54 protein-coding genes and 1 riboswitch are annotated in these 56,124 nt (G+C 74.9%); of the genes, 20 read left to right on the plus strand and 34 right to left on the minus strand.

What is annotated here, in order from left to right:
- From MNZ27_RS04830 to hpnJ, 11 genes are all read right to left on the minus strand, one after another.
- A partial coding sequence (locus tag MNZ27_RS04830) for a phosphorylase family protein (RefSeq protein ID WP_456298394.1) occupies positions 1-650 on the minus strand: 650 nt, incomplete at its 3' end.
- Positions 647-2,125 (minus strand): carotenoid biosynthesis protein, encoded by a 1,479-nt coding sequence (locus MNZ27_RS24335; RefSeq protein ID WP_242392904.1) that lies wholly within the window; start codon positions 2,123-2,125, stop codon positions 647-649. The genes MNZ27_RS24335 and MNZ27_RS04830, both read right to left, overlap by 4 nt.
- The gene (locus tag MNZ27_RS04840; RefSeq protein ID WP_242392905.1) at positions 2,122-2,925 is read right to left on the minus strand and encodes a carotenoid biosynthesis protein; all 804 of its coding nucleotides are present in this window, start codon (positions 2,923-2,925) and stop codon (positions 2,122-2,124) included. Before MNZ27_RS04840 ends, MNZ27_RS24335 begins: the two co-directional genes overlap by 4 nt.
- A complete protein-coding gene (gene shc / locus MNZ27_RS04845) occupies positions 2,922-4,931 on the minus strand; it encodes a squalene--hopene cyclase (RefSeq protein WP_242392906.1) in 2,010 nt (669 codons plus the stop codon). Before shc ends, MNZ27_RS04840 begins: the two co-directional genes overlap by 4 nt.
- Positions 4,928-5,890 (minus strand): phytoene/squalene synthase family protein, encoded by a 963-nt coding sequence (locus MNZ27_RS04850; protein ID WP_242392907.1) that lies wholly within the window; start codon positions 5,888-5,890, stop codon positions 4,928-4,930. Before MNZ27_RS04850 ends, shc begins: the two co-directional genes overlap by 4 nt.
- A complete protein-coding gene (locus MNZ27_RS04855) occupies positions 5,887-7,587 on the minus strand; it encodes a phytoene desaturase family protein (protein ID WP_242392908.1) in 1,701 nt (566 codons plus the stop codon). The genes MNZ27_RS04850 and MNZ27_RS04855 overlap by 4 nt, the downstream gene beginning before the upstream one ends.
- Positions 7,584-8,648 (minus strand): type 2 isopentenyl-diphosphate Delta-isomerase, encoded by a 1,065-nt coding sequence (gene fni, locus MNZ27_RS04860; RefSeq protein ID WP_242392909.1) that lies wholly within the window; start codon positions 8,646-8,648, stop codon positions 7,584-7,586. Before fni ends, MNZ27_RS04855 begins: the two co-directional genes overlap by 4 nt.
- Before the next feature lie 14 nt (positions 8,649-8,662).
- Entirely contained in the window at positions 8,663-9,670 is a 1,008-nt protein-coding gene (hpnH, locus tag MNZ27_RS04865; RefSeq protein WP_242392910.1) for an adenosyl-hopene transferase HpnH, read from the minus strand.
- Positions 9,655-10,683 carry a hopanoid-associated sugar epimerase gene (gene hpnA, locus MNZ27_RS04870; RefSeq protein ID WP_242392911.1) on the minus strand — a complete coding sequence of 343 codons (1,029 nt, stop codon included), beginning with the start codon at positions 10,681-10,683 and terminating at the stop codon, positions 9,655-9,657. The genes hpnH and hpnA overlap by 16 nt, the downstream gene beginning before the upstream one ends.
- A 90-nt stretch (positions 10,684-10,773) precedes the next feature.
- A complete protein-coding gene (locus MNZ27_RS04875) occupies positions 10,774-11,772 on the minus strand; it encodes a lysylphosphatidylglycerol synthase domain-containing protein (protein WP_242392912.1) in 999 nt (332 codons plus the stop codon).
- Positions 11,769-13,223 carry a hopanoid biosynthesis associated radical SAM protein HpnJ gene (gene hpnJ / locus MNZ27_RS04880; protein WP_242392913.1) on the minus strand — a complete coding sequence of 485 codons (1,455 nt, stop codon included), beginning with the start codon at positions 13,221-13,223 and terminating at the stop codon, positions 11,769-11,771. Before hpnJ ends, MNZ27_RS04875 begins: the two co-directional genes overlap by 4 nt.
- Before the next feature lie 144 nt (positions 13,224-13,367).
- On the opposite strand from hpnJ, the gene MNZ27_RS04885 reads away from it, so the two are divergent.
- Positions 13,368-14,144 carry a hypothetical protein gene (locus MNZ27_RS04885; RefSeq protein WP_242392914.1) on the plus strand — a complete coding sequence of 259 codons (777 nt, stop codon included), beginning with the start codon at positions 13,368-13,370 and terminating at the stop codon, positions 14,142-14,144.
- Positions 14,145-14,384: 240 nt separating this feature from the next.
- Here the strand turns inward: MNZ27_RS04885 and MNZ27_RS04890 are convergent, their stop codons facing one another.
- Positions 14,385-14,708 carry a hypothetical protein gene (locus MNZ27_RS04890; RefSeq protein ID WP_242392915.1) on the minus strand — a complete coding sequence of 108 codons (324 nt, stop codon included), beginning with the start codon at positions 14,706-14,708 and terminating at the stop codon, positions 14,385-14,387.
- A 207-nt stretch (positions 14,709-14,915) separates the two neighbouring features.
- Here MNZ27_RS04890 and MNZ27_RS04895 point away from each other — a divergent pair, with 207 nt between their 5' ends.
- The gene (locus tag MNZ27_RS04895; protein ID WP_242392916.1) at positions 14,916-15,512 is read left to right on the plus strand and encodes a CBS domain-containing protein; all 597 of its coding nucleotides are present in this window, start codon (positions 14,916-14,918) and stop codon (positions 15,510-15,512) included.
- Positions 15,513-15,632: 120 nt separating this feature from the next.
- Positions 15,633-16,583, plus strand: a complete 951-nt coding sequence (locus MNZ27_RS04900; protein WP_242392917.1) for an alpha/beta hydrolase — start codon at positions 15,633-15,635, stop codon at positions 16,581-16,583.
- Positions 16,584-16,758: 175 nt separating this feature from the next.
- On the opposite strand, the gene MNZ27_RS04905 is transcribed toward MNZ27_RS04900, so the two are convergent.
- Positions 16,759-18,009: an acyltransferase family protein gene (locus MNZ27_RS04905; protein ID WP_242392918.1), complete on the minus strand. Its 1,251-nt coding sequence runs from the start codon at positions 18,007-18,009 to the stop codon at positions 16,759-16,761.
- 79 nt (positions 18,010-18,088) lie between these two features.
- On the minus strand, positions 18,089-18,538 hold the full coding sequence (locus MNZ27_RS04910; RefSeq protein WP_242392919.1) for a universal stress protein: 450 nt from the start codon (positions 18,536-18,538) through the stop codon (positions 18,089-18,091).
- A 286-nt stretch (positions 18,539-18,824) separates the two neighbouring features.
- Here MNZ27_RS04910 and MNZ27_RS23910 point away from each other — a divergent pair, with 286 nt between their 5' ends.
- Positions 18,825-19,205: a DUF1841 family protein gene (locus MNZ27_RS23910; RefSeq protein WP_242392920.1), complete on the plus strand. Its 381-nt coding sequence runs from the start codon at positions 18,825-18,827 to the stop codon at positions 19,203-19,205.
- 51 nt (positions 19,206-19,256) lie between these two features.
- On the opposite strand, the gene MNZ27_RS04920 is transcribed toward MNZ27_RS23910, so the two are convergent.
- A complete protein-coding gene (locus tag MNZ27_RS04920) occupies positions 19,257-20,258 on the minus strand; it encodes a CBS domain-containing protein (RefSeq protein ID WP_242392921.1) in 1,002 nt (333 codons plus the stop codon).
- 43 nt (positions 20,259-20,301) lie between these two features.
- Between MNZ27_RS04920 and crcB the strand changes: the two genes are divergently transcribed.
- The 3 genes from crcB to MNZ27_RS04935 all read left to right on the plus strand — a co-directional run bounded on the left by crcB (position 20,302) and on the right by MNZ27_RS04935 (position 22,764).
- Positions 20,302-20,682 carry a fluoride efflux transporter CrcB gene (gene crcB, locus MNZ27_RS04925; protein ID WP_242392922.1) on the plus strand — a complete coding sequence of 127 codons (381 nt, stop codon included), beginning with the start codon at positions 20,302-20,304 and terminating at the stop codon, positions 20,680-20,682.
- 92 nt (positions 20,683-20,774) lie between these two features.
- A complete protein-coding gene (locus MNZ27_RS23915) occupies positions 20,775-21,698 on the plus strand; it encodes an ABC transporter ATP-binding protein (protein WP_242392923.1) in 924 nt (307 codons plus the stop codon).
- Entirely contained in the window at positions 21,691-22,764 is a 1,074-nt protein-coding gene (locus MNZ27_RS04935) for an ABC transporter permease (RefSeq protein ID WP_242392924.1), read from the plus strand. The genes MNZ27_RS23915 and MNZ27_RS04935 overlap by 8 nt, the downstream gene beginning before the upstream one ends.
- 30 nt (positions 22,765-22,794) lie before the next feature.
- Here the strand turns inward: MNZ27_RS04935 and mobA are convergent, their stop codons facing one another.
- Complete coding sequence (gene mobA / locus MNZ27_RS04940) at positions 22,795-23,412, minus strand: molybdenum cofactor guanylyltransferase (RefSeq protein WP_242392925.1); 618 nt, start codon at positions 23,410-23,412, stop codon at positions 22,795-22,797.
- A gap of 72 nt (positions 23,413-23,484) precedes the next feature.
- Here mobA and MNZ27_RS04945 point away from each other — a divergent pair, with 72 nt between their 5' ends.
- Together MNZ27_RS04945 and MNZ27_RS04950 are read left to right on the plus strand one after the other, a co-directional pair.
- Positions 23,485-23,823, plus strand: a complete 339-nt coding sequence (locus MNZ27_RS04945; RefSeq protein ID WP_242392926.1) for a tetratricopeptide repeat protein — start codon at positions 23,485-23,487, stop codon at positions 23,821-23,823.
- Positions 23,820-24,635, plus strand: a complete 816-nt coding sequence (locus MNZ27_RS04950) for an enoyl-ACP reductase FabI (RefSeq protein ID WP_242392927.1) — start codon at positions 23,820-23,822, stop codon at positions 24,633-24,635. Before MNZ27_RS04945 ends, MNZ27_RS04950 begins: the two co-directional genes overlap by 4 nt.
- Positions 24,636-24,711: 76 nt before the next feature.
- Here MNZ27_RS04950 and MNZ27_RS04955 read toward each other — a convergent pair whose 3' ends face one another.
- From MNZ27_RS04955 to MNZ27_RS04970, 4 genes are all read right to left on the minus strand, one after another.
- Positions 24,712-25,368, minus strand: a complete 657-nt coding sequence (locus MNZ27_RS04955; RefSeq protein WP_242392928.1) for an MBL fold metallo-hydrolase — start codon at positions 25,366-25,368, stop codon at positions 24,712-24,714.
- 391 nt (positions 25,369-25,759) lie between these two features.
- Positions 25,760-26,146, minus strand: coding sequence for an iron-sulfur cluster insertion protein ErpA (gene erpA / locus MNZ27_RS04960; RefSeq protein WP_308197910.1), 387 nt, complete (start codon positions 26,144-26,146; stop codon positions 25,760-25,762).
- 109 nt (positions 26,147-26,255) lie between these two features.
- Positions 26,256-26,966 carry an SDR family oxidoreductase gene (locus tag MNZ27_RS04965; protein WP_242392930.1) on the minus strand — a complete coding sequence of 237 codons (711 nt, stop codon included), beginning with the start codon at positions 26,964-26,966 and terminating at the stop codon, positions 26,256-26,258.
- A gap of 1 nt (position 26,967) precedes the next feature.
- Positions 26,968-27,525, minus strand: a complete 558-nt coding sequence (locus MNZ27_RS04970) for a cob(I)yrinic acid a,c-diamide adenosyltransferase (RefSeq protein ID WP_242392931.1) — start codon at positions 27,523-27,525, stop codon at positions 26,968-26,970.
- Between the two features lie 27 nt (positions 27,526-27,552).
- Here MNZ27_RS04970 and MNZ27_RS04975 point away from each other — a divergent pair, with 27 nt between their 5' ends.
- The 4 genes from MNZ27_RS04975 to MNZ27_RS04990 all read left to right on the plus strand — a co-directional run bounded on the left by MNZ27_RS04975 (position 27,553) and on the right by MNZ27_RS04990 (position 33,259).
- Positions 27,553-28,947 (plus strand): hypothetical protein, encoded by a 1,395-nt coding sequence (locus MNZ27_RS04975; RefSeq protein WP_242392932.1) that lies wholly within the window; start codon positions 27,553-27,555, stop codon positions 28,945-28,947.
- Between the two features lie 89 nt (positions 28,948-29,036).
- Entirely contained in the window at positions 29,037-30,017 is a 981-nt protein-coding gene (locus tag MNZ27_RS04980) for a diguanylate cyclase (RefSeq protein WP_242392933.1), read from the plus strand.
- Positions 30,018-30,209: 192 nt separating this feature from the next.
- Positions 30,210-31,781 carry an ATP-binding protein gene (locus MNZ27_RS04985; protein WP_242392934.1) on the plus strand — a complete coding sequence of 524 codons (1,572 nt, stop codon included), beginning with the start codon at positions 30,210-30,212 and terminating at the stop codon, positions 31,779-31,781.
- Entirely contained in the window at positions 31,778-33,259 is a 1,482-nt protein-coding gene (locus tag MNZ27_RS04990) for a sigma-54-dependent transcriptional regulator (protein ID WP_242392935.1), read from the plus strand. Before MNZ27_RS04985 ends, MNZ27_RS04990 begins: the two co-directional genes overlap by 4 nt.
- A 3-nt stretch (positions 33,260-33,262) precedes the next feature.
- Here the strand turns inward: MNZ27_RS04990 and galU are convergent, their stop codons facing one another.
- A complete protein-coding gene (gene galU, locus MNZ27_RS04995) occupies positions 33,263-34,129 on the minus strand; it encodes a UTP--glucose-1-phosphate uridylyltransferase GalU (RefSeq protein ID WP_242392936.1) in 867 nt (288 codons plus the stop codon).
- 81 nt (positions 34,130-34,210) lie between these two features.
- Positions 34,211-34,564, minus strand: coding sequence for an RNA polymerase-binding protein DksA (dksA, locus tag MNZ27_RS05000; RefSeq protein ID WP_242392937.1), 354 nt, complete (start codon positions 34,562-34,564; stop codon positions 34,211-34,213).
- 107 nt (positions 34,565-34,671) lie between these two features.
- Between dksA and MNZ27_RS05005 the strand changes: the two genes are divergently transcribed.
- Positions 34,672-35,562: a hypothetical protein gene (locus tag MNZ27_RS05005; RefSeq protein ID WP_242392938.1), complete on the plus strand. Its 891-nt coding sequence runs from the start codon at positions 34,672-34,674 to the stop codon at positions 35,560-35,562.
- A 1,315-nt stretch (positions 35,563-36,877) separates the two neighbouring features.
- Here MNZ27_RS05005 and MNZ27_RS05010 read toward each other — a convergent pair.
- The 8 genes from MNZ27_RS05010 to MNZ27_RS05045 all read right to left on the minus strand — a co-directional run bounded on the left by MNZ27_RS05010 (position 36,878) and on the right by MNZ27_RS05045 (position 45,268).
- Positions 36,878-37,696, minus strand: a complete 819-nt coding sequence (locus tag MNZ27_RS05010) for an ABC transporter ATP-binding protein (protein ID WP_308197911.1) — start codon at positions 37,694-37,696, stop codon at positions 36,878-36,880.
- A complete protein-coding gene (locus MNZ27_RS05015; RefSeq protein WP_242392939.1) occupies positions 37,693-38,733 on the minus strand; it encodes a FecCD family ABC transporter permease in 1,041 nt (346 codons plus the stop codon). Before MNZ27_RS05015 ends, MNZ27_RS05010 begins: the two co-directional genes overlap by 4 nt.
- Positions 38,730-39,626: an ABC transporter substrate-binding protein gene (locus MNZ27_RS05020; RefSeq protein WP_242392940.1), complete on the minus strand. Its 897-nt coding sequence runs from the start codon at positions 39,624-39,626 to the stop codon at positions 38,730-38,732. The genes MNZ27_RS05015 and MNZ27_RS05020 overlap by 4 nt, the downstream gene beginning before the upstream one ends.
- Entirely contained in the window at positions 39,614-41,182 is a 1,569-nt protein-coding gene (locus MNZ27_RS05025) for an MXAN_6577-like cysteine-rich protein (RefSeq protein WP_242392941.1), read from the minus strand. The genes MNZ27_RS05020 and MNZ27_RS05025 overlap by 13 nt, the downstream gene beginning before the upstream one ends.
- Before the next feature lie 2 nt (positions 41,183-41,184).
- Positions 41,185-43,140 carry a TonB-dependent receptor gene (locus MNZ27_RS05030; protein ID WP_242392942.1) on the minus strand — a complete coding sequence of 652 codons (1,956 nt, stop codon included), beginning with the start codon at positions 43,138-43,140 and terminating at the stop codon, positions 41,185-41,187.
- A gap of 69 nt (positions 43,141-43,209) precedes the next feature.
- A riboswitch (cobalamin riboswitch) is annotated at positions 43,210-43,354 on the minus strand.
- 360 nt (positions 43,355-43,714) lie between these two features.
- Entirely contained in the window at positions 43,715-44,047 is a 333-nt protein-coding gene (locus tag MNZ27_RS05035; RefSeq protein WP_242392943.1) for a ComEA family DNA-binding protein, read from the minus strand.
- Complete coding sequence (locus MNZ27_RS05040) at positions 44,044-44,292, minus strand: hypothetical protein (RefSeq protein ID WP_242392944.1); 249 nt, start codon at positions 44,290-44,292, stop codon at positions 44,044-44,046. Before MNZ27_RS05040 ends, MNZ27_RS05035 begins: the two co-directional genes overlap by 4 nt.
- A gap of 664 nt (positions 44,293-44,956) precedes the next feature.
- Positions 44,957-45,268, minus strand: a complete 312-nt coding sequence (locus MNZ27_RS05045) for a DUF3467 domain-containing protein (RefSeq protein WP_242392945.1) — start codon at positions 45,266-45,268, stop codon at positions 44,957-44,959.
- A gap of 612 nt (positions 45,269-45,880) precedes the next feature.
- Here MNZ27_RS05045 and MNZ27_RS05050 point away from each other — a divergent pair.
- Together MNZ27_RS05050 and glpK are read left to right on the plus strand one after the other, a co-directional pair.
- Positions 45,881-46,777 (plus strand): alpha/beta hydrolase, encoded by an 897-nt coding sequence (locus MNZ27_RS05050; protein WP_242392946.1) that lies wholly within the window; start codon positions 45,881-45,883, stop codon positions 46,775-46,777.
- 25 nt (positions 46,778-46,802) lie between these two features.
- Complete coding sequence (glpK, locus tag MNZ27_RS05055; protein WP_242392947.1) at positions 46,803-48,275, plus strand: glycerol kinase GlpK; 1,473 nt, start codon at positions 46,803-46,805, stop codon at positions 48,273-48,275.
- A 210-nt stretch (positions 48,276-48,485) separates the two neighbouring features.
- Here glpK and radA read toward each other — a convergent pair whose 3' ends face one another.
- Positions 48,486-49,874, minus strand: coding sequence for a DNA repair protein RadA (gene radA, locus MNZ27_RS05060; protein WP_242392948.1), 1,389 nt, complete (start codon positions 49,872-49,874; stop codon positions 48,486-48,488).
- Between the two features lie 145 nt (positions 49,875-50,019).
- Here radA and MNZ27_RS05065 point away from each other — a divergent pair, with 145 nt between their 5' ends.
- A complete protein-coding gene (locus tag MNZ27_RS05065; protein ID WP_242392949.1) occupies positions 50,020-50,946 on the plus strand; it encodes a Vps62-related protein in 927 nt (308 codons plus the stop codon).
- Positions 50,947-51,004: 58 nt separating this feature from the next.
- Here the strand turns inward: MNZ27_RS05065 and MNZ27_RS05070 are convergent, their stop codons facing one another.
- Entirely contained in the window at positions 51,005-51,157 is a 153-nt protein-coding gene (locus tag MNZ27_RS05070; protein WP_242392950.1) for a lmo0937 family membrane protein, read from the minus strand.
- Between the two features lie 196 nt (positions 51,158-51,353).
- On the opposite strand from MNZ27_RS05070, the gene bioB reads away from it, so the two are divergent.
- The 3 genes from bioB (at position 51,354) to MNZ27_RS05085 (ending at position 53,942) form a co-directional block, all read left to right on the plus strand.
- Positions 51,354-52,445 carry a biotin synthase BioB gene (gene bioB / locus MNZ27_RS05075; protein ID WP_242392951.1) on the plus strand — a complete coding sequence of 364 codons (1,092 nt, stop codon included), beginning with the start codon at positions 51,354-51,356 and terminating at the stop codon, positions 52,443-52,445.
- Positions 52,446-52,448: 3 nt separating this feature from the next.
- Positions 52,449-53,630 (plus strand): 8-amino-7-oxononanoate synthase, encoded by a 1,182-nt coding sequence (gene bioF, locus MNZ27_RS05080; protein ID WP_242392952.1) that lies wholly within the window; start codon positions 52,449-52,451, stop codon positions 53,628-53,630.
- 75 nt (positions 53,631-53,705) lie between these two features.
- On the plus strand, positions 53,706-53,942 hold the full coding sequence (locus MNZ27_RS05085; protein WP_242392953.1) for a DUF2905 domain-containing protein: 237 nt from the start codon (positions 53,706-53,708) through the stop codon (positions 53,940-53,942).
- A 67-nt stretch (positions 53,943-54,009) separates the two neighbouring features.
- Here MNZ27_RS05085 and MNZ27_RS05090 read toward each other — a convergent pair whose 3' ends face one another.
- Positions 54,010-55,221 carry a threonine ammonia-lyase gene (locus MNZ27_RS05090; RefSeq protein ID WP_242392954.1) on the minus strand — a complete coding sequence of 404 codons (1,212 nt, stop codon included), beginning with the start codon at positions 55,219-55,221 and terminating at the stop codon, positions 54,010-54,012.
- A 214-nt stretch (positions 55,222-55,435) separates the two neighbouring features.
- On the minus strand, positions 55,436-55,897 hold the full coding sequence (locus MNZ27_RS05095) for a helix-turn-helix transcriptional regulator (RefSeq protein WP_242392955.1): 462 nt from the start codon (positions 55,895-55,897) through the stop codon (positions 55,436-55,438).
- Positions 55,898-56,124: the final 227 nt, after the last annotated feature.

Raw genomic sequence — 56,124 nt, forward strand, 5'->3', positions numbered from 1 at the left:
GCCCAGGCGTCGCGGAGCGCGCGCGCCGCGGCGAGGCTCGAGCGGGCGAACGCGACGGCGCGGCGGGGCTCGCGGAGGGCGCCGCCGGCGGCGCGGACCGCGGCGGCGAGCTGCGCGGCGAGGGAGGGCGCGGCGAGCGCCTCACCCAGCGCGCGCACGAACCCGGGGAAGGGGGCCTCCGGCGTGTCGGTCACGACGCGCAGGATCGCCACCGGCACGCCGGCGGCGGCCGCGACCTCGGCGAGGGCGACCGACTCCATGTCCGCCGCGGCCGGGGCGGCGAGCGCGGCCGCGCCGCCGATGACGACCCCGTCCACCGCGGCGAGGGCGCAGGGCACGGCGCCCGTCGCGGGGCGGAGCGCGCCTCCCGGCAGCGGGACCGGGATCGCCCCGCCGGGCCGGAGCCGGTGCAGGCTGGTCGCGGTGACGACCGCGTGGAGCGGGATCCCCCCGGTCAGCGCGCCGGCGAAGCCGGACGACACCACGAGGGCGGGGCGGGGGGCGCGGCGGAGGCGCGCCGCGAGGGCGCCGGCGGCGCGCGCCGGTCCGACCCCGGTGCGGAGCACCTCGACCTCGCGCGCGGCGGCGCCGGTGAGCCCGCGCCGGCACGCCCTCGCCTCGGTGCGGGTGGGGGCGCAGACGAGGATCACGCGCCGGGCTCCGCGGCCGCCGCCCGGACCGGCCGGAGGGCGCGCGCGACGGGGAGGAGCGTCGCCGCGCTCACCGCGGCGCTCGCGAGCGCGAGCTGGCCCTCGCCGACGGCGAACGTCGTCACCGCCAGCATGAACGCGAAAACGCCGGCGTACACCCCGAACAGCCCCCAGGCGAGGAGGGGCGAGGGGCGGCGCCACGGCCCGCGGCAGCCGGGGAGGTGCGTCATCACCTGCTGGAACACCCACTGCGTCGCGGCGCCGACCACGAACCAGCCCACGAAGTTGGCCGCCGTGACCCCGAACCAGAACCCGTCCCCGGGGTACTCGTAGATCCGCCCGAGGAACCACCGCTCGCCCCGGAGCGTGGCCGGGTCGATCACCACGTCGAGCAGCATCATCAGCAGCCCGCCGAGGAGCGGCGTCGAGCGGGCGAACAGCCCGGACCACGGCGCGCTCCCGCGCTCCTCGCGCGGCGTGCGGATCGCCGCCGCGAGCGCGAAGCTGAAGTAGGAGAGGAAGACGAAGGACAGCGAGTCCCAGAACGGGACGTTCGAGATCCACAGCTCGCGGGTGCGGGTCGCGTCGAAGTACGTGTAGAAGCCGAACGGGAACCCGTTGCGCGTCGAGCTGTACTCCGCGGCGAACGCGATCGCCCAGGTGGGCAGGGCGAACGCGAGCGTCCGCCGGGCGCCGAGGTGGTGGACCGCGAACGCGACGAAGCAGGCGAGGAAGACGTAGACGTAGGGGCGGTAGACGACCGTGCCCCACAGCAGCCGCAGGAGCTCGCCCGCGGTCACGCCGCCTCCGCGGTCCGCGGCCGCTCCGACCCGCCCGCGGCCGCGCAGAACCGCCCGAGCGCCATCAGCGGGAAGTAGTGCCGGTAGAGGTGATACCGGATGTAGAAGTGGCGCGGGAACCCGCGCGGCGGCGAGCTGCGCGGCGAGGGAGGGCGCGGCGAGCGCCTCACCCAGCGCGCGCACGAACCCGGGGAAGGGGGCCTCCGGCGTGTCGGTCACGACGCGCAGGATCGCCACCGGCACGCCGGCGGCGGCCGCGACCTCGGCGAGGGCGACCGACTCCATGTCCGCCGCGGCCGGGGCGGCGAGCGCGGCCGCGCCGCCGATGACGACCCCGTCCACCGCGGCGAGGGCGCAGGGCACGGCGCCCGTCGCGGGGCGGAGCGCGCCTCCCGGCAGCGGGACCGGGATCGCCCCGCCGGGCCGGAGCCGGTGCAGGCTGGTCGCGGTGACGACCGCGTGGAGCGGGATCCCCCCGGTCAGCGCGCCGGCGAAGCCGGACGACACCACGAGGGCGGGGCGGGGGGCGCGGCGGAGGCGCGCCGCGAGGGCGCCGGCGGCGCGCGCCGGTCCGACCCCGGTGCGGAGCACCTCGACCTCGCGCGCGGCGGCGCCGGTGAGCCCGCGCCGGCACGCCCTCGCCTCGGTGCGGGTGGGGGCGCAGACGAGGATCACGCGCCGGGCTCCGCGGCCGCCGCCCGGACCGGCCGGAGGGCGCGCGCGACGGGGAGGAGCGTCGCCGCGCTCACCGCGGCGCTCGCGAGCGCGAGCTGGCCCTCGCCGACGGCGAACGTCGTCACCGCCAGCATGAACGCGAAAACGCCGGCGTACACCCCGAACAGCCCCCAGGCGAGGAGGGGCGAGGGGCGGCGCCACGGCCCGCGGCAGCCGGGGAGGTGCGTCATCACCTGCTGGAACACCCACTGCGTCGCGGCGCCGACCACGAACCAGCCCACGAAGTTGGCCGCCGTGACCCCGAACCAGAACCCGTCCCCGGGGTACTCGTAGATCCGCCCGAGGAACCACCGCTCGCCCCGGAGCGTGGCCGGGTCGATCACCACGTCGAGCAGCATCATCAGCAGCCCGCCGAGGAGCGGCGTCGAGCGGGCGAACAGCCCGGACCACGGCGCGCTCCCGCGCTCCTCGCGCGGCGTGCGGATCGCCGCCGCGAGCGCGAAGCTGAAGTAGGAGAGGAAGACGAAGGACAGCGAGTCCCAGAACGGGACGTTCGAGATCCACAGCTCGCGGGTGCGGGTCGCGTCGAAGTACGTGTAGAAGCCGAACGGGAACCCGTTGCGCGTCGAGCTGTACTCCGCGGCGAACGCGATCGCCCAGGTGGGCAGGGCGAACGCGAGCGTCCGCCGGGCGCCGAGGTGGTGGACCGCGAACGCGACGAAGCAGGCGAGGAAGACGTAGACGTAGGGGCGGTAGACGACCGTGCCCCACAGCAGCCGCAGGAGCTCGCCCGCGGTCACGCCGCCTCCGCGGTCCGCGGCCGCTCCGACCCGCCCGCGGCCGCGCAGAACCGCCCGAGCGCCATCAGCGGGAAGTAGTGCCGGTAGAGGTGATACCGGATGTAGAAGTGGCGCGGGAACCCGGTGCCGGTGAACTCCTCCTCGCGCCACGATCCCGCCGCCGGGCCCGCGTCGAGCTGGTGCGCCACGAGCCAGTCGACGCCGCGGGCGACGGCCGGATCCGAGGCGGGCCGGTAGGCGAGGAGCCCCATCACGCCCCAGGCCGTCTGCGAGGCGGTGGACGGGCCCTTCCCCATGCGCGTCCGGTCGGCGTACGAGTCGAGCCCCTCCCCGAAGCCGCCGTCCGGGTTCTGCACCGCCTCGAGCCAGCGGAGGGCGCGCGCGACCATGGGATCCGTCGCGGGGACGCCGACGCGGGCGAGGCCGTTCAGCGCGTTGGAGGTGCCGTAGACGTAGTTGACGCCCCAGCGCCCGAAGAAGCTCCCCTCCGGCTCCTGGCTGTGGCGCAGGTAGGCGACGCCGCGCGCGACCGCGTCGTCGTGCACGCCGGCGAGCCCGAACGCCTCGAGGACGCGTCCGGTCACGTCGGGGCTCGACGGATCGCACAGCGAGTCCATGTCGGAGAACGGGATGTCGTTCAGGTAGGTCCGGTCGTTCTCGACGTCGAAGGCCGCGAAGCCGCCGTCGCGGTTCTGCATCGACCGGATCCACGCGATCGCCCGGGACACCGCCGCGCCGCTCCGCGACGCGGGGTCCTGCTTCACGAGGCCGATCACCACCGCCGCGGTGTCGTCCACGTCGGGGTACCAGGTGTTGGCGTACTCGAACGCCCACCCGCCGGGCTGGCCGCGCCGGTTGTAGACCTTCCAGTCGCCCCAGTCGTTCGAGAGCTGCTGCGACTCGATCCAGCGCCGCGCCGCGACGAGCCGCGGATCGGCGGGATCGACCCCGGAGTCGAGGAGGCCGACGAGGCCGAGGATGGAGTCCCACACCGGCGACTGGCACGCCTCGACCCGGAAGCCCTCGGTGTCGTCGATGGAGAACGCCTCGATGGCGGCGAGGGCGCGCCGGACCGGCTCGGAGTCGAGCGCGTACCCCTGGAGCGTGAGCGCCAGCACGCCGTTCACCATCGGCGGGAAGATCCCGCCGAAGTCCCCGGTCGTCTCCTCGTGGGCGAGGACCCACTCCTCGCAGGCGCGGAGCGCCCTCGCCCGGAGCGCGCGGAGCGGCGCGATCCCGCGGACCGCGTCGTGGGCCCGGAGCACCACGTCGCTCCCGTCGAAGAACGCGCGCCAGCCGAGGCCGCTGCGCCGGAGCTCGGCGAGGACGGAGGGACGGTACGGGACCCGCTTGTGCGCGGGATCGAGCCAGAGGTGATCGAGCAGCGGGCTCTCGGTGGAGCGGCCGCCGGGGAGCGCGTAGACGGGCCGGTGGTGGAACACGATGAAGAGCGGCACCATCGTGGACCGCGCCCAGCTCGCGAGCCGGTAGATGTTGATGGGGGCCCAGCTCGGCAGGAGGATCACCTCGGGTGGGACGGCCGGCACCGCCTCCCAGGGGAAGAGGCCGAACAGGGCGAGGTTGATCCGGGTGAACACCCGGACCTTCTCGATCCCGCCGGCGTCGCGGATGAACCGCTCCGCGCGGCACAGCCGCGGATCCTCGACCCCGACGCCGAGGAGCCGGAGGGCGAAGTAGCTCTCCACCGTCGTGGAGACGTCGCCGGGGTGGTTCCAGGCGATCCCCCAGCTCCCGTCCTCCTTCTGGCGCCCGAAGAGGTAGCGGACGGTCTGCTCGCGCCGGACCGACAGGTCGAGCCCGAGCGCCTGCCGGAGCATCACGTACTCGGCGGTGATCGTCGTGTTCGACTCGAGCTCGGCGCACCAGTGATCGCCGCGCCGGATCCGGAACAGGTAGTCCTGGGCGGCAGCGGCGGCGCGCCCCGCGGCCTCCGCGCGCGGGCCGATCGGCGGCGCCGCGCGCGCGACGTTCTCGGGCTTGCTCATGGCGTGTGAGGACTCCCCGGCCGCGCGGCGGCCGCGTGGCGGCCCGCGGCGCCGGCGCGCCAGGCGCGCCAGGCACAGGCCGGGATCATCGAGAGCTTCTCCGACATCGACAGCGCGGCCCGGCGGCCGAACACGTCGAAGCCGTTCGTGCGGATCTTCTCCAAGATCGCGCCGTACGCGTCGGCGCCGAACTGGAACGAGGCGCGGCCGCGGGCCGTCGCCAGGAGCGGGATGAGGCCGAGCCCCTCCTGGTAGAGGCTGCGGGCGCGGGCGATCTCGAACTCCATGAGCGCGCGGAACGCGGCGTCCTTCGCGCGGCGGGGCAGGTCCGCGGGCGCGAGGCCGAACCGCGCGAGGTCCTCCTCCGGCAGGTAGACGCGGCCGTTGGCGTGGTCCTCGCCCACGTCGCGCAGGATGTTCGTGAGCTGCATCGCCGTCCCGAGCGCCTTCGCGTGCTCGAGGGCGCGGGCCTCCTCGCGGTAGCCGGCGATCGGCGTGATCATGAGGCCGATGGTCCCCGCGACCCGGTAGCAGTACAGGTCGAGCTCGGCGAACGTCCGGTAGCGGGCCCCCTCGAGATCCATCTCGAGCCCCTTCACGAGGTCGTCGAACGGGTCGAGCGGGATGTCGTACTTGCGCACCGTCTCGCCGAGCACCAGCCAGCGCGGCTCGACCGTCTCGCCGGCGACGGCGCGGCGCAGCTCGACGAGCATCCGGGCGAGCTCCGCCCGGACCGCCGCCGCGGGCTGGTCCGGCGCGCGCTCGTCCACGAGATCGTCGGCGACGCGGGCGAACCCGTACACCGCCGCGATCGCGTCCCCGCGCTCGCGGCCGAGGAGCTTCGCCATCACGTGGAAGGTCTTGCCGTGCTCGCGCAGGATCGCCCAGCACTCGGCGTAGCCCTGCGCGCGCGCGCTCGCGACGTCGGGCCGCGCGCCGGTCAGCGGTGTCGAGATCATGCGGCCCCCTGTCCTCCCCGATCGCCCGGTGATCCGGCGGGCACGCGCGGCGCGCCCGCCTCGGCCCGGGGAGGCGGCGCGGCGCGGTGGCCGCGGCGGCGCGTCCGGAGCCGGTCGTCCGCGCGCCGGGCGGCGATCTTGCCGGACAGCGCGGCGGTCGGGACGGTGCCCGGCCAGACGGTGAAGTGACCCGCGGCGTGGAGGTTCGCGAGCGGCGTGCCCGGGTTCGGGAGCGGCAGCGCGTACGGGTAGTTCCGCCAGTTGAGCTCGAACCCGCAGCTCGCCCCGAAGGCGTTCCGCGTGAAACGCACCGTGGAGGGCGGGGTGCCCACGTCGAGGTAGGTGACGCGGGCGGCGGCGCCGGGGACGAGCCGCTCGAAGGTGCCGAGCAGATCCTCCGCGACGCGGCGCTTCAGCCGGCGGTACTCCGGCGGGCGCGGCAGGCCGCGCTCCTCGCGCGCCGTGTCGCCGGTGAGGCCGGTGCCCCAGCCGTCCTGCCAGTCGTGGCGGGTGAACGCCTGCAGGACGACGGAGGACCGCCCCGGCGGGGCCAGCGCGGGATCGAACATCCCGTGGGCGGTCACCTCGAGGAACGCCTTGCGGTGCGCGTCCGGATCGGACGGGTCGAGCTCGGTCCGGCAGCCCACGTCGGGGAAGTAGAAGACGTGCGCGGTGCCCAGCCGCTCGCGGAGCGCCTCGGGCGGGAGATCGAGGCCGACGTACGCCGAGACGAGCGCGTCGGAGTGACGGGCCCGGTCGAGCCGCTCCACCTTGGCGGCCGGGTAACGCTCGCGCCCCACGAGCCGGAGCGCCTGACGCGGGTCGCCGGTGTAGACGACCTCGTCGGCCTCGAACCGCTCGCCGTGCTGCGTGATCACGGCCTCCACGGTGCGGTCCCGCTGCGCGAGCGCGGTGACCGTCCGCTTGAAGAGGAACCGGACGCCCCGCGCCTGGAGGCGCGCCACCCAGCCCGCGAAGAACGCCTGGAGCCCGCCCTCAGGGTACCAGTAGTCATGGGCCCAGAGGTGCCAGAACGCCGAGGCCACGAAGACGTTCATCCGCGTGTAGCCGCAGGTCGAGAGCAGCTCCCGGGCGGCGCCGGGCGGCAGCTCCCGCCGGTACCAGTCGCCGAAGTCGTCGAGCAGCAGCGTCCGGAGATCGCGGAGGCGCCCGACGACCTCGAGGGCCGACCCGCCGTTCGGAGCGAGGGCGCCGAGCGCCCACTTGGGCAGCGAGGGGGCGCCGTCGCGGACGAACGGGATCCGGTCCGGCACGAACAGCCGCTGCACCAGCTCCGAGGTGCGCTGGTGGAAGTCGAACACGCGGCCGAGCGGGCCGGCCGCGTCCGGGTACGCCGCCTGGAACGCCGCCTTCACCTGGGGGAGGGACTCGACCACGGTGTCGAGGCCGGGCAGCACCAGGCGGTAGCGGGCCCGCCGGAAGGTGGCGAGATCGGAGAGGCCGTACTGCTCGAGGAGCGGGAAGACGATCCCCATGTCCTCGAACGACTGGCACCCGACGTCGAAGTGGAACCCGTGCCGGCGCATCCCGGCCATGAGGCCGCCGGCCTGGTGGTCGTGCTCGAGCACGAGGACCCGGCGGCCGCGGGCGGCGAGCTCGGAGGCCGCCACGAGGCCGGCGATCCCGGCCCCGATCACGATGGCGTCGGCGCGCTCGCCCGGGTCGGCGACGGTCATCGATCGCTCCCTTGCGAGAGGGCGGTGAGGTCGCGCGCCCGCCGCAGCGGCCGCGCGCGCAGCTCCGCCACCGTCCGCGCGCCGGTGAGGAACATCGCGGTGCGCAGCTCCTCGACCAGGCGCGCGATCTCCTGGATCGCGGCGTCCACGGAGCGCTCGGCGGCGCGCAGGATCGGCAGCGCCACCGCGGCCGCGTCGGCGCCCAGCGCGATCGCCTTCGCGATCTCGATCCCGCTCCGGATCCCGCCCGAGGCGATCACCACGCGATCGGGGAGCGCGCGCCGGCAGATGGCCACGCTCTCCGCGGTCGGGATCCCCCAGCGCGCGAACCGCTCGCCGACGCCCTGCTTCACCGGGTCGTCGGTGCGCAGGCTCTCGATCCGGGACCACGACGTGCCGCCCAGGCCGGCGGTCTCCACGCCCGCCACCGGGAGCTCGGCGATCTTCCGGGCGGTGGGCTCCGAGATCCCGCAGCCGACCTCCTTCAGCAGGACCGGGACGCCCACCTCCGGCGCGACCGCCCGGAGCCTCGCGAGGAGCCCGGAGAAGCAGGTGTCGCCCCCGGGCTGGATCGCCTCCTGGAGCGGGTTCAGGTGGATCATGAGCGCGTCGGCGCCGACCGCGGCGACGAGGGCGCGGAGCTCGGGGACGCCGACGCCGCGGTTGAGCTGAACCGCGCCGAGGTTCCCGAGCACGAGCGGCAGGCCCGGGGCGACGTCGCGCGCCGCGTAGGTCGAGCGCGCGGCGGGATCCGTCAGCATCTTGCGCTGCGAGCCGAGGGCGAACCCGACGCCGCAGCGGGCCGCCGCCGTCGCGAGGCGGCGGTTCATCTCGCCGGCCCGCGGCGTGCCGCCGGTCATCGCGCCGACGAGGAGCGGCGCGGCGAGCCGCTTCCCGAGGAGGGTGGTCGAGGCGTCCACCTCGTCGAGGTCCAGCTCGGGGAGGGCGTCGTGGTCGAAGCGGAGCGCGCCGAACCCCGTGGCGTCGCGGTCGGGGAACTCGACCTCGCGCTCCAGCGCGAGCGCGAGGTGGCTGTCCTTTCGATCGGGCGTCGACGCCACGCAGGCTCCCCCTTCTAGAACACGGAGCGGATCGACCGGACCACGTTCCCGACCGACGCCATGCTGTCGTCCACCGCGCTCGGCTCGTACCCGCAGTGCATCATGCAGCTCTCGCACCTCGGGTGGTTCCCGTACCCGTACTTGTCCCAGTCGGTCGTCTCCATCAGCTCGCGGAACGTCTTCGCGTACCCGCCCTCGGAGAACAGGTAGCAGGGGCGCTGCCAGCCGAAGATGCCGTAGTTCGGGCTCCCCCACGGAGTGCACCGATAATCGACCTTCCCCTGCAGGAAGTCGAGGTAGAGCGGGGAGTGGTTGAACTTCCAGCCCCGCGCGGCGGCCGGGGCGAGCAGCGCGCGGAACAGCGCGCGGGTCTGGTCGCGGACGAGGAAGTGCGCCTGGTCCGGCGCGCGCTCGTAGGCGTAGCCGGGCGACGTCATGATCCCGTCCACCCCGAGCGCGGTCATCTCGTCGAAGAAGCGGTGGAGGTCCTCCGGCGGGTGCCCGTTGAACACGGTGCAGTTGACGGTGACGCGGAAGCCGCGCGCCTTCGCGGCCCGGATCGCCTCGATCGCGGTCCGGTAGACGCCGGGGCGCTGGACCGACGCGTCGTGGTGGCGCTCGTCGCCGTCGAGGTGGACGTTCAGGCTGAAGCCGTCGTCGGGGCGGAAGAGATCGAGCTTCTTCTGGAGCAGGATCCCGTTCGTGCAGAGGTAGACGATCTTGCCGCGGCCGAGGAGCCCCTCGACGATCTCGCCCATCTTCGGGTGGATGAGCGGCTCGCCGCCCGCGATGCTGACCACCGGCGCGCCGCACTCCTCCGCCGCCGCGAAGCACTGCTCGGGCGTGAGCGTGCGCTGGAGCGTCTCCTCCGGGTGCTGGATCTTTCCGCAGCCGGCGCACGCGAGGTTGCAGCGGTAGAGCGGCTCGAGCATGAGCACGAGCGGGTAGCGCTTCCGGCGCCGGAGGCGCTGGGCCATCATGTACTTGCCGACGGTGACGGCCTGCTTCAGCGGGATTCCCATTCGATCTTCCTCTGAGCCTGTGGCGACACGTAGCCGCGCTCCGCGAACCAGCGGAGCGCGTCCTCGAACGCGCCGCGGACGGGGGTCTGCGGCAGCCCGAGCTCGCGGACCGCCTTCCCCGGATCGACGAACATGCGGCGGCGCGACATCCGCACCGCCTCGAGCGGGATCGCCGGCGGCCGGTGCGTCACGGCGTTCGCGACGGCGGTGCTGACGGCGCCCGCGACCCACGCCACCGCGTACGGCAGCCGCACGCGCGGGGCGGGGCGGCCGAGCAGCTCGGCGGCGAGCGCGAGAATCTCCCGCAGCGTCAGGTTCTGGTTGCCGAGGATGTACCGCTCGCCCGGGCGCCCGCGCTCCGCGGCGAGCCAGTGCCCCTCCGCGACGTCGCGGACGTGCACCACGTTGAGGCCGGTGTCCACGTACGCGGGGAGCCGGCCGTGCGAGAGATCCACCAGGATCTTCCCGGTGGGGGTGGGCTTCGCGTCCCACGGCCCGATGGGCGCCGTCGGGTTCACGACCACGACCGGCAGCCCGCGCTCGACGTACGAGAGGGCGGCGCGCTCCGCCTCGAGCTTCGAGCGCTTGTAGTGGCTGGTGAGCTGGCCGGGATGGAGCGGCGTCGTCTCGTCGCACGGGCGAGGGAGGGCGGAGAGGCCGATGGTGCCGACGGTGGAGGTGTGGACCACCCGCTCGACGCCGGCGGCGAGGCACGCGTCGAGGAGGTTCACCGTCCCCTGGACGTTCGAGGCGTACAGCTCCCGCGGATCGCGCGCCCAGAACCGGTAGTCGGCGGCCACGTGGTAGACGCGCGCGCAGCCCTTCACGGCGCGGCGCAGCGCGTCCGCGTCCCGGAGATCGCCCTCGGCGAGCTCGACGGGCAGGCCGGCCACGTTCCGCCGGTCGGAGCCGGACCGGACCAGCGCGCGCACGTCCTCGCCGTGCTCGAGCAGCACCCGGACGACGTTCGCGCCGACGAACCCGGTCGCGCCTGTGACGAGGACCTTGCGCATCGGGCTACTCCATCGCCCCTTCGAGTGAACATCGATCCCGCCTGGGCGTGGGGCGAGCTCCCGCCCGGGACCGGCGCCGAGCCGCGCGGCTCACGGGAGCGCGTCTCCCTCGCCGATGGCCCGACGCGCGAGGACCGCGCGCGCCTCCTGCCATTGCCAGACGACGAGCGCCGGGACGAAGACGATGAGGTCGCGGGCGCGGCGCGCAAGGGCGGCCGCGAGGGCGGTCTCGGCCCCGAGGCCGAGCGCGCCGCCCACGGCGACGAACGCGCCCTCCTGCACGCCGAGGGCGCCGGGGACCACGAAGGCCGCGCTCGAGAGCGCCTGCACGATCGACTCGAGGGCGAGCGCGTCGGTGAACCGGACGGGCGACCCCGCGAACGCGAGGAAGGTCCAGATCTCCGCGGCGCCCGCCGCCCATCCGGCGAGCTGCCAGGCGGCGCAGCGGAGGATGCGCCCGCGGCTCCGGTAGACGGCGGCCGTGGCTCGATCGAGCCGGCGGGCGCCGCCCACGAGGGCCTCGGGCATCCAGCGGCCGGCCAGCGCCCGGGCGACGCGGGCCAGGATCTCCGCCGCGCCGGCCCGCTGGACGATCACGAGCACCACGACGATCGGCACCGCGGCCGCGGCCGAGATCCAGGCGGTCCGGACGAGCGGCCCGCCGGGCGCGCGCGCCGCGAGCACGGCGATGCCGCCCAGCGTGAAGACGAGCTGCGTGACGAGGCTGACCGTCATGTCCGCGACGATGCTCGCGCCCGCCTGGGGGCCGGGGACGCCGCGGCGGACGAGGAGGCGCGCGGAGGCGACCTCGCCGCCCACGCGCGCCACCGGCAGGAGGCCGTTCACCGCCTCGCGCACCCAGACCACGAACGTGAAGAAGGCGAGCGTGCGCCCCCGCCGCCGCCCGGCGAGCAGCTGCCACGCCCGGGCGTTGAGCGCCATCGGCACCACGTGGACGAGGCTCGCCCAGACCAGCCCGAGGCCGGCCGTCGCGAGCGCGGCGACCACCGTCCCGAGCCCCGCGCGCACGACGAGCGTCGTGGCGACCGCGAGGCCGGCGAGGCCGAGGACGAGGGCGGTGCGCTTCACGGGATCGTGACGCTCCCGGGGGACGCGGCGGGCGCGCGCCGCTCGCGGAGGAACTGGAAGAACTCCACGCCCTCGCGGAGCCGCCGGCGCATCATCTGCGGGCTGCGGAGCATCTCGCCCAGGATCTCGGCGATCTTGCTGCCGCGGAAGTAGAACCGCTTGTAGAAGGTCTCGAGCGCCGCGTGGATCTCCTCGTGCCCGAGGTGCGGGTAGTGGAGCGGCGCGAGCTGGGTCCCGTGCTCGTCGAGGAGCTCCGCGTGGGCGGCGTCGAGCCAGCCGTTCTCCACCGCCTGCCGGTAGAGCTCCGTGCCCGGGTACGGGGCGGCGAGGGACACCTGGAGCGTGTGCGGATCGAGCTCGCAGGCGAACCGGATCGTCTCGTCGATCGTCTCGCGCGTCTCGCCGGGCAGGCCGAGGATGAACGTCCCGTGGATCGCCACGCCCAGATCGTGGCAGTCCTGGGTGAACCGCTTCGCGACGTCGAGGCGCAGCCCCTTCTTCACGTTGTTCAGGATGCCCTGGTTCCCCGACTCGTAGCCCACGAGGAGGAGCCGCAGCCCGTTGTCCTTCAGGACCTCGAGCGTGCGGCGCGGCACGTTCGCCTTGGCGTTGCACGACCAGACCACGCCGAGCTTCGAGAGCTCGCGGGCGATCGCCTCGGCGCGCGGGAGGTCGTCGGTGAAGGTGTCGTCGTCGAAGAAGAACTCCTTCACCTGCGGGAGCGCCTTCTTCGCCCAGGCGATCTCCTCCGCGACGTGGCGCACGCTCCGGGTCCGGTAGCGGTGCCCGCCCACCGTCTGCGGCCACAGGCAGAAGGTGCACTGGCTGCGGCAGCCGCGGCCCGTGTAGATGGAGAGGTAGGGGTGCTTCAGGTAGCCGATGAAGTAGTCCTCGATCCGCAGGTCGCGCGCGTAGACGGGCGACACCATCGGCAGCGAGTCCATGTCCTCCAGCGGGGGGCGCGGCGGGTTGCGGGTCACCGCGCCGGACGCGTCGCGCCAGCTCAGGCCGGCGACCTCGGAGAGCGACCGCCCCTCGGCGACCTCACGGATGGCGAAGTCGTAGTCGACGCCGGCGACGAAGTCCACCGCCGGCGCGCGGGCGAGGCTCCCGGCGGGATCGACGGCCACCCGCGGCCCGACGAGGCCGATCCGGAGCTTCGGGTTCACCTCCTTGAGGGCGGCGGCGACCCGGGCGTCGGAGGCGAAGGACGGGGTGGAGGTGTGCATCACCACCAGCTCGTAGTCGCGGGCGAGGGGGAGCACGTCCTCGAGCCCGAGCCGGGCCGGCGGCGCGTCGACCAGTCGGCTCCCTGGGACCAGGGCGGCCAGCTGCGCGAGCCAGGTGGGATACCAGAACGAGCGGATCTCGCGCCGGGCCTGGTAACGCGATCCGGCCCCACCGTCGAATCCATCGAACGAGGGAGGCTGGAGGAAGAGAGTTGCGAGCATTCGTGCTCCTGCTGCCGCCCATGGCGGCGTCCGAGCGAGCTTTTATCCCGTGCGTCGGTAGAACGCACCATGATCCTCATTTGGGGGGTCCAGCGATTGGTGGCGTCGTCGCACCCTGCCGGGACGCGTGCTAAGTACCGGCGCGTGGACCCCCAACGTCGCGTGCACGGAGGCCTGCCGCGCCGGCGGGCGGTCGCCGTCCTGGCTACGATCCTGGCGATGGCGCCGGGGCTGGCCAAGGCCGGCTGTCCGGTGGACGCGCCTGCGAGCCCGCGCCTGGCCGCGACGCCGGTCGAGGCCCGGATCACCTATCTGCGCGAGCGGCTCGAGGCGGCCCGGGCGCCCGCGGAGTGGTGGACGGGGGTCTGGGGGATCATCGACGGTGGGTCGATCGTCGGACAGCTCGCGGCGCTCCCCCTCGCGGGCAGCCGCTCCGACCGCGTCGTGCTCGCGGCGGGCGCCTTCTCCGGCGGCCTCGCCATCGGGCAGATGGTCTTCCTTCCCGTCGTGCCGGACACCACGCCATTGCCCGCCGGCGTCGATCCGTGCGCGACCCTGGCGATCCTCGAGGCGAGGATCGAGCGCGGCGCGCGCAACCAGGCGCTCGGGACGGGGTGGGGCGCGCAGGCCGGGAACGTCCTCGTGAACGGCGCCCTCGGCGTGCTCGCGGCGCTCACCGCGAAGGACGCGTGGAGCGGCGCGCTCACCGCGGGGATCGGCTGGGCCGTGGGGGAGGCGCAGCTCCTCACGCAGCCCACCGGGCTGGTGCGCGACCTCGCGCGCTACCGCGCCGGGGAGCTCCCTCTCTCCGCCCCCGCCCCCGCCCCCGCCCCCGCCCCAGCCCTCGCGCCCGCGCCGCGGGCGCGCCTGCAGGTCCTGCCGGAGGGCGGCGCGCTGTTCGCGATCGACGTCCCGTTCTAGTCGGCCTCGCGGACGAGCCGAGCGCCGGCACGCGGGGTCCGTGAACCGTGCCCGTCACCGTCACCGGCTTCTCCCGTGATCCGTGAACCGGGTCCCGTGGCCCCGTGGCCCGGATCGCGTGGTCCGACGCCGTCGGATCACGGGCCAGGGAACACGGGAGGCGGGCACGGGGAACGGTGACGGTCACGGTAACGGTGACGGGTGCCGGGTGCGGGTGCGGGTGCGGGCCGCCATCTACCGCTACCGCGCGACCGCCCGCAGGGTGAGGAGCTCGCGCGGACCGGGCCACACCTCGCGCCGCAGGAGCTCGAACGCGCCGCGGCCCGCGACGAAGAGCAGCATCGGCACGTGCGTGGTGATCCGGCCGCGCGCGATCTGGAGCGTGAGGACGTCGCCACGGCAGGAGACGAGGTATGCGCGGACGTCCGGCTCCGTGAGCCGCTCCTGCGCGATCGTCGCGATGGCCGTCAGCTCGAACCCGACCGGGAACTCCCATGCCTCGACGAGCGCGTCGTCGCCGACCTCGCGCGCCGGCGTCGGAGGAGCATGAGGGGTGGTGCGCATGGACGGAATGGTTGCCGTCACCGTCCCCGGCGCAACGCGCGTTTGGGGATCGGGCTCGTCGATGGGCTCTCTCGCGGTCGCCGCCCCCGCCCCCGGAGGGCAGGAGGTCGGCTCCCCGGGCGCGGCGCGCCGGGGCCCCGAAGTCCCGCGCGGCGGCGCCGGCACACGTGCGCATCATCGTCGCCGAGACAGAAGATGGAGAGCGCCATGCCGAGACCGGCTCCGATCCCGTTCCTGGACGTCCCCGTCACCCAGGTGATGACCTCGCGGCCGGCGATCATCGGCCCGGAGGACGCGCTCGGCGAGGCGGCGGGCGTGATGGTGCAGGGCGGGTTCCGCCACCTGCCGGTGGTGGACGTGGACGACCACCTGGTCGGGATGCTCTCGGAGCGTGACCTGCGGGCGCGGCTCGGGACCGAGCTCGAGCGCTTCGCGGAGGTCGCGCGCGATCTCCTCGACGAGCTCGTCCAGGACACGATGCGGCCGGACCCGATCACGATCCCGAGCGATGCCACCGTGCGCGACGCGCTCGAGATCCTGAGCGACGAGGGGGTGGGCGCGCTGCCGGTGCTCGACGGCGAGCGGCTCGTCGGCATCGTCTCCTACCTGGATCTCCTCGGCTACCTGCGGCGCGAGGCGCCGCCCGCCCCCGCTCCCGGCGCGCGCCGCATCGAGCGGCGCGAGCGGGCGCCCGCTCGCCAGGTGCGTCGCGGGAAGGGCGACCGGAAGGGCGCCGGGAAGGGTGCGCGCACCAAACGTGCCGGCCGAGCGCGCGCGAAGACGAGGCGGCGCCCGGGGCGGTGAGCGTGTCCGTGCGGGACGGGCTGCGCGCCTCGCTCCCGTGCCCGTCACCGTTATGCGAGCCCCGCGTTCGCGGGCCCACGAACCGGGCGGGCTCCGTTCGGATTGAGCGCGACCGGCGGCGTGACTACATACCCGCTCGTCCTGATGAACGCTCCTCCCCTCGCGCCTCGCCGCTCGCCCGTCCGGCGCCGGGCGCTCGCGGCGCTCCTCGTCGCCGGGCTCGCCACGCTCGTCGTGCAGTGCACCGCCAGCCACCCCGTCCCGGCCCTCGGCCCGCCACCCGCCGAGCTCCACGCCGAGCGCGTCGCCTTCCCGAGCAGCTCGGGCGCCACGATCCGGGGCTGGTTCACGCGCGGGCGGCCCGGCGCCGGCGCGGTCCTGCTCCTGCACGGGATCGGCGCGAGCCGGCTCGACATGGCGGATCGCGCGCGCTTCCTCGCCGCCGCCGGGTACTCGGTCCTCCTCATCGACTTCCGCGGGCACGGGGAGAGCAGCGACGCCCGGCCGACGTACGGCGCGCTGGAGAGCCAGGACGCGCGCGCGGCGCTCGGCTTCCTCCGCGCCGCGACGCCGGGCGAGCGCGTGGGCGTCATCGGGATCTCGATGGGCGGCGCCGCGGCGCTCCTCGGCCCGGCGCCGCTCGCCGTGGACGCGCTCGTGCTCGAGTCCGTCTACCCCTCCATCGACGCCGCGGTCCGGGATCGGCTCCACGCCTGGCTCGGCCCGCTCGGGGACGCGATCTTCCCCGGCGCGATGTCGTGGCTCTTCCCGCGGGACGGGGTGACCCCGCGCCAGCTCCGCCCGATCGACCGGATCGGGCGGCTGACGGCGCCGGTCTTCGTGCTCACCGGGACCGCCGATCCGTACACGCCGCTGTCGGAGGCCAGGGCGCTGTTCGAGCGCGCGCCGGAGCCGAAGGAGTTCTGGGCCGTCGCCCGCGCCGCGCACGAGGATCTCCACGCCTTCACGCCCGTCGAGTACGAGGAGCGGGTCGGCGCCTTCCTCGCCCGGCACCTGCGCGCCGGCCTCCGCGCGGTCGCGCGCGACCTCGCTCGCGGGGCGCCGCGCTGAGAGCTTGTCGAAGAATTCGACGAGCTCTCAGGCCGACCCGCGTGAGCGGGGCGGCGGGTGGGGTGAAGCGCCCGAATTCACTTCGGGCGCGAGGGGCGGGCGACGGCCCGCCCCTCCTGGATGGTCAAGGCCCGTCGATTGTTCGACGGGCCTTGAATCCCGAGCGCGCGGCTCGTCACTCCCGAGCGGCGCGATCCCCGGCACCGGGGGTGAGCGGGGGATCGCGGACCGCGGCCCGGCCGCGGCGCCGGAGGCCGAAGAGCACCCGCAGCGGGTCGTTCGACTCGACGATCCGGCAGAGCGCCACGGTCGTCGCGAGCGACGCCCCCCACAGCACGAGGAAGGCCTCCGGCAGCCCGAGGCGCCACCGGACCACCGCCACCGCCACGGCGACGACGACGGGGTGGTGGATCACGTAGAACGGGTAGGCGAGCACGCTCGCGCGGACGAGCCCCTCGGAGCGGCGCTCGAGGTGACGGCGCGCGCCGCCGAGCAGCGCGACGAGCCAGCACCACGCGCCGCCGGCGTAGGCGGCCCAGAGGAGCGCGCCCGCGGCGGAGCGGGGCGCCGGGAGCCGCCCGAGGACGTTCCCGGGCCACGCCCACGTGAGGAGGCCGACGGACACCCCGAGCGCGATGCCGAGGGCGGATCTCCAGTGCCGGTCCACGGCGCGCCGGAGCCCGGGCTCCGCGGCGAGGGCGAACCCGGCGACGTACGCGAGGAGGAGCAGCCCGCGGTTCGACCAGTCGTACGAGAGCGGCGTCACGCGCGGCAGCAGCAGCTCGATCGCGAGGCGGAGCCCCATCGCGGGGAGGGCGAGCCAGAGGAGGCCGGCGGGGCCCTCGCAGGGCGGCGCGAGCCGCGCCAGGAAGCGGCGCCCGCGGGGCGACCGGAGCCACTGGAAGAGCGGCAGCGTCACCAGCGCGAACGCGAGGAGGAAGACCAGGAACCAGAGGTGATGCCAGGAGAAGTTCCCGCGCGGGTAGATCCCCTCGAAGAAGTGCGGGTAGAAGGCGACGAGGGAGCCCTCGAACTCCCCGCGGAGGCGCCGCTCCAGCCAGACCTGAGGCGGGACGAGGAGGAGGAGCCCGGCCACGAGCGGCAGTCCGATGCGGAGGAGCCGCTCGCGGACGTACGTGGCGCTCGAGCGTCGGGAGAGGGCGAACCAGGCGCTCTCGCCGGCGAGCGCCATGAACAGCGGCATGATCCAGGGGGCGACGAACAGCGCGAGCTCGCCGAAGACCTTGCTCTGGTACGGGCTCTGGACGTGCCACGCGTCCCAGGGGTTGAACGGCTCGGCGGCGTGCAGCGTGAAGACGAGGAGCATCCCGCCGACCCGCAGCCACTCGACGTCGGCGCGGCGGCCGGCCGTCTCGGCCAGGGCCGCGGGGGCCGTGCCCCCGATGGTGGCGGGTGCGATCCTCACCGCGCCTCCCTCGGCGCGCTCCCGGCGCGGCGCGGCCCTCGGGGCGCGGCCGCTCGCGAGCTCCTCCCCGGCGGCACGATCACGCCTCGTGCGAGGGCGGCCGGGCGACGAGCACCGCGCAGGGGGCTTCCCGCACCACCCGCTCCGCCACCGAGCCGAGCAGGAACCGGCTGACGCCGCGCCGGCCGTGCGTCCCGGTGACGACCAGGTCGAAGCGGCCGGCCCGCGCCGCGCGCGAGATCTGCTCCGCGGGCGAGCCGCTCTCCAGCACGGCCCGCACCGGCGCGCCGACGAGCCGCTCCGCGGTCGCTCGCCACGCTTCCAGCTTGCGCCGGAGGTCGTCCGCCTCCGCCTGGACCTGCTCCGGGAGCACGTCGAACCGGGCGCCAGGCACCGGCGGGAGGTCGTGCACGTGCACGAGCGCGAGCCGCCCGCCCGAGCAGCGGGCGAGCTCGGCCGCGGCCTCGAGGGCGCACCGCGCACTGTCGGAGAAGTCCACCGCGCACAGGATCTCGAGCTGGCTCTGCATGCCCGCCTCCTCGCCGGCGACGCCGGGCGCCGATCCGCGGCCCGCTGGCGGCCGGTGCCCCCATGGTGGTTCTACTGCCGCCGGGGGGCGGACCCTCGCGCCGCGCGGGGGGTTCCGGACGGGGGTCCCCGGGCGGTCGCGCCGTCGCGCGGCGGGCGGCCGGGCGGAGGGCCGGCGCCTGGGCGGCCGGCCGTCGGCTGGCGTGGCCCCGATCGCGCGCGCTCGCGGCGAACCGGCTCGCGATCCGGAGGGGCCGCGACTAGCATGCCGCGGTCCGGAGGATCCCGTGACCTACGACGCAGACCAAGCCCCGGAGCCGGAGAGCTGGCTCGCAGCGACCGAGGATGACCGCCTCGAGGCGGTCGAGGCGCACCATCGGGGGCTCACCTCGCACGCGCCGATGCCGCGGCCGCGCGTCCACGCCGCGCTCCACCTCGTGGTCGAGACGCAGCTCGCGTCGGGCAAGCCGCCCGAGGTCCGCCGCGCGCTCACCCGGCTCACCGCGGGCGGGCTCTCCCGGCACGAGGCGGTCCACGCCATCGGGTTCGTGATCGCCGACGCGACCCGCGCCGCGCTCGAGGGGCGGAGGTTCGACGCCCAGGTCTTCGCGCGCGAGGTGGACGCGCTCACGGCGGAGCGCTGGCGCGAGCTCTCGACCGGCGAGTGACGGCGTCCCCCCGGGCGGGGTCGAGCTCGGCGCGAGCGGGCGCCGGAGGCGTCACTGAGAGTCCACCGGCAGCGGCGGCAGGAGCCCGCGCAGCAGCGCCGCCCGGTCGAGCGCGCCGACGAGCCGGCCCGCGTCGTCCACGATCGCGAGCACCTTGTGCGCGCCGCGCACCACGAGGCCGATGGCGTCGCGCAGCGCCACGTCCGGCGTCGCGGTCGGGACCGGGCCGAGGATGTCGCCGGCGGTCCGGGCACGGGCGCGCCGCTCCGCGAGCTCACGCTCGGCGTGGCCGAAGGGGAGGCCGTGGATCGACCCGGAGAACACCCCGCGCCGCACCGGCGGCGCGAGCCGCTCGAGGAGCGCGGCGTCCGAGACCACGCCGAGGACCCGGCGCCCGGCGTCCACCACGAGCGCGTGGTCGAGCCCGGACGCGGCGGCCACCGCGATCACTTGATCGAGCGGCGCGTCCGCCGCCACCGCCGGCGGGTCCGGCCGCATCAGCGCGCCGACGGGCGCGCCGCCCTCGAGCGGCGCCGGCGCCTCCGCCTCGGTCGCGTCCCAGCCGCCGCCCGCCACGGCCCGGAGCACGTCGACCCGCGAGAGGATCCCCGCGAGCCGCCCCGCGCGGTCCAGCACCGGGAGCCGCTTCAAATGACGTCGCGCCATGAGCTCCGCCGCCTCCCGGAGCGCCACCGCCTCGCCGACCGTGACCAGCTCCGGCGTCATGACGTCCCGCGCCACCCGCCCGGACCGCGCGATGCGCGCGACGCACCGCTCCGCGTCGCCGGCGGCGAGGGGCGCGAGGGGGCCGGCGCCCGGCTCGCCCGCGGCGACCGCGCCGCGCGCGACCACGTCGCCACCGGTGACGATGCCGACGGCGAAGCCGCGGGTGACGACGGGCAGCGCCCTCCGCCGCGAAGCGGCCATCCGGAGGACGACCTCGGCGAGCGGCGTCGAGGGCTCGATCGCCACGGCCGGCCTGCTCATCACGTCGCCGGCCGCGAGGTCGGCGAGGATCGCCCGCCGCAGCGCGAGAGGGTCCTTGCCGGGCATCGGCTCATGTTGCCCGGCCAGGGCCGGCGAGGTAAAGGGGACCGTGGACAAGTTCCTGCTGGTCTGCCTCGGCGGCGCGCTCGGCAGCGGCGCGCGCTACCTCGTCGCCACCTGGTCGCTGGCGACGTTCGGCGCCGGCTTCCCCCGCGGCACCCTCGCCGTGAACGTCGTCGGATCGTTCCTGCTCGCGGCCATCCTGACCGCCGCGACCGCGACGGAGGCCGTCTCCCCCCAGCTCCGGATCTTCCTCACGACCGGCGTGATGGGCGGCTTCACCACCTACTCCTCCTTCAACTGGGAGACGATCGTGCTCGCGCAGGAGGGCCGGCTCGGCGCCGCCGCGCTCTACCTGGCGGTCACGCTCGCGGGGTGCCTCGCCGCGGGCGTCGCCGGCATCGCGCTCGTGCACCGCGTGGTCGGCTGACGGCCGCCGAGCGCCGCCGCACGGTCGCGGCGCGGCGCGCGGCTTCGCGGGCGCGATGACACGCGCGTCGCGACGCGCTATCTGTCCGCCCCGTGTCCGACCTCGCCATCCGCTGCCGCGGGCTCGTGAAGCGCTACCCGCCGGACGTCACGGCGGTGGACGGCCTCGATCTCGAGGTGCGCCGGGGCGAGTGCTTCGGGCTGCTCGGGCCGAACGGCGCCGGCAAGACCACCACCGTCGAGATCCTCGAGGGGCTGCTCGCGCCCACCGGCGGCGAGGTCGAGATCCTCGGCGCGCGCTGGGACCGGGACGCGGCGGACCTCCGGGCCCGGATCGGCATCACGCTGCAGGAGACCCACCTCCCGGAGCGGCTCACGGTGGAGGAGATCGTGCGGCTCTTCCGCTCCTTCTACCCGCGCGGCCGCGGCGAGGACGAGGTGATCGGCCTCGTCTCGCTCGGCGAGAAGCGGCGGGCGCGCTACGACCGGCTCTCCGGCGGGCAGAAGCAGCGGCTCGCCGTGGCGTGCGCCCTCGTGGGGGAGCCGGAGCTGCTCTTCCTCGACGAGCCCACCACCGGCCTCGATCCGCAGTCGCGCCGGCAGCTCTGGGACGTGGTGGACGACCTGCGGCGGCAGGGGCGGACCGTGCTCCTCACCACCCACTACATGGACGAGGCGGAGCGGCTCTGCGATCGCGTCGCGATCGTGGACCGGGGGCGGGTGATCGCCCTCGGCACGCCGCGCGAGCTGATCCACCGGGTCGTCGGCCAGGAGGTGGTGGAGTTCGAGGCGCCGGACGGCGTGCTGGAGGCGGAGCTGCGGGCGCTCCCGGGGGTGGAGGCGGTCCGGCGCGCCGGCGCCGGGTGGGCCCTCACCGTGGACCGGCTGCACCTGGCGATCCCGGCGCTCCTCGCCCGGCTCGAAGCGCGCGGCGTCGCGCTGTCCGCGCTCTCTACCCACCGCGCCACCCTCGAGGACGTGTTCGTCTCCCTCACCGGCCGGAGGCTCCGTGACTGACCGCGCCCCCGCCCGCCGCCGCGCGCCGCGCCTCCTTCGCCGCTCGGCGCTCGCGCAGCTCGTCCTGGCCCGGCTCCGCGCCTTCTTCCGCGAGCCCTCCACCGTCTTCTGGAGCTTCGGCTTCCCCATCCTGCTCACGATCGCGCTCGGGATCGCCTTCCGCGCGCGCCCGCCGGAGCCGGTCCGCGCGGCGGTGCTCGCCGGCCCCGGCGCCGAGCGCGTCCGCGCGGCGCTCGCCGCGGATCGGGGCGTCGTCGCCGAGATCCTGCCGGAGGCGGCGGCCCGGGCCGCGCTCCGCACCGGGCGCGCGGCCATCGTGGTCGTCCCCGGCGACCCGCCCACCTACCGCTCCGATCCGACGCGCCCGGAGAGCCGCCTCGCCCGCGCGGCGGTGGACGACCTCCTGCAGCGCGCCGCCGGCCGGCCCGACGCGTTCAGCGCCGCCGACGCGCGGGTGACCGAGCCCGGCGCGCGGTACGTGGACTTCCTCGTCCCCGGCCTCCTCGGGATGAACGTCATGTCCGCGGGGATGTGGGGGATCGGCTGGGTCATCGTCGAGGACCGGCAGAAGAAGCTCCTGAAGCGCATGGTCGCGACGCCGATGCGCCGGAGCGAGTGGCTCCTCGCGTTCGTGCTCGTCCGGCTCGTGTTCCTCCTCATCGAGGTGCCGGTGCTGGTCGGGTTCGCGATGCTCGCCTTCGAGGTGCCGATGCGCGGGTCGTGGCTCGCGCTGGCGGCGATGGCGGTGCTCGGGGCCCTCGCGTTCTCCGGCCTCGGCCTGCTCGTGGCGAGCCGGGCGCGGAACACGCAGACGGTCGGCGGCCTCATCAACCTGGTGATGATGCCGATGTTCATCGTCTCCGGGGTGTTCTTCTCCTCGGCGAACTTCCCGCCGGCGCTCCAGCCGATCATCCGCGCGCTCCCGCTCACCGCGCTGAACGACGCGCTGCGCGCCGTGATGAACGAGGGCGCCGGCCTCGCCGCCCTCTGGCCCGAGGCCGCCCTCCTCGCCGGCGTCGCGGCCGCGTCCTTCGCCCTCGCCCTGCGCTTCTTCCGCTGGGTGTGATCCACGTCACGGCCCGGCCGGCCACCGCGCTCACGGCGGGAGTTGGCCCGGGACGAGCCCGAGCCGGGCGGCGTCCGCGGGGGTGTTCGCGTTCTCGAAGGCGCGTCCGGCGGGGTCCACCGTCCGCCACTCCGCCTCCTCGACGACGCGGGCGCCGACCTCGCGCGCGAGCTCCCGGAGCGACGGATCGCCCTCCCGGAGCAGCCGGTCGAGCACCGGCAGGCAGGCGCGCGACCAGCAGGCGTGGAGCGGCTGGAGCCGCCCGCCGAACCGCACCAGCACCGCGGGGGCGTCGCCGCGCCGGTCCGCGAGCCAGCGGATCGGCCCCGCCGACAGGAAGGGCATGTCGCACGCGGCCGTGAAGACCCACTCGGTGCGCGCGGCGGAGAGGGCGGCGTGCACGCCGCCCGGCGCCCCCTTCCCCGGGAGCACGTCGCCGACGATGCGCACGCCGAGCGCGGCGTACGGCGCCGGATCGTTCGCGACCACGAGCGCGTCCTCGAAGAGCTCCTCGAAGAGGCGCACCGCCCGCGCGGCGATGGGCTCGCCGTCCAGCGCGAGCAATCCCTTTGGCAAACCGCCCATGCGCGTGGCGTGCCCGCCGGCCACGAGGGCCCCGGTGCACCCCGCGATGAGAAGGGGTTTCATGCGGAAAGAGTGTAGCGCGCGCCGGTCGGTACTGGAGTGTAACGGTCGTTCCGCGGTACAACGTGCGACCCTATGACTCCGGAGCAGCGCCTCGAGGCCTTCCGCCAGTTCGTGCAGAAGAGCCCCGACGATCCCTTCGCGCGGTACTCCCTCGCCATGGCCCTTCGCGGGGCGGGGCGCGGGGACGAGGCCGTCGCGGAGTTCCGCGAGCTCGCCCGCCGGGCGCCGGAGTACGTGCCGACCTACCTCATGCTCGGGCAGGCCCTCGAGGCGCTCGGGAGGGACGGGGAGGCGGCGCAGGTCTACGAGGACGGGATCGCCCAGGCGGCCCGCAAGCACGAAGGACACGCACAGGGCGAGCTGGCGAGCGCGCTCGAGGCGGTCCGCGCCAGAGGAGCAGGATCACGATGACCGACACCCAGACTCCCCCGCCGTCCTACGGCGGGCTCATGAAGGGCAAGCGCGCGGTGATCACCGGCGTCGCCAACGAGCGCTCGATCGCGTGGGCGATCGCCCAGGCGTTCCACCGCGAGGGCGCCGAGCTGATCTTCACCTACCCGGGCGAGGCGATGGGCGCTCGCGTGCGACCGCTCGCCGAGAGCCTGGGGGCCAAGGCCATCCTCGACTGCGACGTCTCGAAGGACGCCGACGTCGAGCGGACCGTCGCGGACGTGAAGAAGGTGTGGGACCGCGTGGACGTGCTGGTGCACGCCATCGGCTTCGCCCCGCGCAGCGCCCTCGACGGCCGGTTCACGGACGTGACCACGCGCGAGGTGTGGCAGATCACGATGGACGTCTCGGCGTACTCCCTCATCGGCCTCACGCGCGCGTTCCGGCCGCTGATGCCGGCGGGCTCGTCGGTCGTCGCGCTCACGTACTACGGGGCCGAGAAGGTGGTCCGGCACTACAACGTGATGGGCGTCGCGAAGGCCGCGCTCGAGGCGTCGATGCGGTACCTCGCCGAGGACCTCGGCCAGGACGGGATCCGGGTGAACGCGATCAGCGCCGGCCCGATCAAGACGCTCGCCGCCGCCGGCATCAAGGGCATGCGGTCGATGCTCTCCGAGAACGCCGAGCGGACGCCGCTCCGGCGGAACGTGGAGCAGGAGGACGTCGCCCGCGCGGCGCTCTACCTCTGCTCCTCGCTCGCGCCGAACGTGACGGGCGAGGTGCTCCACGTGGACGCCGGGCAGAACATCCTCGGCGTCGTCAGCATGGGGTGACGGAGCACTTCCCAGGCGCGCGGGGCCTAGGGGCTCGAAAGGGCCTCGGGCCTCGGACGCAGGCCTGGGACCCCTGTCAGACGAACCGCCCCCGCCGCGGGCGCTCGCCGACGAACGGGTTCGACCGCCGCTCGTCGCCGATGGTGCCGCCCGGGCCGTGGCCGGGCAGGAAGCGCACCTCGTCGGCGAGGGCGAACAGCTTCGACTGGATCGACCGGCGGAGCGCCTCGAAGTCGCCGCCCGGCAGATCGGTCCGCCCGACCGAGCCGGAGAAGAGCGTGTCGCCCGTGAAGACGAGCTGCTCGTCCGGGAAGGCGAGGCAGGCCGAGCCCGCGGTGTGTCCCGGCGTGTGCAGGACGATCCCCTCGCTCGCGCCGACGCGGAGCCGGTCGCCGTCGGCGGGGCGCTCGTCGACCGATGGGATCTCCACCGGCTCGAACCCGAACATCTCCGCCTGGCGCGGCAGGGCGTCGAGCCACGGCACATCGTCGGCGTGGAGCGCCAGCGGGGCGCCGGTGCGAGCCTTCGCCTCCGCCGCTCCCGCGACGTGGTCGATGTGGCCGTGCGTGCAGAAGATCCGCGTGATCCGGTAGCCGCCGGGCTCGGTGAGCGCGAGGATCCGCTCCACGTCGCCGCCCGGGTCGATCAGCACCGCCTCGCCGGTGCGGTCGCACGCGGCGACGTACGCGTTCGCCGCGAACGGTCCGACCACCGCATGCCGGACGATCAGCATCGCGCCTCCAGTCTTCACATATCCCGAAGCGGAGCTTATCGCTCCCGGGCCGGTCCGTGACCGTCACCGTGCCCGTGACCGTTCCCCGTATCCGTGCCCGCATCCCGCGTCCCCTGGTCCGTGCCTCCGTCGGATTACGGGATTGGGGCCACGGGCCCCGCGCAGCAGGGGTGGGGCCCCGGCCTCCGCTGGACGCAGCGAGACCGCAGCCCAAAGTCGTCACGCAGGGTGGAGGGACCCCGCCGCAGGCGGGGGGAGGGGCGCAGCCCCTCCGCGCGGGGACCGCGAGCGTTCCCCCCGCGAAGCGGGGGGGCGCGAGCGGTCACGGGCCCCGCGCAGCAGGGGTGGGGCCCCGACGGCTCCGCCGGCGGGGCGGGGCGGCACGCCCCGTTTAATAAGAAAAAGACGACCCGCAGCCGCAGGTGGTCCGGGCGTTCGGGTTGTTGAACTTGAACCCCGCGCCCTGGAGGCCGACCACGTAGTCCACCGTGACGCCCTGCAGGTACATCGAGCTCATCGGATCGACGAAGAGCTTGATCCCGTCCTGCTCGACGGAGAGATCGCCGTCGCGCGGGTCCTTCTCGAAGTCCATCGAGTACTGGAACCCCGCGCACCCGCCGCCCATCACGCCGATGCGGATGCCGTAGCCCTGGAGCCCCTCGCGCTCGATGGCTTCGCGCACCATCTCGACCGCCTTCGCTGTGAGTGTGACGGGGCTGGCCATTCCCAGGTCGGCGGGAGAGGCGGTGGTCGGGGCTACCGTGGTGTTCGCGTCCATTTGCGCTGGATCTCCGTGCGGGGGAGCGCGCTCCCCCGGTTGACGAGGCGCAAGAAGTCTAACAGCGGGGGTGCGACCGTTCAATCGAACCGCCTGCTCCCCTCGACGCTCAGCCAGCGCGCCCGGAGAGGTGCCGCCCGCCGTCCACGGGGAGCAGCGCGCCCGTCACGAAGGGAGCCTCGGCCAGGTAGCGGACCGCCCCGGCCACGTCGGCGGGGGTCCCGGAGCGCCCGAGCGGGATCCGCCGGGTGAGCTCGCGCCGCTGCGCCGCCGGGTAGGACGCCGGGAACAGCACCGCGCCGGGCAGCACCGCGTTCACGCGGACACGCGGCGCCAGCTCGAGGGCGAGGCACTCGGTCAGCCGGGCGAGCGCCGCCTTGGAGGCCGCGTACGCGGCGTACCCGCTCCAGGGCACCAGCCCGCCGCCCACGTCCACCACGTTCACGACCGAGCCACCCGAGCGGGCGAGCAGGCGGGCGAGGGCGCGGACGAGGAGGAGCGGACCGCGCGCGTTCAGGTCCATCTGCTCGTCGAACACGGACGCGTCGGTCTCGGCGAGCGGCACCGCCGCGAACGCCCCGGCGCTGTTCACCAGCAGATCGAGCCGATCGAAGCGACCGCGGAGGTCGGCGGCGAGCCGCGCGGGGCCGTCCGGCGTGGCGAGGTCGCCGGCGAAGGCGGCGGCGAAGCCCCGCGGCCGGTGCGAGCGGTAGTGCGCCGCGACGGTCCAGCCGTGGCGGGCGAGGTCGCGGGCGATCGCCTCGCCGACGCGGATCCCCGCGCCGGTCACCAGGGCGACGCGGGCCGGCGCGCGCGGCACCTCAGCGGTCTCCCCGCGGAGCCCAGGGAGCCTCAGCCCGGCCCGCCCGGTGGTTCGCGAGCCGGGCCGCCACGAAGAGCAGATCCGAGAGCCGGTTCAGGTAGGCGAGCGTCGCGGGCGCGACCTCGGCCTCCGCGGCGAGGGCGACCACGCGCCGCTCGGCGCGGCGGCACACGCACCGCGCGAGGTGGAGCGCCGCGGCGGTGCGGGTGCCCCCGGGGAGCACGAACTGGCGGAGGGGCGGCAGCTCCGCGTCCCACGCGTCGATGGCCGCCTCGAGCCGCTCGACCCAGGCCGCGTCCACGGGCGGGATCGCCGAGCGGGCCTTCGCGCCGTGGGGCGTCGCGAGCTCGGCGCCGACGCAGAAGAGCTCGTCCTGGATCCGGGCGAGGTGGCGGTCCAGCTCCGGATCCTCGACCTGCGCCCGGACCACGCCGAGCGCGGCGTTCAGCTCGTCCACCTCGCCGTACGCCTCGACGCGGCGATCGCCCTTCGAGACGCGCGCCCCCCCGAACAGGCCCGTTTCGCCGGCGTCGCCCGTCTTCGTGTAGATCTTCACCTCGCGGTGCCTATCAGAGGGAGCGGGGTGCGGCAACGCCCGCGCGAGGAGCGCGGCGGCCCTGCCCCCGGCAAGGAGCACATGACGGCGGCGTTCGAGGGCGAGGCGCTCGAGGCGATCGGGCGGGAGGCGGCGGCGCGGGCGTGGGCGGAGGGGCTGACGGTCCTCCGACCGGACGGGGCGGTGGTGCCGATCCCCCTCGTCGCCGAGCCGGAGGCGCTCTCCCGCGCCGCGCTCGCCGCGGCCGCCGCGGAGGCGGAGCGGATCCTCTCGGGCGCCGTCAAGCTCGCCCGGGCGTTGCTCGTCTCGGGCGACGCCCGCGATCGGGCCGCCCTCGAGGAGCCGTTCTCGGGGCTCGAGGCCGAGGCGATGGCGAAGCTCTTCACCGAGGCGCCGCTGGCCGCGATGATGGCCCGCGTCGACTGGCTCCTCCCGGCGGACGGCGGGGCGCCCCGCGCGCTCGAGCTGAACGCCACCATCCCGGCCATGTCGGGCTACGCCGATCTCGCCGCGCACGCCTGGATCCGCGCCGCCGCGCGGGCGCGCGGGAAGACGCCGCGCGAGGAGCGGGCGCTCGTCGCGGCGTGCGGCAGCCACATGGAGCGGCTGCGCGACGCGCTGGTCGGCGTGTACCGGCAGCGCGGCGGCACCCGGGAGCGCCCGTCGATCGCGCTCGTCGCCCGGCCGGGCGACGCGCAGATCGGCGAGCTGCGCCGGATCGCGGCCCACTTCCGCCAGATGGGCCACCGCGCCGAGAACCTCACCCCCGCGACCTGCGTCCCGGAGGAGTGGGACGTCCTCTACCGCCACGTCTGGGCGAACCGGGTCGAGCCCGACGCGCCGTTCGCCCGGGCGCTCCGCGCCCCCGGCCGCTACGTCCTGGCGAACCCGGTGAACGGGCTCCTCGAGGCGAAGGCCCTCTTCGCGCGCCTGTCGGAGTGCGCCGAGGACGCCGACCTCGCCACGCGCGCCGGCCTGGACGAGGGCGAGCGCGCCGCGGCCGCGCGACTCCCGGTGACGCGGCGGGTCACCCCCGAGCTCGCGCGGCGGCTCCTCGAGGAGCGGGAGCGCTGGGTCCTGAAGCGGAGCTGGGACTACGGCGGGAAGAGCGTCCGGCTCGGCGCCGAGCTCGCGCCGGACGCGTGGGCGCTGGTGGTCGCGGAGGCGGTCGAGGACCGGCGCGGCGGTGGGTTCGTGGCGCAGGAGCGGATCTTCGCGGCGCGCCGACCCGCGACCCGCGTCGCGCCCGAGGGCCTCTCTCGCGCCCCGCTCTACCGCGATCTCTCGACGTACTGCGGCCTCGGCCCCTCGCGCCCCTCCGGCTCGGTGGTGCGGGCCGCCGCTTCGCCCATCGTGAATATCCTCGGCGGCGGGGGACTCGCGCCGGTGATCCCCGAGGACGTCCTCGACGCGCTCCGGTGACGGCGCGCCCCGGGTCCGGCGCGCCGGCGACGCCCGCCGCGGCCCCGCGCCCCTTGGGCCGGGGGCCCTCGTCGGGTATCGTCTCCACCGTGCCCGCGCACCGCCCACGCATCCTGGTCGTCGACGACTCGCGCATCCAGCTCGAGTGGCTCGTGAAGGTCCTCGAGAAGGAGGCGTACCTCGTGGACCGGGCGGCCGACGGCCGGGAGGCGATCCGGAAGGTGCGCTCCGACCCGCCGGACCTGGTCCTGCTCGACATGGTCCTGCCGGACATGGACGGCCTCGAGGTGTTGCGCTTCGTGAAGGCGCGCCCCGAGGACCAGTTCATCCCGGTGATCATCCTGTCGGTCCGGTCGGATCTCGACTCGAAGGTGACGGGGCTGCGCATCGGGGCCGACGACTTCCTCGCGAAGCCGTTCGCCGAGGCGGAGATCCTCGCGCGCTGCGCGGCGATGCTGCGCATCAAGTCGCTCCAGGACCAGCTCCGGGAGACGCAGCGCAAGCTCGCGGAGCAGGCGATCACCGACGACCTCACCGGCCTCAAGAACCGGCGGGCCTTCGACGAGCGGCTCGAGGAGGAGTTCCGCCGCGCCCAGCGGTACGCCGACCCGGTCTCGCTCATCATGATCGACCTCGATCACTTCAAGCAGGTGAACGACCGGTTCGGCCACCCGTTCGGCGACGTGGTGCTCCGCGGCTCCGCCGAGCAGCTCCGCGCCTCCACGCGCGAGCCGGACATCTGCGCGCGCTACGGCGGAGAGGAGTTCGCGGTCATCCTGCCGAAGACGCACCTGCAGGGGGCGCTCTCGGTCGGCGAGCGCATCTGGAGGGAGCTCGGCGCGCGGCGGTACCCGCTGCCCGCGGGGGCCGGCGACGCCAGCGACGATCCCGCCGGCCTGCAGGTCACCGCGTCGATCGGGATCGCCTTCTACCCGTCGAAGGACATCGGCTCGCCGGAGCTCCTCGTGAAGTACGCGGACGAGGCGCTCTACCAGGCGAAGCGCGCCGGCCGGAACACCATCTGCCTGTACCAGGCCCAGGCCTACCGGTACGACGTCCCGAGTCGCTGATCGTCGGGAATCGCTGATCGAGATCATGGGTCCGGCGGACCCTGTCGGGCGATTTGGCTGGGTGTGATATGACCCTGGGCGGTGCCCCACCCGGACGTGCCTCGCCGGCAACTCCCGGACTTCCGGGCAGCTCGCGAGGGACGCGGCGGGATCGCGCGATGCACAACTCCTCCCGACCGCATGGAAGAGGCGATGACCACCCAGCGCGCAGAGGGGGCGGGGCCCGCGGCGACAGCGGGGGCGCAGTCCACCCTCCTCGTCGTGGACGACGACGAGCACGTCCGGCGCGCGCTCCGGCGCGTGCTCCGGCGCTCGACGTGCCGGGTCATCGACGTGGGCGACGCCGCGACGGCGCTCCAGGTCCTCGAGTCGGAGCCGGTCCAGGTGGTGGTCTCGGACTACCGGATGCCGGGGATGTCCGGCGTCGACCTGCTCCGCGAGGTGAAGGAGCGCTGGCCGCGGGTCCAGCGCGTGCTCCTCACCGGGCAGGCCGACTCCAACGCCATCGAGGAGGCGGTGAACCAGTCGGAGATCTTCCGGTTCATCTGGAAGCCGTGGGACGACGGCCACCTCCTCATCACGATCCAGAGCGCGATGGACCAGTACTGGGTCGTGGAGGAGAACGCGCGACTCCAGCGGCTCCTCGCCGAGCGGAACGCCCAGCTCGAGCGGCTGAACCGCGATCTGGACGGCCAGCTCGCCGCGCGCTCCCAGGCGCTCGTGCGCGCGGCGCAGGAGTGGCGCGCCTGCTTCGACGCCCTCGGCGACCCGCTCGCGATCCTGCGCGGCGGCGGGTGCGAGGTCGTCCGGGCGAACACCGCGTTCGCCCGCGCGGCGGGGGTGCCGGTGAACGCGCTCCCCGGGCTCCGCTGCGACGCGCACGCCTTCGGCGCCCTGCCGTGCCCGGCGGGCCGCGGGCTCGCGCGCGGCGGCGCGCTCGAGCGCGAGATCACGGTGCGCGACCGCACCTGGCTCGTCCGCTCCTTCCCGCTCGAGGAGGAGGGCGTCTCGGTCGTCGTCTACAAGGACGTCACCGAGGAGCGCGAGGTCTCGCGCCGTCTGTTCCACGCCGAGAAGATGTCCGCGGTCGGCCAGCTCGCCGGCGGCGTGGCGCACGAGATCAACAACCCGCTCGGCGGGATCCTCGCGTTCGCCCAGCTCATGAGCCGCGAGGACCGCTCCGCGGAGGACATGGAGAACCTCCGCCTGATCCAGGACGCGGCGAACCGGGCGAAGCGGATCGTCGAGTCGCTGCTCCGCTTCTCGCGCCGCCCGCGCGAGGAGGAGAAGGGGCCGGTGGAGCTCTCCCAGGCGTTCGAGGACGCGCTGTTCCTGCTCTCGTCCCAGCTCAAGGGCGGGCGCTACGAGGTGGTCCGCCGCTACGAGCCGGCCTGCGCCCACGCCAACGCGAACCAGCTCCAGCAGATCGCGGTCAACCTCCTCGTGAACGCCCTGCAGGCGATGGACGGCGAGGGGCGGGTGGTGCTCACCACGGGCGCCGCCGGACCGGGGCGCGTCCACCTGTCGGTGGAGGACTCCGGCCCGGGCATCGAGCCGGAGATCGCGAAGCGGATCTTCGAGCCGTTCTTCACCACCAAGCCGGAAGGGCAGGGCACGGGGCTCGGCCTCTCGATCTGCTACCAGATCGCGGAGGAGCACGGCGGCTCGATCCGCGCGGAGAGCGGCGCCGAGCGCGGCGCCCGCTTCGTCGTCGAGCTGCCCGCGGCACCACACCAGAAGGTCAGCGAGGAGAGGGCGGTATGAGCACCGAGGCGGTCGAGCAGAAGGCGGTCCGGGTCCTGATCGTCGACGACGAGCCGACGCTCCTGCGGGCGCTGGAGGCGCTCCTCAAGAAGAAGGGGTACGACGTCCTCGGGCTGGACTCGCCCATCGTGGCGACGCAGAAGCTCGCGCAGGAGGACTTCGACGTCGCGCTGCTCGACATCAAGATGCCCCAGCTCTCGGGGCTCGAGCTGCTCAACGCGGTGAAGCACCGCCGGCCGGAGGTGGAGGTCATCATGATGACCGGCCACGCGACGGTCGAGACGGCGCTCGCCGCGGTCCGCTCCGGCGCCTACGACTACCTCACGAAGCCGTTCGAGGACGTGGAGCTCGTCGAGCGCGCGGTGGCGAAGGCCGCCGAGCGCAAGATGCTCTTCGACCGCAACCGCCGGCTCGAGTCCGCGCTCCGCGAGCGCGAGGGCGCGCCGCAGACCGACGGCATCGTCGGCACCTCCGCCCCGATGCGGGAGGTCGCGCGGATGATCGACGCGGTGGCCTACAGCGCGACCACCGTGCTGGTCACCGGCGAGAGCGGGACGGGCAAGGAGCTCGTCGCCCGCGCGCTGCACGCGAAGAGCCCGCGGCGCGGCCACCCGTTCGTCGCCCTGAACTGCGGCGCGCTCACCGAGACGCTCCTCGAGTCCGAGCTCTTCGGCCACGTGAAGGGCGCCTTCACGGGGGCGCAGCGCGATCAGAAGGGGCTCTTCGACGCCGCCGACGGCGGCACGATCTTCCTCGACGAGATCGGCGACATCCCGCCCGCGACCCAGGTCCGGCTCCTCCGCGTGCTGCAGGAGGGCGAGATCAAGCGCGTCGGCGCCGCCGACGCGGTGCGGGTGGACGTGCGCGTCATCGCGGCGACGCACCGCGACCTGCCGAAGCTCGTGAAGGCCGGCAAGTTCCGGGAGGATCTGTTCTACCGGCTCAACGTCATCAACATCCCGCTGCCCGCGCTGCGCGAGCGCGTCGAGGACGTCCCGCTCCTCGCGCACCACTTCCTCCGCCGCTACGCCGAGCGGCTCGGGAAGAAGGTCCGCACCCTCGCGCCGGAGGCGATCGAGCTCCTCTGCGGCTACCGCTGGCCGGGGAACGTGCGCGAGCTCGAGAACGCCATCGAGCGCGCGGTCGTCCTCTGCCGCGGCGAGGCGGTCACGCCCTCCGACCTCCCCCCGGCGGTCACCGGCCGGACCGCGCCGCTCGTGCGCGAGGCGCCGGCGCCCGGCGACGACGCCGCGTGGCTCTCGCTCTCCTATGCCTCCGCGAAGGAGCAGGCGCTGCGCCGGTTCGAGAAGGGCTACGTCGAGGCGCTGATGCGCGCCTGCGACAACAACATCTCCGCCGCCGCGCGGAAGGCCGGGATGGACCGATCGAACTTCAAGCGCGTCCTCCGGAAGTACCGGAGCGACGTCGAGGCCGACGCAGGCGACGAGGGCGACGGACCGGAGCGCGTGACGGCCTGACCGTCACTTGATCCCCGAGAGGAAGGCGCGGAGCGGGCCGGCGAGCTCGGGGCGCTTGAGCGCGTACATGATGTTGGCCTTGAGGTACCCGAAGCGATCGCCGGCGTCGTACCGCTCGCCCTGGAACCGGTACCCGAGGAGCCCCTCCTCGCGCGCGAGGATCGCGAGGGCGTCGGTGAGCTGGATCTCGCCCCCGACCCCCGGGCGGACCCGCTCGAGGATCTCGAAGATGCTGGGCGGGAGCACGTAGCGGCCGATCACGGCGAGGTTCGAGGGCGGGTCCTTCCTCGGCTTCTCGACGAGCGCGTCGATCCGGATCGTCCGGTCGTCCACGGCGCTCCCCGCGGCGATCCCGTAGAGGTGCGTGTCCTCCCGCGGCACCTCCATGAGCGCGATGGTGCCCAGGCCGTGCCGCCCGAAGCAGTCGGCGAGCTGCTTCGCGCCCGGGATCGGCGCGTCGATGACGTCGTCGCCGAGCATCACCACGAACGGCTCGTCCCCGACGACGTCCTTGGCGCAGAGCACCGCGTGGCCGAGCCCGAGCGGCTCCTGTTGACGCACCGTCACGATGTGCGCCATGCGGGCGATGTCGCGCATCTGCTGCTTCAGCTCGAGCTTGCCGGTGCGCTCGAGGTGCGCCTCGAGCTCGCCCGCGAGGTCGAAGTGATCGACGATCGACTCCTTGCCGCGCGCGCACACGAGGATCACGTCGCGCACGCCCGCGGCCACCGCCTCCGCCACGATGTACTGGATCGTGGGCGTGTCGACGATGGGCAGCAGCTCCTTGGGCACCGCCTTGGTGGCGGGGAGGAACCGCGTCCCGAGCCCCGCGGCCGGGATCACCGCCTTGCGGATCGTCTTCGTCGGCATGGTGCGCAATCTAGCCCGGGCGCCCTCGGTGAACCAGCGTGACGGCGATCGCGCGGCCGCCGAGGGGGCCGGAGGCCCGCGCTACCGCTCCGCGTGCTCCGCCTCCGTCTTGCACTCGATGCACAGATCCGTCACCGGCCGCGCGCGCAGTCGCGCCGGCGAGATGGCGCGCCCGCACGACGAGCAGGTCCCGAACGTGCCGTCCTCGAGGCGCGTCAGCGCCGCCCGGATCTTCCCGATGAGCTTGCGGTCGCGATCGCGGAGCCGCAGCGCCCAGTTGCGGTTCTCCTCGGCCGTGGCGCGATCGTTCGGGTCGGGGAGCTCGCTCGCGCCGGCCCCCGCCATGTCGTGGACGGAGCGTTCCCCTTGGCCGACGAGGGACGTGAGCTGCGCCTTGAGGAGCGTGCGGTACCTGTCCGTCTCGCGCTTGCGCACAGCGCACCTCCGCGCACGGGGACCACCACGACCTCGACGGTAGCGCGTTCGCGAAACGGGGGACAAGCGTCCTTGCCGGGGGCGCGGGGGGCCCGTATCCTCGGCGGGTGCGTACCCGACTCGCCACACTCGTCGCGATGACGCTCCTCGTCGCCGCCGGCGCCGCCGCCGCGGAGCTGCCGCCCGCGGGAGGCATCCCGGATCTGGCCGGCGCCCGTACGCTCGGGCTCTCCTCGGGGGTCGGCAGCGCGCTGGGCAACGAGGGCCTCTACCTGAACCCGGGGGCGCTCGCCGTCCAGCGGCGGTACTCCGTGGACGCCGGCGTCCTCTTCGATCGGCGCGGCGCCGCCACCGTCGATCGGTTCGTCGGCGGATCGGTGGTGGACTCGATCTCCGCGCCGATGACCGCGGCGGTGGGGTACGTGAACGTGGGCGAGGGGCTCTACCACGGGAACTTCTGGACCCTCGGGTTCGCGGGACCGGTCGTGGAGCGCTTCTACCTGGGCGCGACGGTCAAGTACCTCGCGCTCGCCGGTCCACAGGAGGTGCGCGCGGCGACGATGGACGCGGGGATGCTCTGGCAGGTGGCCGATTACGTCTCGGTCGGCGCCGCGGGCTACAACCTCGTCCCCATCGCGAAGGACCTCGTGGCGCCGCGCGGCGTCGGGGCGGGCATCGCGATCGGGACCGATCGGCTGTTCCAGATCACAGCGGACTGGCGCGCCGACTTCGACCGGGGGCAGCTCACCTCGACGACGCCGGACGTCCGCGCGACGAAGAACCGCTACGGCGCGGGCGCGGAGCTGCTGCTCGGCGATCTGGTCCCGCTGCGCGGCGGGTTCCAGGTGGACGAGGTGCTCGACACCAGGTGGTGGTCGGTGGGGACGGGGCTCGTCTCCAAGAACGGCATCGCCCTCGACGTCGGGTACCGGCAGAGCGTGGACGCGAAGACCGCCCGGCAGATCGCGGCGTCGCTCAGAGTGTTCATGTTTCAGTAGAAGCGGGGGCTGGCGCCCCCGCCCCGCCGAGCAAAGCTCGTCGGGGCCCCACCCCTGCTGCGCGGGGCCCGTGACCGCTCGCGGCCCCCGCTTCGCGGGGGATCGCTCGCGGTCCCCGCGCGGAGGGGCTGCGCCCCTCCCCCCGCCTGCGGCGGGGTCCCTCCACCCTGCGTGAGGGGTTTCGGCTGCTCCCCCGCCCCGCCGCCCTGAGCCTGTCGAAGGTCGTCGGGGCCCCACCCCTGCTGCGCGGGGCCCGTGACCGCTCGCGTTCGCGTTTGGGCACGGGCACGTTCCGTGAACCGTGCCCGTCACCGTCACCGGCTTTTCCGTGACCCGTGAACCGGATCCCGTGGCCCGTGGCCCGGTACCCGTGGTCCGACGCGCCGTCGGATCACGGGCCAGGGAACACGGGAGCCGGGAGGCGGGCACGGGGAACGGTCACGGTCACGGGCACGGTGACGGGAACGCGTTCGCGTTTGGGCACGGGCACGTTCCGTGAACCGTGACCGTCACCGTCACCGGCTTTTCCGTGACCCGTGAACCGGATCCCGTGGCCCGTGGCCCGGTACCTCGTGGTCCGACGCGCCGTCGGATCACGGGCCAGGGAACACGGGAGCCGGGAGGCGGGCACGGGGAACGGTCACGGTCACGGGCACGGTGACGGGAACGCGTTCGCGTTTGGGCACGGGCACGTTCCGTGAACCGTGACCGTCACCGTCACCGGCTTTTCCGTGACCCGTGAACCGGATCCCGTGGCCCGTGGCCCGGTACCTCGTGGTCCGACGCGCCGTCGGATCACGGGCCAGGGAACACGGGAGCCGGGAGGCGGGCACGGGGAACGGTCACGGTCACGGGCACGGTGACGGGAACGCGCTCGCGTCGAGCACGGGCACGGTCCGTGAACCGTGCCCGTCACCGTCACCGGCTTTTCCGTGACCCGTGAACCGGATCCCGTGGCCCGTGGCCCGGTACCCGTGGTCCGACGCGCCGTCGGATCACGGGCCAGGGAACACGGGAGGCGGGCACGGGGAACGGTCACGGTCACGGGCACGGTGACGGGAACGCGTTCGCGTTTGGGCACGGGCACGTTCCGTGAACCGTGCCCGTCACCGTCACCGGCCTCTGCGTGACCCGTGAACCGGATCCCGTGGCCCGTGGCCCGGTACCCCGTGGTCCGACGCGCCGTCGGATCACGGGCCAGGGAACACGGGAGGCGGGAGGCGGGCACGGGGAACGGTCACGGTCACGGGCACGGTGACGGGAACGCGCTCGCGTTCGCGTTCGGGCACGGGCACGTTCCGTGAACCGTTGACCGTCACCGCTCCCGATCGAAGGCGGGAAGGACCACCGGCGCGCCGGTGACGCCGTTCTCGCCGCGCCACACGGGGACGTCCCAGACCTCCCGGACGCGCTGGGCCGTGAGGACGTCGGAGGGGGCGCCCTCCGCCACCACCCGCCCGCGCGAGAGCACCACCAGCCGGTCGCAGGCGGCGGCCGCCAGGTTCAGATCGTGCAGCACGGCGACGACGCAGAGGCCGCCGCGGGCCGCCACCGCGGCCATCCGCATCACCATCACCTGGTGAGCCAGGTCGAGGAACGCGGTCGGCTCGTCGAGGAGGAGCACCCGCGGCTCCTGCGCGAGGGCGCGGGCGAAGAAGACGCGGCGGCGTTCTCCGCCGGAGAGGGCGTCGAGCCGGCGGTCGGCGAGGTGCGCCAGATCGCAGGCCTCGAGCGCGCCCTGCACCGCGCCGCGGTCGAACGGCGTCGGCAGCGCGAGGAGCCCCTGCCGCGGCGCCCGGCCCATCATCACCACCTCGCGCACGGTGAACGGCCAGGCGATGCGCGGCTCCTGGGGGACCAGGGCGCAGACCCGGGCCACCGCGCGCCGCGAGGCGTGGGCGGGATCCAGCCCGGCGAGCCGCACCGAGCCGCGCGCCGGCGCGGCGAGGCCGGCGACGAGCCGGACGAGCGTGGACTTCCCGGCGCCGTTCGGCCCGAGGAGGCCGACGAACTCGCCGGCGCGCGCGCTGAAGGACACGTCCTCGAGGGCGGCGCGGGCGCCGTACGCGAACGCGACGCCGCGCACGTCCACCATCGTCTCCGGGCCGGGGGGCCGCGGCGGCGCGGGGCTCACGCGGCGCTCCCGGAGGTGCCGCTCGAGCGGCGCAGCAGCCACAGGAAGAACGGCCCGCCCAGGAAGGCGGTCACCGCCCCCACCGGCGGCTCGGTCCCGAGCGGCAGGAAGGCGAGCCGCGCGAGGGCGTCGGCGAGGACGAGGAAGGCCGCCCCGAAGAGCGCCGCGCCCGGCACGAGCAGGCGGTGATCGGGCCCGACCACGCGCCGCACGAGGTGCGGGACGATCAGCCCCACGAAGCCGACCATGCCCGCGAGCGCGACCGCCGCGCCGGTCGCGGCGCTCGCGGCGAAGAAGACCCAGGCGCGCGTCCGCCGGACGTCGAGCCCGAGCGAGGCCGCCTCCTCGTCGCCGAGGGTGAGGAGGTTCAGGCGGGCCGATCCGGCGACCAGCACGCCGAGCGCCGCCGCCACCGCGACGCCTCCGGCGGCGAGCGTCCCGCCGGACTCGTACCCGATCGTGCCGAGCAGCCAGTAGAGGAGGCGCGCCGCCTGCTCCGGCGGAACGAGGAGGCGGAGCACGGTGATGACGCCCGCCGCGAAGGCGTTGAAGACGACGCCGACGAGCAGCGCGGTCTCCGGGACGAGCCGCCCCCCGACGCGGCCGAGGCCGAACACGAGCAGCGCGGTGGCGGTGGCGCCCGCGACGGCGCCGGCGGCGACGGGCGTCGCCGAGGCGAGCGCCGCGGCGCCGGGGCCGAAGGCTCGGGCGGCGGTGGTCGCGGCCAGGATGACGACCGTCCCCCCGAGCGCCGCGCCGCCCGAGACGCCGAGGACGAACGGCTCGGCGAGGGGGTTCCGCATCACCGCCTGGAGGGCCACCCCGGCGCCGGCGAGGGCGGCGCCGACGATCGCGGCGAGCGCCGCCCGCGGGATCCGCAGGCGGAGCAGGATGGTCCGATCCGGCTCCGCGCCCGACAGGGCGGCGCCGAGGGAGATGGGCTGCGCGCCGACGGCGCCGGACAGCGCCACCGCGAGCGCCACCGCGGCGAGGCCGGCGGCGAGGAGCACGGCGAGGCGGACCGGGACGGAGCTCACCGGCGGGCGGCCTCCGGGTGGACGGCGACGAAGAGCTGGTCGAGCGCGCGGGCGAGGCGGGGCCCGGGCCGGAGCGCGTCGTCCGTGGTGAGCTGCCGGACCGCGCCGCGGCGCACCGCCGGGATCGCGGTGAGGGGGGTATGGCCCGAGCCGGCGTGCTCGTTCACCGCGGCGTCGATCACGAGATCGGGGTCGAGCCCGGCCGCCCGCTCGAGCGGAAACACCGGCCAGGCGATCGTCCCCTGCACGGCGTTGCGCGCGCCGACGATCGCGAGCAGCTCGTCCGGGTAGCTCCCAGGGCCGGCGGTCACCAGGGGATCGCGCCCGACGACGAAGAGGACCCGCGGGCGCGGGAGCGACGCCGCGCGCGCGCGCACGCGGGCGATCGCCTGCTCGAGCGTCCCGGCGAGCCGGGCGCCCGCCGGCGCGTCGCCGAGGGCGCGGGCGACGGCGCGCACCGAGGCGAGCACGTCGGCGACGCTGACCACCGGGAAGGCGAGCACGGGGATCCCGAGCTCGGCGATGCGCCGCACCGCGGGGTGGGCGCTGCCGTCGGTGAGCCAGAGGACGAGGTCCGGCCGGAGCGCCACCACGGCCTCGGCGCTCGGGTCGAGGAAGCCGCCCACCCGCGGGAGCCGCGCGACCTCCGGGGCGGTGTCGTACCGGGTCACGCCCACCAGCCGGTCGGCGTGGCCGAGGGCGACCACGATGTCCGTCATGCTCGGCCCCAGGCACACCACGCGCCGGGGGACCGCCGGCGCGGGCGGGCCGAGGGCCCGGATCCCGCCGGCGGCGGCGTGCGGGCCGCCGTCCGGCCAGGACGCGTCGCGGGCGGCGGCGGGTCCGGCCAGGACGGCGGCGATGAGCGCGAGCGATTTGATCAGGGACCGCATGCCAGGTCGGCGACGTACGCGTAGTCGTTCGCGGCCGGGCACAGCGTCGCGCCCGAGACCGCACCGGCAACCGGATCGAGCTTGAACACCCGGCCCGAGTTGCGATCTGCAACGTAACCGGTGCCCGCGCAGAACGCGAGCGCGCCGGGCGCGGCGTTCTCGGCGGCCGGGAGGATCGCCTTCACGACCGGCGCCGCCCCGGAGAGGTCCACCGGCACGATCCCCGCGCCGGAGATCTTCACGGTGGGCCAGTTCGAGTAGTCGAACGCGCCGCAGGTGGCCCACAGCGTCGTGCCTTGCAGCGCGAGGTCCGCGACGTCGAGGCAGCTCGCCCCGAGATCCACGAGCCCCGCCACGCCCGCGCTCGTCACCGTGTCGTCGAGCGCGTCGGTGGCAGGGTCGATCACGGCGAGGCGGCCGGTGCTGCCCGCCGGAGCGCTCCAGTAGGCGTCGAGGTTCCAGAGCGACACGAACAGGCGCTCCTTCGCGAACGCGGGGCCGCTCGCCAGGACGAACCGCGCCGGCCGCGCGAGCGAGTTCTGGCTCGCGAGGGCGCTCACGTCGATGCGCTTCGTGATGGTCATGCAGGGCGGCTGGGCGGTGCCGGCGGCGCAGGCCGCCACGCCGGACACGTCCACCACGACGACCTCGGACGTGTCGGCCAGGGCGACGTAGGCCTTGGTGCCGCGGAAGGCGATGCCCTGGACGTTGGGGTTCGTCGCCCCCGCCGCCACGAGCGGCAGCTCATCCAGGGTCGAGCCGTCCGGCTCGAGGACGAGCAGGCTCGAGAAGGAGGTGTGAGCCACCCAGAGGAGCCCGTCGTGCGCGGTGAGGTACTCGAGATCCGGCTGCGCGGCGCTGCCGGGGATGGGGCTCGCGAACGCGACCCGGGGAGCAGGCGGGTCGAACAGGACCTCCGAGATCGTCTCGGCGCCGGTACCGCTCGCCACGTACAGCCCGCCGTTGAGCCACGCGAGGCCGATCGGACCGCTCGCCACCGAGATGGGCGTCCCAGCCGGCGCAAGGTCGCCGGTCGCCTCCCGGACCTCGCTCGTGTTGAGGCAGGAGAGGTACAGGTCGGCCACGCAAAGGCCGGTCTTGCAGTGCTCGTTGGTGCCGCAGGTCCGGCCGCAAGCGCCGCAGTTCCAGGCGTCGGCCTGGAGATCGACGCACGCAAAACCGCAGGCGGTCTGCTCCGCGACGGCGCACGACCCGGCGCAGCTCGTCGCGCCGGTGGCGGACGTCGTGCAGAAGTCTCCGGCGGCGCAGGTCGTGCCGCAGGCGCCGCAGTTCGCGGGATCGCTCCGCACGTCCACGCAGCTTCCGTTGCAATCCACCCGGCCATCGGGGCAGCGGCAGAACCCGGCCGAGCAGACCTCGCCCGCGGCGCAGGCCTGACCGCAGGCGCCGCAGTTGGCCGCGTCGGTCGCGACCGCCGTGCACGTCCCGGCGCAGACCTTCTGGTCGCTCGGGCACACCAGCTCCTTCTTGCTGCACGCCGCGAGCGACAGCGCCGCCGCCGCGATCGCCGTCCACGTCCACCGGATGTTCCGCATGCTCATCGTGCTCCTGTGTCGGGGAAGCCCGCGCGCAGGGTCAAGAGGACCGTGCGCCCGGGGAGGGGATTTCCGTAGCCGTCCTGCAGCGACCGGTCGTCGAGGAGGTTGCGCACCTCGAGGTTCAGCCGGAGCGCCGGGCGCGCCGTGATCCGGACCGAGCCGCCCATTCCGACCGTGAACGACGCGGGGATCTGGACGGTGTTCGCGGCGTTCAGCCACTGGCGCGAGATCCACTGCACCTCGCCGTGGGCCTCCGCGCGCTCGCCGCCGACGCCCGCCCGCGCGTAGAGCCGATGGCGCGGATGGCGGGGCAGCTCCTTGCCGAGGTCCGCCGCGGCGCCGCGGAGGTTCTCCGTGTCGAGGAAGGTGTACGCGAGGCCGGTGGAGAGGCCGGCGAGGCGCCGGATCGGCGCCGAGGCGAGCTCCGCCTCCACGCCGCGCACCGCCGCCTTGGCGTCGTTCACCGGGGTGAGCCGGCGGAACGAGGCGGCCTCGTAGACCACCAGGTCCTGGTACAGGGTCGTGAAGACGCCGGCGGAGGCGGTGCCGAGGCGCCCGTCGAGGGCGAGCGCGGCGTCGCCGCCGATGCCCGCCTCCGGCCGGAGCGCCGGGTTCGGCGCGACGATCCCTTGCTGCAAGTAAAGTTCGGAGAGGCTCGGGACCCGGTAGCTCCGACCGGCGCTCGCGCGGACCGAGAGCGGGCCGGCGACGGCGACCGAGCCGCCGAGCTTCGCGGAGACGCCGGCGAAGCCCCCCGTGCGCTCGACGCGCACGCCGGGGCCCACCCGCGCGCGGCCGTCCAGGAACGACACCTCACCGGCGGCGGTGGCCGCCACGGTGGACCGCGCGCGATCGCCGAGCCCGTCCGCGTCGAGCGTCTCGAGGCCGCCGTCGAGGACGACCGAGAGCGATCCCGGGCCCCGGCTCCAGTCGAGCCCGACGCTCCCGCCCGTCGCCGCCCCGCGCTGGCGGATCACCTGCCCGCCCAGCTCGGCGAGGCGCGCGTCCAGCCGGTCGAGCCGTCCCGTCGCGCCCGCGGAGAGCACCAGCGCGTCGCCGAGGGGCCGCCGGAACCGGGCCGAGAGGAGGCCGCGCCAGTCGTCCTGCCAGTCGTCCGGGGTCGGGTTGTAGGGCCACCCCGGGAGGTCGTGGTGGCCCCCGGAGAGCTGCGCCGCCGCGTCGAGCCGGCCGCCGCCCGCGAGGAGGAACCCCTTCACGAGCCCGCCGCCCAGGGCCGAGCCGTTGTGGACCCGATCGCGATCCACGAGCGGGGTGGAGGGCTGGTGATCGTCGTACTGGTAGCTGAACCGGCCGGTGCTGGTGGAGCCGGCCGCGGCCGCGAGCAGCCCCCAGCGGTCGCCTCCCGTGCCGGCCGCGACGTCGGCCTGGTACGTGCCGAACGACCCCGCGGTGGCGCCGCCGGACCAGGTCCCCGCGCGCACGGGGAGCGTCACCACGTTCACGACGCCCCCGAGCGCGCCGGAGCCGTGGCGGACGCCCTCCGTCCCGCGGACCACCTCGATGCGCGAGATCCACTGGGGCGGGATGGTGGAGAGATCGACGCCGCCGCCGGCGGCGGTGTTGAGGGGGAGCCCGTCGAGGAGGACCTTCACCTGCTCGGCGCTCGAGCCGCGGATCGACACCGTCGCGGTCTGGCCGAGGCCGTGATCCGCGATCGCGACGCCCGGCGAGGTCGCGAGGAGCTCGGCGGCGCCCTTCGCCTCGCCGGCGTAGCGGGACGCGTCCACCACCGTGACGGCGGCGCCGGGGGCGGCGGCGGCCTCGGACTGCACCGGGGGAGGGGGCGCGGCGACGACCACCTCGTCGAGCGTCACCGCCTCGTCCTGCGGCGGCGCGGCGGCGTCCTGCGCCCGGACGCGCGCCGGCCCGCTCGCGAGCGCGGCGGCGAGGAAGGCGGCGACGGCGGGACCGGATCCCGATCGAGAACGCGGCATCAATTCGTCGCGTCTCCTTCGGACGCGCGAACAGCGGCCGCGAACCATTCGCGGCCAGCGCTCCGAGGGAGGTCTCCTGGCTCCCGGGGTGAGGCGGGTTGCGCCTCCAGGCCCTGCGACCTTCCCCTCGCGAGCGGCGCGAGAGTGGCCGAAACGTGCAGGACCTTCCCCGGCTACAGTGGCGGGACCGCGCCGGACTTCGACCGGCTTCCCTGTTCCTCGGAGCGGGTGTTTCGCGTGCGAGGTAGCGCGTCGGCGGCGATGAAGTCAAGCGGCCGGTTGCGTGCTCCCTCGGGCGACACCCTGCCCACGTCGAGCGCGACGGCGCGGGAGGCGAGCTCGGCGCGGCCTCTCCGCGGGTCGCTGAGAGCTTGTCGAAGAATTCGACGAGCTCTCAGGCCGACCCGCGTGAGCGGGGCGGCGGGTGGGGTGAAGCGCCCGAATTCACTTCGGGCGCGAGGGGCGGGCCCGATCCGCTGCTCCTAGATGGTCAAGGCCCGTCGAACTGTTCGACGCGCCTTGAGCGCCGCCATCCACCTCGCCGAGGTCGCCTTCCGGGGGGCCGCCGCCCGGGTCAGCGCTTCGCGCGCGCCCCGGGCTGCGACGTCGGCGTCGAGGACGCGGCGGGGCCGACGGTGACGTTCGACCTCACCTTCGCGAGCCACCTCGGCCCGATCCCCTTCACCACGAGCACGTCCTCGGGCCGCCGGAACCCGCGCTTCCCGCGGGCGGCCACGATCGCCTGCGCCCGCTTCTCGCCCACCCCCGGGAGCCGCATCAGCTCCGTGACGCCGGCGCGGTTCAGGTCGATCCGCTCGCCGGGGCCGAGCGGCTTCTTCGCGGCGAGCGCGGGGGTGGCCGCCGCGAGGAGCACCGTCGCGACGAGGATCTTCGAGAGGCCGCTCACGGTCTCACCTCGATCGTCTCGAGGTCCTGCCGCGCGCCATTCCCGTTGCGCGCCTCGGCCGGCGGCTTCGGCTCGCGCACCTGCAGCCTGTTGGTCCCGAGGGGCAGCGCCTCGAGGTACAGGGTGATGCTCCCGTCGCGGTTCGTGTACGCGATCCCGATCTTCGGCCAGAACTTCTTCTCGCCGTCCTTCGACTCCGGCACCGCGTACACCGCGAGCCGGCGCGCTCCGTTGCCTTCGCTCATTGGATTCTTCTCCTGTCACCGAGCGCGCGTGGTGCGCGCCGGACCGATGGCGAAGGAGCAGCGCGCGTGCCGCGCCAACCCCGCGGGATCCGAGGGGCGCGAGTCGAGCGCGCGGCTGCGACGCGGACGATCGTCCGCGTCGCGGACAGTTCCAACGGGGCGTGCCGCCCCGCCCCGCCGAGCAAAGCTCGTCGGGGCCCCACCCCTGGCTGCGCGGGGCCCGTGACCGCTCGCGCCCCCGCTTCGCGGGGGATCGCTCGCGGTCCCCGCGCGGAGGGGGCTGCGCGCCCCCTCCCCCCGCCTGCGGCGGGGTCCCTCCACCCTGCGTGACGGCCCTGGGCTAGTTCCCGCCCCGCGGGCGGGCATGAACCCGACCCCGAACGCGCACGCGAACCCGTGGGCCGTGCCCGGTTCCCGGGCCCCGGATCCCTTGCCCCGTGGTCCCGCCGCCGGTCATCTGTCGAAACACGGGTACGGGTCAGGGACACGGACCACGGGGACACGGAGAGCGGGTACGCGTTCGGGTTCGGGTTCGGAACCCCGAACGCACGCGAACCCGTGGGCCGTGCCCGAGCCCCCGGTCCCGGAGCCCGTGTCCCATGCCCCGGTCTTCCGTCGCGGTCGGCCGCCTGCGGCGGGCGCCCTCGCCCCGGGCGTCGGCGCGCTAGTTCGCGATCCCGCCGGGCGGGAACGTCGGGGTGTCCCCGAGCTCGACGGGGCCGAAGCGGGCCTCGTATCGCGCGAGGCTCTCCTGGATCGCGAGGAGCAGCCGCTTCATGTGCTTCGGCGTGGTGATCGCGCGGGCGCGCACCGACGCCTTGGGCTGCTGCGGCTGCACGTAGATGAGGTCCAGCGTGAACTCGGTCTCGGTGTGGTTCACGAGCGCCATGTTCACGAAGGCCCCGTTCGCGGTGACGGGGTCGATGTCGATCTGGAGCTGGAGCTGCGCGGGGCTCGTGGCGGGCTTGTCGGACATGCCCAGCCCTTAGCAGGAATCCGACGGAATGACATTACATCGGAGGCTGCGCCTCCGCCCCGCCGGCGGAGCCGTCGGGGCCCCACCTCCGCTGCGCGGGGCCCGTGACCTCGCGCGCTTCGCTTCGCGACGGCGCGCGAGGTCCCCGCGCGGAGGGGCTGCGCCCCTCCCCCCGCCTGCGGCGGGGTCCCTCCACCCTGCGTGACGGCTTCGGACCGCGCTCGCCGGCGGAGCCGCCAGCGCACGCGACGTGCGCGTTTTGATCGCTGCTCCATGTCGCGAAGCGGGCCCGTGACCTCGCGCGCTTCGCGACCGCGATTCGGCCTTTATTCTAGCCATGAGCGCGACCCCGAACGCGCACGCGAACCCGTGGATCCCTGCCCGGGCCCCGGTCCCGGATCCCCTGTCCCCCGGTCATCCGTCGAAGTACGGGGCAGGCGCCACGGACCAGGGGACACGAGCACGGAGAGCACGGGTACGGGTACGGCTTCGGGGTCGGGTTCGGGTTCGCCCCGTATCACGATGCGTGTACCAATCGGCCGCGGCGGTCCCGACGGGGCGCCCCGCACCGGAGCGTTGTAGCCCGGCCCCCGGTGAGGGTACGGTGGCCGCGTGATCCGGCGGGCGTTCGACGACGGCGCGGAGCTCGAGCTGCCCGGCGGCCCGGACGCGGTCCTGCTGCTCCACGGCCTGACCGGCTCCACCTTCGAGGTCCGGCCCGTCGCCGAGCGGCTGGCCGCCGCCGGGATGCGGTGCCTGGCGCCGGTCATGGCGGGGCACGGCGGGAGCCCGCGCGCGCTCGTCGAGCTCCCCTGGACCGCCTGGGTCGCGAAAGCGGCCCAGGACCTCGCCCGGCTCGAGGGCGCGCGGCGCACCTTCATCGTCGGGTGCTCGATGGGCGCGCTCGTCGCCTGCGCGCTCGCCCACGATCACCCGGAGCGCGTGGACGGCCTCGTCCTCCTCGCGCCCGCGCTCGAGCTCCAGCCACAGGGGAGGCTCGGCGCGCTGCTCGGGCGCGCCCCGGTGATCCGCAGGCTCGTGGTCCCGAAGGGGAGCGGCTCGGACGTGCGCGACGCGGCGATGCGGGCGCGGAACCCGAGCATGCGCGGGGTGCCGCTCGCGGCGGTGGCGGAGCTCGCTGCGCTGGGCGCGCACGTGGACCGCCTGCTCCCGGAGGTCGCCGCGCCGGCCCTCGTCGTCGCCGGCGCGCACGATCACACCGTCACGATGTCCGGCGCGCGGCGGCTCGCGCGGCGCATCGGGAGCGGGCCGGCCCGGCTCGTCGTGCTCCCGGAGAGCTGGCACCTGGTGGGGATCGACGTCGAGCGTGGCCGGTGCGCCGAGGAGGCGCTCCGCTTCCTCGAGGCGCTGCCGATCCCCCGGCGGCGCGCGGGGGATGCGCGGCGCGGCACGGCGCGCGGGAGGACGGCCCGCGGCGCGCAGGGACGCGCCGACGCGACCGGTCGGGGCGCGCGTGGCGGCAAGCGGCGGAGGCGGAGTCCCCGCTAGACTGGAGCCTCCCCGGAGGGATTCCGTGGCCTCGCACGTCCTCGCTATCGACCAGGGCACCACCGGCACGACCGTGCTGATCCTCGACCGGCGCCTCGCGCTCCGCGCCAAGGTGAACCAGGAGTTCCGCCAGATCTTCCCGCGCCCGGGCTGGGTCGAGCACGATCTCGAGGACATCTGGGGCTCGACCGTCTCCGCGGTGCAGCGCGCCCTCCGCGAGGCGGGCCTGCGGGGGAACGAGCTGGCCGCCATCGGCATCACGAACCAGCGCGAGACGACGGCCCTCTGGGAGCGGCGCTCGGGGCGGCCGCTGCACCACGCCATCGTCTGGCAGGATCGGCGCACCACGGACGCCTGCGCCGCCCTCAAGGCGGCCGGCCACGAGCCCGCCGTCCGCGAGAAGACGGGGCTCGTCCTCGACCCGTACTTCTCCGCGACGAAGCTCGCCTGGCTGCTCGACAACGTCCGGGGCGCGCGGGCGCGCGCGGACGCGGGCGACCTGGCGTTCGGGACGGTGGACTCCTTCCTCGTGTGGCGGCTCACCGGGGCGCACGTCACCGACACCTCCAACGCGAGCCGGACGCTCCTCATGGACCTCCGGACCCGCCGCTGGGATCGCGAGCTCCTCGATCTGTTCGGCGTGCCGCCGAGCGTGCTCCCGGAGATCCACGAGTCCTCCGAGGTGTACGGGACGACGCGCGGCGTGAAGGGGCTGCCGGACGGCATCCCGGTGGCGGGGATCGCGGGCGACCAGCAGGCGGCGCTGTTCGGCCAGGCCTGCTTCCAGCCCGGCGAGGCGAAGTGCACCTACGGGACCGGCGCGTTCCTGCTCCAGAACGTCGGCCCCGAGCCGGTCCACTCCTCGCGCGGCCTCCTCGCGACGGTGGCCTGGACGATCGGCGGGGAGACCACGTACGCGCTCGAGGGCTCGTCCTTCGTCGCCGGCGCCGCGGTGCAGTGGCTCCGCGACGGGCTCAAGATCATCAAGACCGCGTCGGAGGTGGACGCCCTGGCGCGCGAGGTGAAGTCCACCGGCGAGCTCGTGTTCGTGCCGGCGCTCGCCGGCCTCGGCGCGCCGCACTGGCGACCGGAGGCGCGCGGCCTCGTGCGCGGCATCGACCGGGGCACCACCGCCGCTCACCTCGCCCGCGCGACGCTCGAGGGGGTCGCCTACCTGATCTTCGATCTCGCCGAGGCGATGCGCGCGGAGGCCGGGAAGCCGTTCCCGGTCTTCCGGGTGGACGGCGGCGCCTGCCAGAGCGATCTCCTCATGCAGTTCCAGGCCGACCTGCTCGACGTCGCGGTCGAGCGACCCCGGATGATCGAGACCACCGCGCTCGGCGCCGCCTTCCTAGCCGGCCTCGCGACCGGCGTCTGGAAGGACCGCGAGGAGCTCCGCCGCGCCTTCAAGGTCCAGAAGCGCTTCGAGCCGAAGATGAAGCCCGTAGAACGGGAGCAGCACCTCGCCAAGTGGCGGAGGGCGGTGCAGGCGGCGTAGCCGCCCCGCGGGGAGCGCGGCGCGCAGGACCGGAGGTCCGAGCGACGCGCCAAGGGACCCGCGTGGCCGGGGTGGGGCCCCAGCGCCCTCGACAGGAGGGCGATGGGGCGGGGCGGCACGCCCCGTGAGATGCCCGAGAGCAGCACCTCGCCAAGTGGCGGAGGGCGGTGCAGGCGGCGTAGCCGGGGCCGTAGCAGGGACCGCGGACGATCAGGCGATCCGGTCGAGGGCGTCGGCCACCGTGGTGACGCCGACGAGCTCCATCCCGGCGGGCGCGTCGGCGTGCCGCGCGTTCGCCGCGGGCACGATGGCCCGCTCGAAGCCGAGCCGCGCCGCCTCCGCGAGCCGGATCTCCGGCTGCGACACCGCCCGCACCTCGCCCGCGAGCCCGACCTCTCCGAGGAGGAGCGTGCGCGCCGGGAGCGGCCGGTCGCGGAAGCTCGACGCGAGGGCGGCGACCGAGGCGAGGTCCGCCGCGGGGTCGTCGAGCGAGAGCCCGCCGGCGACGTTCACGAAGAGGTCGCAGGAGAGGATCTCCATCCCGACCTTCTTCTCGAGCACCGCCGCGAGGAGGGCGACGCGGTTCGAGTCGATCCCGAGCGCGGTCCGGCGCGGCGTGCCGTAGCCCGTGGGGGCGACGAGCGCCTGGATCTCCACGAGCACGGTGCGGGTGCCGTTCAGCACCGCCGCGACCGCGCTCCCCGGCGCGTCCTCCGGCCGCTCGGCGAGGAAGAGCGCCGACGGGTTCGGCACCTCCGCGAGGCCGCCCGCCTTCATCTCGAAGACGCCGATCTCGCTCGCCGAGCCGAACCGGTTCTTGTGGGCGCGGAGCACGCGGTAGGGGTGCGCGCCGCCGCCCTCGAAGTAGAGCACGGTGTCCACCATGTGCTCGAGGACGCGCGGGCCGGCGATCGCGCCGTCCTTCGTCACGTGCCCGACGAGGAACACCGGCGTCTCGGTGGTCTTCGCGTACGCCATGAAGCGCGCCGCCACCTCGCGGATCTGCGTGACCGTCCCCGGGGCGCTCGTCAGCTCGGGCAGGTACTGGGTCTGGATCGAGTCCACCGCGAGGGCCGCGGGCCGGAGGGCCTCGGCCGCGTGCAGCACCTTCTGCGCGTCGGTCTCGGCGAGGACGGTCAGGTTCGACGCCGTCACCTTCAGGCGATCGGCGCGGAGCTTCACCTGCCGCGCCGACTCCTCGCCGGAGACGTACAGCACCGGCGCGTCGGGGCGGGCGCCGGCGAGCCGGTCGAGCGCGGCGAGGAGCAGGGTGGACTTGCCGATCCCGGGATCGCCGCCGAGGAGGATCAGCGCCCCGGGCACCACGCCGCCGCCGAGCACGCGATCCAGCTCTCCGATCCCGGTCCGCTGCCGCTCCTCCTCGCAGGCCTCCACGTCCCGGAGCGGGATCGGCCGCGAGGAGCCCGGCGCGCCCCAGCCCCGCGCCGCCGCGGCGCCGCGCGGCTCCGGCGCGACGATCTCCTCGGCGAGCGTGTTCCACTCCCGGCAGGCGGGGCACTGCCCGAGCCACTTCGGGCTCTGGTACCCGCATCCGGCGCAGGCGTAGACGGTCCTCGGCTTCGCGGCGGCGCGCGTCATCCTCGAGGCGGTAGCACGCCCATCCGACAGCCGGTCCGCCGCCTGCTCCGCCGTCTCTTGTATGCGGGCCCCTGGATCGGGAGACTGCGCCCGCGCCGCCCGCTCGACTGGTCGCACATGCGGGGCGTTGCGCGCACCTCAAACGATGACGTCACACCCGACCCTGCGCTCGCTCGCAGCGCTCCTCCTGCTGTTCGTCCTCTGCCCCGTGGCGGCGCGCGGCGTCGATCGCGACCACGACGGCCTGGACGACGACCTCGAGGACGCCCTGCTCCAGCGCTATGCCCCGATCGTGCTGCTCGCGCCGGGGGAGCACGCGCTCCCGGCGAGCACCGACTGGCTGCTCGCCCGCGCGGAGGTCGAGACGGCGCCCGGCCGGGCGCCGCCGCGGATGATGGAGGCCTCGATCCTCGGCGCCGTCGGCGTCCTGGTCGCCCGCGCGGTCCCGGGGATCGACGAGCCCGGCGCCCGGCTGCGCCTGCCGCGGCGCGCCCACACCGGCAGCGCGGACCCCTCCGTGTGGACCGTGTACGGGCACGCGTTCCGCGCCGACGGCGGCGGGATCGTGCTCCAGTACTGGTTCTTCTACGCGTTCAACGACGCGTTCTGGGCGTTCGACCACGAGGGCGACTGGGAGCACGTGTCCCTCCGCCTCGACGCCGCGGGCCACCCCCTTGGCGCCTGGTACGCGCAGCACAACGCCGCGGCGCCAGGCGAGTGGTTGCCGTGGGGGATGCTCGCGCACGACGGCGACCGGCCGGTGGTGCTGGCCGGGCGCGGCACGCACGCGAGCTATTCGCACCCGGGGCAGGGCCCGATCTGGGAGCGGCTCTGCCCGGTGAGCGACCCTGCGCGGGCCGCCGCCGCCGGCTGCCGGGTGTGGCACACGAGCGAGGGCGGCGGGGTGGTGAACGTGGGCGAGCGCGCGGCGCCGCGGGTGCCGTTCCTCACCTGGCCCGGCCGCTGGGGCACGACCGGCTGGTTCGGGCTCGCTCGCCACGCCGGCTCGCCCCCCGGGCCGGCGTTCCAGCGGGGCTGGTGCAGCGACGGCGCGCCGGGGGCGTGCCCCTGAACCTCGCGGGCCCTGCCGATCCCGCGTCGAGCCGAGGCGGCGCGAGCCGGGCGCCCGGTCACGCGCTCGCCGCGCCCCGCCTGATGATCGCGAAGATGAGCGAGATGACCGCCAGGACGAGCAGCAGGTGAACCCACCATCCGAGCGTCGATCCGGACACGAGGCCGATCGCCCAGAGCACCAGCAGGATGACGGTGATGGTCCAGAGCATGAGCGCCCTCCTTCCGAGAAAGCTTAGGCATCCTGGACGCGCGCACGGGGCCAGGCGGATGGTGGAGCGCCTGGCGCACGCCAGACGTTCAAAAGAGCAATGATCATCGATACCTGACTGCGGCCGCGTGAACTCGTAAACCACTTGTCATCCGAGCGGTTGACGACTGGATCCCGTCTGGTAGGGTCGGCGTCCCATGAGCGAGACGACCGTCCGACCGCTTCCCCCTGGCATCGAGCCCATCACCGGCGAGGAGGCGCGCCGGCTCATCCACCACACCTCCGGCGCGGAGCTCGAGGCGCTGCTCGATCGCGCGGACGCGGTGCGACGCGCCGTGCACGGCGACGAGGTGGCGCTCTGCGGGATCACCAACGCGAAGAGCGGCCACTGCCCGGAGAACTGCGGGTTCTGCTCGCAGTCGGCGCACTTCCCGGACGCCGACGCGCCGGAGTACCCGCTCGTCGGCGCCGACGAGATCGTCGCCCAGGCGAAGGCGGCCGAGCGGGCGGGGGCGCGCGAGTTCTCCATCGTCACGAGCGGCACGCGCGTCGCGAAGGAGAGCGAGCTCGCGACCATCGAGGAGGCCGTCCGCAGGCTCCGCGCCGAGACCGCCGTCGAGCCCTGCGCCTCCCTCGGCCTCATGAAGGAGCCGGAGCTCGCCCGCCTCCGCGCGGCCGGGCTCATGCACTACCACCACAACCTCGAGACGGCGCCGAGCTTCTTCCGGAACGTCTGCACCACCCACGCGTTCGAGGAGCAGCTCGAGACGATCCGCACCGCGAAGCGGCTCGGCTTCAAGCTCTGCTCCGGCGGCATCCTCGGGATGGGCGAGACGCCGGAGCAGCGGGTCGAGCTCGCCGAGGTGATCCGCGACCTCGGCGTGGACTGCGTGCCGGTGAACTTCCTGAACCCGCGGCCCGGCACGCCGATGGCGCAGGTGAAGGCGATCACCGCCGAGGAGTGCCTCGCCGCGCTCGCGGTCTTCCGGCTCATGATGCCGGCGGCGAACGTGTTCGTGATGGGCGGCCGCGAGGTGAACCTGGGCGCGCGGCAGGAGCTCATCTTCCGCGCCGGCGCGAACGGCACGATGGTCGGGAACTACCTCACCAGCGCCGGCCGCGCGCCGGACGCGACGGTCACGATGGTCGAGGCGCAGGGGCTCCGGCTCCGGGCGCCGGGGACGGGGCGGGCGTGGTCGTTCGCCGGCCGCGCCCCCCACGACGCGGACTGGAACGAGCGCGCGCTCGAGAAGCGCTCCGACCCGCGCCCCCTCCCGGTGGTCCGCTAGCCGATGGCCCGCGCCGCGCTCGGCTGGATCCCGCAGGAGCTCGAGGCGCTCGAGGCGCGTGGGCTCCGGCGCTCGCTCGAGACGCTCGCCCCGCTCCAGGGGCCGGTGGTCGAGGTCGGCGGCCGGCGGCTCGTGAACCTCTGCTCGAACGACTACCTCGGGCTCGCCGCCGATCCGCGCCTCCGCCGCGCGGCCGCGGAGGGCGCGGAGCGGGCGGGGGCCGGGGCGGGGGCGTCGCGGCTCGTCGCCGGCGATCTCCCCGTCCACCGCGCGCTCGAGGCGCGCCTCGCCGCGTGGAAGGGGACGGAGGGCGCGCTCCTCTTCAACTCCGGCTACCACGCCAACGCCGGCGTCCCCCCCGCGCTGGTCGGCCGCGACGACGCGATCTTCGCCGACGTCCTGAACCACGCGTCCATCGTGGACGGCTGCCTCCTGTCGCGGGCCCGCCTGCTGCGCTACCGGCACGGCGACGTGCAGGAGCTGTCGGACCTCCTCTCGCGGACGCGGGCGCGCCGCCGGCTCGTGGTGACGGACGCGGTGTTCTCCATGGACGGGGACGCGGCGCCCCTCCGGGAGATCGCGGCGCTCTGCGATCGTCACGGCGCGATGCTGTACGTGGACGAGGCGCACTCCGCCGGGCTGCTCGGCCCGACCGGCGCCGGCCTCGCCGAGGCGCTCGGGGTGGCGGATCGCGTGGACGTGCACATGGGCACGCTCGGGAAGGCGCTCGGCGCGTTCGGCGCGTACGTCGCCGGCGCCCGCCCGCTGGTGGACCTGCTCGTGTCCCGGGCGCGGACCTTCGTGTTCACCACCGCCCTGCCGCCGGCGGCGTGCGCCGCGGCGCTCGCGGGGCTCGAGGTGGTCGCCGCGGAGCCGGCGCGGCGCGCCCACGTCCTCGCCCTCACCGAGCGGGCGAAGGCGGGTCTCTCGCGGCTCGGGTTCGACACCTCCCGGGTGGTGGCCCCCATCCTGCCGGTGGTGCTCGGCAGCGAGGCGCGCGCCCTGGCCGCGTCGGCGGCGCTCCGGGAGCGCGGCTACTTCGTGCGGGCGATCCGCCCGCCGACGGTGCCGCGCGGCACGAGCCGGCTCCGGGTCGCGCTCTCGGCGGCGCACGACGAGGCGCAGGTGGACGGGCTCCTCGCGGCCCTCGCCGAGATCCTGCCCGGGCTGCCGCCGGCCGAGTAGGCATGGGGCGCCGGCGCGGCGGCGGAGGCCGCCGTGGGGGCGCGGCGGCCGGGCGGCGGGTTATCATCGGTGACCATGAACGGCCCCGCCTCCCTCGGCCGGATGCTCCTCGTGCTCGGCGCGATCCTCGCGGGCGTCGGGCTGCTCCTGGTGCTCTCCGAGCGGTTCCCGTGGCTGCGCCTCGGGCGCCTCCCGGGCGATCTCTCGGTGGAGCGGGAGCACTACCGGTTCTACTTCCCGCTCGGCACGTCGATCCTCCTCTCGGTCATCCTCTCGCTGGTGCTCTGGCTCCTCGGCCGCCGCGGGCGGTGAGCCGGCGGCCGCGGCGCGCGAGCCCTGCGCCTCCGTCGCGCGAGGCGCGGCGCGCAGCCGGTCGTCATCAAATCCCGAGCTGCTGCACCTGGTACCCGCGCTCGCGCAGGGCCTTCAGGATCTCGTCCACGTGCTCGTGCCCGCGCGTCTCGAGCGTGAGCTGGAGGGTGGTGTCGCCGAAGCGCGTCGCGAACGCGCGCGAGTGGTGGACCTCGATGACGTTCGCCCGGTGGGTCGCGATGATGCTCGACACCTTGGCGAGCTGGCCCGGCTTGTCCATGAGCGCGACGCTGACGCGGACGAGGCGGCCGTCCTTCACGAGGCCGCGCTCGATGATGCGGGCGACGAGGTTCACGTCGATGTTGCCGCCCGAGACCACCGCCACGACGCGCTTGCCGGAGACCCCGCGGATCCGCCGCTGCATCAGCGCCGCGACGCCCACCGCGCCGGCGCCCTCGGCGACGGTCTTCTCCTTCTCGAGGAGGTAGAGGATCGCGCTCGCGATCTCCTCCTCCGAGACGGTCACGATCTCGTCCACGAGGGCCCGGACGTGCTCGAAGGTGAGGTCGCCCGCGCGCTTCACCGCGATGCCGTCGGCGATGGTGCTCGCGTTCTCGAGGGTCACCGGCCCGCCCGCCTCGATGGCGGCGAGCATGCAGGGCAGGACCTCGGTCTCGACGCCGATCACCTTCACCGAGGGGTTGAGCGCCTTCGCGGCCACCGCGACCCCGGCGACGAGCCCGCCGCCGCCGACCGGGACGACGATGAAGTCCGCGTCGGCGACCTGCTCGAGGATCTCGAGGGCGATGGTCCCCTGGCCCGCGATGATGGCGGGGTCGTCGAAGGGGTGCACGAACGTGAGCCCCTCGGCCTGCTCGAGCCGGCGAGCCTCCGCGCAGGCCTCGTCGTACGAGGCGCCGTGCAGGACGATCTGCGCCCCGTGCGCGCGGGTGTTCGCCACCTTCATGATGGGCGTGCTCTCGGGCATCACGATGGTCGCCGCGATCCCGAGGCGGCCGGCGTGGTACGCGACGGCCTGGGCGTGGTTGCCGGCGCTCGCCGCGATGAGCCCCCGCGCGCGCTCCGCCGGGCCGAGCAGCAGGATCTTGTTGAGCGCCCCACGCTCCTTGTAGGCGCCCGTCATCTGGAGGTTCTCGAGCTTCAGGTAGGCGCTCGCGCCGATGAGCTTCGAGAACGTCTCGCTCCGGGCGCAGGGGGACACGTAGATGCGATCGCGGATGCGGCCGAGGGCGGCCTGGACGTCGGGGAGCGTCACCATGTGGACCTCGACCGTATCCGGGCGCGGGGGAGCCCGGCAAGCGGAGGCCTTCAAGGAGCCGGCGGTGACGGCGCAGGGGGTCGGACGGCGGCTTGCCCGGAGCCGGGGATCGGCGCGAGGCGACGAGTGGAGCACGTCGCCGGGCGGGACGCACGACCGGCGCGCGGACCGGGGCCGCGCCGGTCCCGCGCGGTCGCGCCCGTTCGCGAGAGCTTCAGTGCTGCACCAGGCGGCGCGCCAGCTCCACGCGGTTGCGCACGCCCAGCTTGTCGAAGATCGTCTTGAGGTGGCTCTTCACGGTCTGGGAGGCGATGCCGAGCCGCTCGGCGACCTCGCGCGACCGCAGCCCGTCGGCGACGAGGAGGGCGACCTCGCGCTCGCGCTGGGTCAGCCCGTCCGCCGGCGCCGCCGTGGCCGCCTCGGGGCCGAGCTGCAGCGGCTCGGGGAGCGGCTCACGCCAGAGGTGGAGCTGCGTCCTGCCCTTGCCGACGGCGGTGACCTCGATGCGGAGCCGCTCGCCGTGTCCCTCCATGAGGAGGGTCCGACGGATCCCGGGCGGACCGCTCTGGGCTCCCTCGGTGAGGCCCTTCAGCTCGGTGGGAACGGGCGAGCCCTCCGCGGCGTCGGCGAAGAAGACCTTCAGCATCTCCTCCGCCTGGCGGTCGCATCGGAGCAACCCGTCGGCATCGCAGTGAGCGGCGGCGCCCCGGGGAGCCGGGACTCGAACGTTCGCGCGCATCATGACTGCACCCCCTGTCAACAACGTCTTTCAACGGTGTGTAGACAGGACCCACATACTACAGACGTTCGATCGAGTGATCATCGTACCCCCAAACCCGCTCCGAACTCTTTTGGGGTTGCGGCGGGTTACGTCATCTTCCCATACGATCGAGGTAATCCTTC

Origin of the sequence: Anaeromyxobacter oryzisoli (assembly GCF_022690765.1) — a bacterium.
Classification (GTDB): Bacteria; Myxococcota; Myxococcia; order Myxococcales; family Anaeromyxobacteraceae; genus Anaeromyxobacter; species Anaeromyxobacter oryzisoli.

Bases quoted from the DNA above. Each gene is read 5' to 3' on its own strand.
- MNZ27_RS05025 (WP_242392941.1), bottom strand. From the start codon at position 41,182: ATGCGGAACATCCGGTGGACGTGGACGGCGATCGCGGCGGCGGCGCTG.
- MNZ27_RS04910 (WP_242392919.1), bottom strand. From the start codon at position 18,538: ATGCAGAGCCAGCTCGAGATCCTGTGCGCGGTGGACTTCTCCGACAGT.
- bioB (WP_242392951.1), top strand. From the start codon at position 51,354: ATGAGCGAGACGACCGTCCGACCGCTTCCCCCTGGCATCGAGCCCATC.
- radA (WP_242392948.1), bottom strand. From the start codon at position 49,874: ATGACGCGCGCCGCCGCGAAGCCGAGGACCGTCTACGCCTGCGCCGGA.
- MNZ27_RS04985 (WP_242392934.1), top strand. From the start codon at position 30,210: ATGACCACCCAGCGCGCAGAGGGGGCGGGGCCCGCGGCGACAGCGGGG.
- MNZ27_RS05045 (WP_242392945.1), bottom strand. From the start codon at position 45,268: ATGTCCGACAAGCCCGCCACGAGCCCCGCGCAGCTCCAGCTCCAGATC.
- erpA (WP_308197910.1), bottom strand. From the start codon at position 26,146: ATGGACGCGAACACCACGGTAGCCCCGACCACCGCCTCTCCCGCCGAC.
- MNZ27_RS04990 (WP_242392935.1), top strand. From the start codon at position 31,778: ATGAGCACCGAGGCGGTCGAGCAGAAGGCGGTCCGGGTCCTGATCGTC.
- MNZ27_RS04855 (WP_242392908.1), bottom strand. From the start codon at position 7,587: ATGACCGTCGCCGACCCGGGCGAGCGCGCCGACGCCATCGTGATCGGG.
- mobA (WP_242392925.1), bottom strand. From the start codon at position 23,412: ATGAAACCCCTTCTCATCGCGGGGTGCACCGGGGCCCTCGTGGCCGGC.
- MNZ27_RS04950 (WP_242392927.1), top strand. From the start codon at position 23,820: ATGACCGACACCCAGACTCCCCCGCCGTCCTACGGCGGGCTCATGAAG.
- MNZ27_RS05065 (WP_242392949.1), top strand. From the start codon at position 50,020: ATGACGTCACACCCGACCCTGCGCTCGCTCGCAGCGCTCCTCCTGCTG.
- MNZ27_RS05070 (WP_242392950.1), bottom strand. From the start codon at position 51,157: ATGCTCTGGACCATCACCGTCATCCTGCTGGTGCTCTGGGCGATCGGC.
- MNZ27_RS04895 (WP_242392916.1), top strand. From the start codon at position 14,916: ATGCCGAGACCGGCTCCGATCCCGTTCCTGGACGTCCCCGTCACCCAG.
- shc (WP_242392906.1), bottom strand. From the start codon at position 4,931: ATGAGCAAGCCCGAGAACGTCGCGCGCGCGGCGCCGCCGATCGGCCCG.
- MNZ27_RS04955 (WP_242392928.1), bottom strand. From the start codon at position 25,368: ATGCTGATCGTCCGGCATGCGGTGGTCGGACCGTTCGCGGCGAACGCG.
- MNZ27_RS05090 (WP_242392954.1), bottom strand. From the start codon at position 55,221: ATGGTGACGCTCCCCGACGTCCAGGCCGCCCTCGGCCGCATCCGCGAT.
- bioF (WP_242392952.1), top strand. From the start codon at position 52,449: ATGGCCCGCGCCGCGCTCGGCTGGATCCCGCAGGAGCTCGAGGCGCTC.
- MNZ27_RS05020 (WP_242392940.1), bottom strand. From the start codon at position 39,626: ATGCGGTCCCTGATCAAATCGCTCGCGCTCATCGCCGCCGTCCTGGCC.
- MNZ27_RS05085 (WP_242392953.1), top strand. From the start codon at position 53,706: ATGAACGGCCCCGCCTCCCTCGGCCGGATGCTCCTCGTGCTCGGCGCG.
- MNZ27_RS05030 (WP_242392942.1), bottom strand. From the start codon at position 43,140: ATGCCGCGTTCTCGATCGGGATCCGGTCCCGCCGTCGCCGCCTTCCTC.
- MNZ27_RS05040 (WP_242392944.1), bottom strand. From the start codon at position 44,292: ATGAGCGAAGGCAACGGAGCGCGCCGGCTCGCGGTGTACGCGGTGCCG.
- galU (WP_242392936.1), bottom strand. From the start codon at position 34,129: ATGCCGACGAAGACGATCCGCAAGGCGGTGATCCCGGCCGCGGGGCTC.
- hpnH (WP_242392910.1), bottom strand. From the start codon at position 9,670: ATGGGAATCCCGCTGAAGCAGGCCGTCACCGTCGGCAAGTACATGATG.
- MNZ27_RS04920 (WP_242392921.1), bottom strand. From the start codon at position 20,258: ATGCCCGGCAAGGACCCTCTCGCGCTGCGGCGGGCGATCCTCGCCGAC.
- hpnJ (WP_242392913.1), bottom strand. From the start codon at position 13,223: ATGCTCGCAACTCTCTTCCTCCAGCCTCCCTCGTTCGATGGATTCGAC.
- MNZ27_RS04945 (WP_242392926.1), top strand. From the start codon at position 23,485: ATGACTCCGGAGCAGCGCCTCGAGGCCTTCCGCCAGTTCGTGCAGAAG.
- MNZ27_RS04890 (WP_242392915.1), bottom strand. From the start codon at position 14,708: ATGCGCACCACCCCTCATGCTCCTCCGACGCCGGCGCGCGAGGTCGGC.
- hpnA (WP_242392911.1), bottom strand. From the start codon at position 10,683: ATGCGCAAGGTCCTCGTCACAGGCGCGACCGGGTTCGTCGGCGCGAAC.
- MNZ27_RS04850 (WP_242392907.1), bottom strand. From the start codon at position 5,890: ATGATCTCGACACCGCTGACCGGCGCGCGGCCCGACGTCGCGAGCGCG.